We start from the raw sequence: 57,671 nt of genomic DNA on the forward strand, positions 1-57,671 counted from the left end.
AACGACCGTTTCGAACAGGTGGACCACCACAGCGCCAGCCTGATCAAGGGCGACGAGTTGCACACCACCCAAGGCGTGCGCAACACCGTGATCGGCGGCGATGAACTGATCACCATCACCGGCAACAGCAGCACGACGGCAGGCGGCACCTTGGTGATCCAGGCCGGTGCGCAGGCCCACGTCACCGCGGCCAACGTGGTGATCGATGCGGGGATGAGCCTGACGCTCAAGGCCGGCGGTCATTACATCGTGATCAATTCGGGCGGAATTTTCAGCAGTGTGGCCATTGTCCAGGGTGGGGTACCCATGGCGGGTCTCCCGCCACTCCTGGCGTTGTCGGCTGAACAAGCTGCATCAGTCGCCCTTCAAGTGCCCTTGTTACCTCAGACGCAGCGTTTGGCCCTGATGGCCCAAAAGCCGATCTGTGCGGTTTGCGAAGCCGCTCAACAACAGCGTGGTCAAGCCAATGTTTGAATTACCGCCTCTGCCTGACGATTTGCCTTGGACGATGCCTGGCTACTTGCTCCTTGATGGTGTCAGCGCGTCAAACCTGGCGCAGCGTCTGCTCCCCTGGGATAACCCGGCGTATTGCCTGTACCGAGGCTCGCGCTGGCAGGAATTGTCGGACATTTCGCCGTATTTGATCTCGCTCAAAGGTGCGCACGATCCACTGCTGGCGTATTACCAGGAAAACGCCGCACTTGAATGGGGCTATCTGCTGTTCAGTGAGGTTGACGCGCTGATGCTCTGTCAGCATTGGCGTCGCCTGCTGACCGTCGAACACCCGAGTGGTATTGAGCTAATGCCGCGTATAGCCGACCCAGCGGTCATCCATCAATTGCTCGGTCTTGCACAGAAAGCGCAGACCGCACGCTGGTTTGGCCCCATTGAACACGTGTGTTTGCCCGATAGTCTTCAAGCGACCTGGCACCTGCATGCACGTCCCGATCACGCCGCGCCAGACTCCGCCGACACCTATCGGCTGACAGACCAGGAACTCACGGCGCTGGGGGGTGTTGAATTCCGTTGTTCGGTATTTGGCTTGAGTGATCACTTGCACACGTATTTTCCCGAGTTTATGGCGTCATACCCGGTGCGAGAGCACCTGCGTTATGCCCAACAAGTGGCTCAAGAGGCTTACCGGCAGGGCTTCACGTCGGAGCAGGAAATCACCCTCTACGCCAATGTTCTCGGTTATTTGGCCGGGCAACCGTTGGCCGATCACCCCGACATCGTCGAGCTGCTGACGGTATCCACGGCGCAATCCCCCTTGAAGCGTTTGCAACGCGCTGCCGAACTGGCTCAAAGCCGTGCCGCCGACCCACAAGGAAATCGACTGTGACCGCCCGACAACCGCCAAAAATCTGTGCCAACACCGCCGCCATGGCCAAGAGTGCCAAGGACGTCCGTTCACCCATCGGGCTGTGCCCCTTGATGGGCCAGAAAGTGCAGCTGCTGCCGCTGCGCTACGGTCTGGTCGAAAGCCTCGACCCCTCGTCCGAACTGACCCTGCCGTTCTCACTGGACAGTCAGCCCCTGGGCATCCGCCTACTGCGTGACGGCTACCTGTACATCATCGATAACGGCACCGGCTATCTACACGAATACCGCATTGAACAAGGACAGATCAGCAAATTGCTGTGGCAGGGCCCGGAAGTGGCTGGCGATACGCGCACCACGTCGGTTGGCGAGCCGCATTTGGTCTTCACCCGACAACACGTGTTATTTGCCAGCTATTCGGAAATTCAGTGGACGGCTTACAAGTGTTCGCAAGTGCTCAAGGACAACATCGAGCGTGAGCGCTTGATGCAACGCATCGAGCCGGCCAGTGCCTGTCCGGCCAATGGCGGTCCCGACTTGTTGAGTAAACAGCAGGCTGGAAAGTGGCTGGGGGAAGTGGCGCAGCACACCCCGAACACCAAGGCATTGCCCGAAGGCGCCGACCCGCAAGAGCGTCAGCCCTACGGCTGGGAAGACACGCCGCTGTTTAAGGAAACTGCGATTGAAGCGCTCACCAGCAAAGTGCTCGGTCCTTATCAGGACGATTACCTGTTTTTGGTCTTGCGCGATGACATTGGCGTCATGCGCGATCTGGCCAGCGCACAACTGAAGGTGGCCGACTGGATTGAGCAATGGAGCGCCGACGATGCCGCCCAGCGCCAATACCTCACCGGCGCCTACATCCAGTCTTTGTATGAGATGAGTCCGGCGCGTCTGGAGGCCTTGGCCAACACGGATCCCGATGTCAAAGCCCTGCAGGAGGACCTCAACCCGCAACAGCAAACAGCAGTTCATGATTACTTACGGGCCAAACGCGAACATAACGGGCAGTCAATCTATGGCGACGAACAGTATTGGCGAAAGGCGACAAGCAGCCCTTACGCACGCGCCTTCGTCAACCTGCTCGATGGCCTGGGCGAAGTGCTTTGGCAAAAACATCGAAGCACCATCGCCGCCCTCCACGTGCGAACCTGGGAAGCGTTGTACGGCGAGGCCATCGGGGAGCGTGGCATTGATCACCTAATCAACCGGGCGGACATGCAAGCGTTCGTCCGCCAGCAGCAAACGCTACTCAGCCATTGGCAAAAGCGCCTTCAGACCATTCGCGAAGATCGCTTGAACATGATTACCGGTGGCTACTTTCACCGTGCCGCCTGGTATTACGATTTCGAGCAAAACGCGCAAATCCAGCATCGCCTGGAAGCCGAATTCGTCTGCGTGGCGGCCCTGTGCGGTAATCGCGCCGCGACTGAAAAACTCGCCGCCTTCCTCGAGCAACACCCGCTCACCGTCGTGCCGGGGCTGGAAACCCTGACCCTCGCCGATCAACTGGATGTGAGCAAGAAGCTCCTGGATCTGAGCAACTTCTCGATCCGGGTCGCCACGGCGCAGGACAGTCTGGCCAGCGTCAATGCGCTGGCCAATCAATTCAACAGCCTGATGACCGAACGGCTGCCCAACTATGTGGATCTGAATACGCGATTCAGGGGGCTGCAGAGTTTATTGGATGGGGCGTATAACCCGGCCAGGCAACTAAAGAATGCGGATAAACTCGATTTAGCACTTCGCGATTTTCATCTAGGAAATCATGTAGACCCCCACAGCTTCCTCCGTGACCTCGGCAAGCCGGCACGCCTGCAACTGTTGCGCGAATTTTCCCGCAGCGGCTTGACCCTGCGGGCGGCGTCGGCTTACGAAATCCAGGCGTTCAACCAGACCCGGGATGCCGCCCTCGACCTGCGTGGCCAGCTCAAGGAGACTTACAAACTGCGCCATCGTGAGTTGTCGCGGCAACTCTACGGCTTGACCGCACCGGGCAGCGAGCAGGTTTACAACCAGCGCATCAATCAACTCAAGGCCAGGCTCGCGCCGTTGGAAGACAGCCTCAGCCGGGCCTTGACCGTCGGCAGTGGCAGCGGCAGTCCGGGGCAAATCGGCACAGTGGTCGATGGCATGGCGCCGCCACTGCGTGATGAAATGCACCGTACTGTGCGGGACTTCCGCGCGACGGGGACGTTTGGCAAACCGCTGAGTAGCGCCCTGAAATCCGGAGGGGACGGGATTGCGCTGTTGCTGTTTGTGTATCAGGGGCAGAAGTTTGTTGAGGCGTTGAGTGCGCTTGGTAAAAAAACTGATCGTTCGTTATCAGACTTGGGAGTTTTCGTTGAGGCATTCGTTGTGATGTCGGCTGCCGGGTTTGCCGCGGTACAGGGCTTGTCAATAACGATCTTGCAGGCGCATATCGAACAAATGGACAGTGCCACCGGCAAGCTCAACACCATGAGCCGCCTGGGACGCTGGGCGGGCGCTACAGGTTTTGGAGCATTCTTTTTTGGTGGTGTGGCTGCCCTTACCGATTCCGTTAAACACTCTCGGCAATGGACTAAAGCACTGGCTGAAGGCAATCCCCAGGGCTTGGCGGCCACGACCCTGCAAATCGCTGGCGACGGCATTCTCGTGGGCACCAACACCTGGGGCGCCAGACACACGACGTCGATCATCAGCCAGATCCTCAAGAAACCCGTCGAACTGCGGGCCCTGGCCTGGGCCGAAGCCAGTCCTCGGCTTGTGAGCATTGGCGTCAAAGCCAATCTGGTCGGTTTGATCGGCACGGCCCTGCAACTGACGGGCGAAGGTTTCTACAACTACTTCAACCTGGACGCATTGCAAAAATGGCTGCAAGCCAGTGCCTGGGGGACGCAAAACCTGCAGCGCAGCCTGCCCGAGGACTGGAGCGCCCTGGCCAGGGTAGTGCAACAACCGACCTGTGAGCTGGTGCGCGAAGGCCAGCGCACGTACCTGCAACTGCGACTGCCCGGTGTCCGCACCCGGGAAATGGACAGTCGCCAATTGCAGTTGCAGGCCTATCAGCAAACCCGCGATCGGGATCTACCTCGGCCCTACAGTCCGCACTTACCGCCCGCCCGCTGGCAGGAAAGCAGCGCGGCATGGGCTGCTGTTGCCGTTGTCGTCAGCCGGGAAGAAGAGGCGCTGACCCTTCAGCTGCCGATCGGCGAAGCCCAGCAAACGTCGGATTTCGCCCTGGCCCTCAACATCGGTTATCAACTGGAAGCCGAGCGCGAGTTGATTCACCGCACCTGTTTTGTCCTGCGCGACCTGCGCATCGCGACGGAGCGAGGCGTACGGTTGCCGGCCCAGGGTCGGTTTACGCTCGACGCCGTGGAAACCTTGCCCAGTGGCACAGGCAAGGCCCCTTACTGGTTTTTCACCCGAGACGAAATGGCGGCGATCGATGATTAGCAGACTGTTCAAACGCAAAAAACCGCCAGACACCTCAGAGTCGGCTCTGGACATTCGCAGCCAACGGCCTCGTGCCGGGGAGTTGCGGGTCAGGGGCTTGAATGAAACCCTGTTTTTAGCGCCGTTGCCGGTGTACACCGGGCAGGCGCAAGTCTCTCGGCGTAATTTTTCGGCGATGAACGAGACCTACCTGGAGTTGGGGGGGAGTAACCGGGGGATAGTGGAACAGGGGAAAATCCTGGCTACTGGAATTTGGTTTGTTTTGTTTACAGCTTTTGTTATGCCCGTGCTTATTTGTCTATGGCTTGTTGCTTTTAGCCCTCCGGAGATTGACCGACAGTTTTTCGATATTGTCGGGGATGCTGTGCAGGTATTCGCCACAGGATCTCTCACAGCCATCCTCCCCATCGGCGCCTTCATCTACGGCATGCTCTCCAACGTCCGAACCCTGGCCAAAAGCTACCCGGTCCGCTTCAACCGCCAACGCCGCGAAGTCTGCTATATCGACGACACCACCCATCGGGTGCTGATCGTGCCTTGGGAGAGCGTGGTGGCCTGGGTCGCCCGCAGCCAGGGCGTGACCAGTTACGGCGCGATGCGTGATTACACCTTCGGCATGGGGCTGGAAGACGAAGAACGCGACACCGTGCAGTTTATATTGTCGGCCCAACCCAGCGATGCGCATGCGCTGGGCATGTGGACGTCGATCCGCAACTACATGGAGGACGGGGAACTGGTCGATACGCCCAACCCCATGTTTGCCATATTGAACATCACCCTGTCCGAGGACGAGCTCAAACCTTATGAAGGACTGCACACCTTTGAAGTCGAACGGCTCGATGCCAGGTTTATGGGCGATCTCGATGACGCCATGGATGACGCATACCGCAAACGTTATGGCTACCCCCAGCCCACAAAATGGCCCCTGCGCTGGTGGTACGTTCGTCGAGTGTTGACCTTCTGGAAAATGCCCTACCTGATCGCCGAATGGGCCCACCGCAAGGGCCGCCCGACCCTGCCTGAAAGCGTGCAAGCCTGGTCGCAACCGCTGCCCCCCGAACAATGGGCCCAGCCCAGCCCCGCCCTGCAAAAAGCCAACGTTCAGGTCAAGACCGCCATGGACAAAAAAGGCGCGAACTTCGTCGACGCCTGCAAGGCGGCGGGGCTGCATTGAACCCGCCGCCATACCTGGCCTGGTAGCCGACTGATTTGGCGCTAGCGGAACAGAGGGGGCGCGAAGCGATCTTGATCTAAAACCAGTAGCGCTCGCACCTGTCCTTAAATAAAAAACGCCCAGTGCGGTGCATCGGGCGTTAGGGTGAAACAGATGTAAACCTATTTCAGGACTAGACATTATATCTAGGGTGTTACCTGATAACCGCGCTGCTGCATGCAACTGGCGTAGGCGGAAGAAGCGGCAGCCGTATTCTGTTCAGCACTGCGGCGATCCTGGCGACGGTCCTGACGTTGCCGGGCTCCGCCGACCACCGCGCCGGCCACCGCGGCATCCTTGGCTTTGTTCTGCCTATATTCCTGTTTGACATCGTCATCGACCCGGTCATAAAACTCGTCATGCTGACGACCGCGCGCCCCGGCCACCGCTGCGCCCGCGACTGCACCCGTGGCGGCACCACGGACCCGTCCACCTGATTGAGGGCTGGTGCTGGTGGTACCGCCGGCCTGAGCCTGGCACGCGCCTATGTCTTGCTGGATGATGTCCGGGGACTGCCCTTTGAGCGGCGTCACGGTCTCGGCCGTGGCGCACAGGCAGACCATGGAGAGCATCGTTGCGATGCAGGGTGAGAAGGACGTTTTCATAAAGACTCCACTGCTGACGAAGTGCCCTGGCGTTGCGGCCCCCGGGAGGACGCGCTGTAGCCTGGTTTGCACCCCTGACCGGATGTTCTACGTTAGGCCGCTTCTGCATTGACGACCCGCGCTTTTCGAATAAAACCCGCCACACCGACCATTGCGGCAAGGGCTACCAACAGCCAGGAGCCCAACATCACACAGAGAATGATGATCCCCAACTTGAAGCGCCAGCCGGCTGAATGGGCCTCCACAGTAGCCTGGGTCGTATTCATGGGGATCGTACCTGTTAACCGGTCGCTGCAGAGGCGGCGGTGTTTAAAAAGCTTAGCAGCCGTTTGCCCGTTTGGGCGTCTATGCTCCAGTGAACTTCGTCGGCCGGGAACAGCGTAAATGCAGTCACGTAGAGCCTTGCTGTTTCGGCCAGGCCGGCTCCTGCTGCTTGGTGCACTGGGTCTTTGCGGCTGCGTACGACTCGGGCCGGATTTCCAGGCGCCTGGCGAGGCCTGGGTCAAACACTGGGGTAGCCCGGCCCTCGAGCAATCCAGTCAACGCAGCCTGAACCCGGATCTGCGGCAGTGGTGGCAAGTCTTCGCCGATCCGGTCCTGGACCAGTTGATTGCCGAAGCCGATGCGCACAACGCCGACCTGGAAATCGCCGGTCTGCGGGTGATGGAAGCCCGCGCCCAGCTGGGTATCGCGCAAAGCGGACGTTACCCGCAGATGCAGCAGGCCAGCGCCGACAGCCTGTACATCAACCGTCGGCAATTCGGTGGCAGCAACCCGCAGGACAGTCATTTCTGGCAACACAGCGCTGCCTTCGACATCGGCTGGGAGCTGGACTTCTGGGGGCGCTTCAGTCGCGCCATCGAGTCGTCCGACGCCAGCTACTTCGCTGCCCAGGCCAACTATGAAGACGTGCTGGTGTTGCTGCGCGCGCAAGTGGCCGAGACCTATTTCTCGCTGCGCACCACTGAAGCCCGTTTGCGTGTTGCCCGGGAAAACGCCGAGCAGCAAAAGCGCAACTTCGAGATCACCGAAAAGCTGTTCAACAGTGGCCAGCAGGCCGAACTCGACCTGCAACAGGCCAAGACCCAGTACCTGGGCACCTTGAGCACCATTCCCAATTTCGAGGATCAGTTGCAGCGCACCCGTAATGCCTTGGCGGTGCTGATCGGGCAACCGCCGGGCGCATTGCCGCAGCTGACCGAGCATCCAGGACTGATTCCGCTGGTCGATCGCGCGGTGCTGCAGGACGTGCCGGCCAACCTGTTGCTGCGCCGGCCCGATGTGCGCGCCGCCGAGCTGAATGTCGCCGCCCAGTCCGCGCTGATCGGCGTGGCCGTTACCGACTTCTATCCATCGCTGACATTGCTTGGCAGCATCGTCTGGTCGGCCGACACCCTCAGTGGCACCTCGCGCAGCCTGGATTTTATCGGCGGCCCCAGCCTGCGCTGGAACCTGTTCGATCACGGCCAGATCAGCAACAACGTGCGGGTGCAGGACGCGCGGTTGCAGCAGTTGATCGAGGCTTACCGCGACAAGGTCCGCCAGGCTGCACGGGAAGCGGATGATGCTGCCTTTGGCCTGATCAAATCCCTGGAGCGCGAACGCATCCTCGGTGAAGCCGAATTGTCCGCCAAGCGGTCGCTGGTGCTGGCCAGCGTGCAGTACCGCGAAGGCTACTCGGACTTTCAGCGGGTGCTGGATGCGCAGCGGGCCTTGCTCGAGCAACAGGACAACTACCTGGTGGCCCGCAGCAATGCGGTGAGCAATGCGATCGCCTTGTACAAAGCCCTCGGCGGTGGCTGGTACAGCCCCCGCCCGACAGTGGATCCGGCGACTCGCCAACAGATGGAACAACGCACCGACTGGGGTGATCTGCTGGAGGAGTCTGCCACCCCGGCACCCGCCTTTCCGATGTCTTACCAGGAACAAGCACCATGAGTGAAGCTCCGCGGCCCGCGTCCGAGACACCTGTCAGCCCGGCACCGGCACCTGTCGCCGACCCGACAAAAAAAGGCATCAAGTGGGTGCTGCTGGTGATCCTCCTGAGCCTGGCCTGGTACCTGTTGGCCGACCGATACACGCCCTATACGCAACAGGCCCGGGTGGGCGCCTTTGTGATTCCGGTGGCCTCGGAGGTGGCGGGGCGGGTGACCCGGGTCAACGTGCGCAACAACCAGGACGTCAAGGCCGGTGAACTGCTGTTCGAGGTCGACCCGCAGCCGTACCAGATTGCCGTCGACCGTGCGCGCGCCGACCTTGAATCGACCCGCCGGCAGATCGGCGCCAGCACCGCCGGCATTGCGGCCGCGCAAGCCAACTTGCGCGCCGCCCAGGCCAATGAGCTCAAGGCGCGGCAGGACAATCAGCGCCTGGAAGGCTTGTACCGCGAAGACCCCGGGACCATTTCCGTGCGCCTGCTGGAAGTGTCGCGCTCCACCCGCGAACAGGCGATCAGCCAGGTCGCCGCCGCCCGTGCCGAAGTGCAGCGCGCGCGTGAACAGGAGGGCGGCAGCGACGAAGACAACGCCACGTTGCGCAGCGCGGCCGCGGCGCTGTCAAAAGCCGAGCTGGACTTGGCCAACACGCAGATCCGCGCCCGCTCATCCGGGCTGGTCACCGATTTGCGCACCGATGTCGGGCAGTTTGCCGGGGCCGGCAGCCCGGTGATGACCCTGATCGCCATCCATGATGTATGGATCAGTGCCGACATGACCGAGAACAACCTCGGCCTGGTCAAGCCCGATACGCCAGTGACGATTGTGCTGGACGCGTTGCCGGGCGAGCTGTTCGAGGGGCGTGTGCGCAGTGTCGGCTACGGCGTCAGTGTCGGCCAGACACCCGCGCCCGGCACGCTGCCCAGCGTGCAGAACAGCCGTGACTGGCTGCGCCCGGCGCAACGTTTTCCGGTGATCATCGAGTTTTCCGAGGAGTCGTGGACCCGACTGCGCGACAGCGGTGCCGTCCGTGCCGGCGGGCAGGCGGAAGTCATGGCGTTCCCCACCCAGGGCAATCTGCTGAATCACCTGGGCCGGTTGTTTGTCGGCCTGATGAGTTGGCTATCGTATGTCTACTGAGCGCTCGCCCCGGGCGCAGCGCGCACTGCGCCTGGCCACGGGCACCGCGCTGAGCCTCGCCGCCAGCTTTGGCCTGGGGTTGCCGATTCCTTTTTTGGCCCCGGTGCTGGCCGTTTTGCTGCTGGCCACACTCAATCGACCGTTGCCGTTCAAGGCGGGCCTGGTACTGGCCCTGGCCGCGCTGTTGACCACCGCCATCGGCCTGCTGTTGATCCCGATCCTGCGTTATTACCCGGTCAGTGGCGTGCTGTTGATCGGCGTGTGTCTGTTCCTGGCTTTCCGCTATGGCTTGCGGGGTGGCAACAACCTGATCATGACCTTTCTGGTGATTGGCCTGACCATGATCTCGTCGGCCGGCGTCGCCGATTTCGAGCTGGGCGCCCTGGTCATCGGGGCATTGGTCAAGGGGTTGCTGCTCGCGGTGCTGGTGCTGGCGTTGAGTCACTGGCTGTTTCCCGACCCGGCCAACGCCCCGTCACCCCCGGCCTCGCCGATCTTGCCAGCCGACGAGGTGGGCCGGGTGGCGCTGCGCACCACCCTGATCGTGCTGCCGACCTTCCTGTTGGCGCTGATCGATCCCGCCAGTTACCTGCCGATCATTCTCAAGGCCGTCAGCCTGGGTCAGCAGAGTTCGACGGCGACCGCCCGCAACGCCGGCCGCGAATTGGTCGGCTCGACCTTGTTCGGTGGCCTCCTGGCCATCCTGTTCTGGTGCGCCCTCAGCCTGTTCGTGCACCTGTGGATGTTCTTTCTGTGGATGCTGCTGTTCGCCCTGGTGCTGGCGCGCAAGTTATATGCGCTGAGCCCGACCCGCTTCAGCCCGGGATTCTGGCTCAACAGCCTGATCACGATGATTATCCTGCTGGGCCAGTCGGTACAGGACAGTGCGGCGGGCAAGGACGTCTACACCGCCTTTGCCGTGCGCATGGGGTTGTTCATCGTTGTCACGCTGTATGCCTGCCTGATGGTCAATCTGCTCAGCCAGCGTCGCGGCGGATCGCCCGGTAGCACCACGTCAACTCGGTGTTGAGGGTGAAATCATCGACTAAACTCACTCGGTTGGTCATGGAGAACACAACGGCCGCCCACAAACCTGGAGGAGCGAGCTTGCTCGCGATAGTCGCCGGAACACCGCGTATTATCCAGCAAGCACGCGTTATCGTTGACGACCATCGCGAGCAAGCTCGCTCCTACAAAGGCGCGGCGATCTGCCAATCGGTCGTCATCTACCGGCATTTGTGAGGTCTTTTCAATGGCAAAGGACAAGAAGAAAGCCCCTAAGAGCAAGCCCGCTGAAAGCCCGAAACTGAAGAACAAAGTTTATCTTGAACAGCTGCGCGGCCTGCACGTCGAAATGGTCAAGTTGCAGGAATGGGTAAAGGCCAAGGGCGCCAAGATCTGCATCATCTTCGAGGGGCGCGACGGGGCCGGCAAGGGCGGGACGATCAAGGCGCTGACCGAAAGGGTCAGCCCACGAGTGTTTCGGGTGGTGGCGCTACCGGCACCGACCGATCGCGAGAAAAGCCAGATGTATGTCCAGCGTTACCTGCCGCACCTGCCCGCGGCGGGCGAAGTGGTGATCTTCGACCGTAGCTGGTACAACCGCGCGGGCGTCGAGCGGGTGATGGGGTTCTGCACCAAGGAGCAGGTCGACGGTTTCCTGAAAACGGCACCGAATGTGGAGCGGGCCATTGTCGATTCGGGCGTCATCCTGCTCAAGTACTGGCTGGAAGTCAGCCCGCAAGAGCAGACCCGCCGGCTTGAAGCGCGGATCAAGGACGGCCGCAAAATCTGGAAGCTGACCCCGATGGATCTCAAGTCATACAGCCGCTGGTATGACTACTCGCGGGCGCGCGACGACATGTTCATGACCACCGATACCGAACATGCGCCCTGGCTGGTGGCCAACTCGAACGACAAGCGGCGGGCCCGCCTCAACATCATCAGCGATTTGCTCAGCCGCATTCCCTACGAGGAAGTTGCGCGCGAGAAGGTGATCTTGCCCAAGCGGCAGAAGCCGGGTGGCTATCGCGAACCGGATTATCCGCTACGACGAATTCCCGAAAAATTCTGACGGCTCGTTCAAGTCTGTCTGCGTTGCACACCAAGGGGTCGCAGTGCCATGAGCCAATCGGATAGTTTGCCCCCCTTGCCGGAACCGGGGCGGATTGCGCGTCGCGAGTCGAGCGCAGATCAGGCCGGCTGGAGCCGCTGGCTGCCGGGACTGCAAACCCTGCGCGGATACAAGATGGCCTGGTTGCGGCACGACCTTGTGGCCGGACTGGTGCTGACCACCATGCTGGTGCCTGTCGGTATCGCCTATGCGGTGGCATCGGGCGTACCCGGCATCTACGGTCTCTACGCGACCATCATTCCGCTACTGGCTTATGCGCTGTTCGGGCCCAGCCGGATTCTGGTGCTGGGGCCGGACTCTTCGCTGGCGGCCGTGATCCTCGCCGTCGTCCTGCCACTGTCCGGCGGTGATCCGCAACGGGCCATTGCCCTGGCCGGCATGATGGCGATCGTGTCGGGGGCGGTGTGCATCCTGGCGGGCATCGCGCGCCTGGGTTTCGTCACCGAACTGCTATCCAAACCGATCCGCTACGGCTACATGAACGGTATCGCGCTGACGGTATTGATCAGTCAACTGCCCAAGTTTTTTGGTTTTTCGATTGAGTCCGACGGCCCACTGAGAAACATCTGGGCAATCGCTACGGCGGTGATGGATGGGAAAACCAACTGGACCACGTTCATGGTTGGCGCAGCCACCCTGTCAGTGATCCTGCTGCTCAAGGGCCACAAACGGATACCGGGCATTCTGATCGCCGTGGCAGGCGCGACTGTCGCCGTGGCTGTGCTGGATCTTGCGGCGCGGAACGGGGTGAAGGTGCTAGGCTCGCTGCCCCAGGGGCTGCCGGCCTTCGCCATCCCCTGGATCACCAGCGCCGATATCGTCCCCGTGCTGATCGGCGGTTGCGCCGTCGCCCTGGTGTCATTCGCCGACACCAGTGTGCTTTCACGCGTCTACGCGGCGCGCACCCGTACCTACGTGGACCCGAACCAGGAGATGGTGGGACTGGGCGTCGCCAACCTGGCCGCCGGTTTGTTCCAGGGGTTTGCGATCAGCAGCAGTTCGTCCCGCACCCCCGTGGCCGAGGCCGCAGGCGCGAAAACCCAGCTAACCGGCATCGTCGGCGCGCTTGCCGTGGCCTTGCTGCTGGTGGTGGCGCCGAACCTGTTGCAGGATTTACCCAATAGCGCATTGGCTGCAGTGGTGATTGCCTCCGCCATCGGCCTGATCGAGGTGAGCGACCTGCGACGAATCTATCGCATCCAGCGCTGGGAGTTCTGGCTGTCGATCGTCTGTACCGTTGGCGTGGCCGTGTTCGGCGCGATTGAAGGCATCGGCCTGGCCATCGTCATCGCCGTCATCGAGTTTCTGTGGGATGGCTGGCGGCCTTATTCGGCGGTGCTGGGCAGCACCGATACCGTCAAGGGCTACCACGACATCAAGCGCTACCCCGAGGCGCGCCTCATACCCGGTCTGGTGCTGTTTCGTTGGGATGCACCCCTGTTCTTCGCCAACGCCGAGCTGTTCCATGACCGGGTCCTGGATGCCGTGGCGACGTCGCCCACGCCGGTGCGCTGGCTGGTCGTTGCGGCGGAACCGGTCACCAGCGTCGACGTGACCTCTGCGGACATGCTGGCTGAGCTGGACGAGACCTTGCACGGGGCGGGCATAAAGTTGTGCATCGCCGAGATGAAGGACCCGGTCAAGGACAAGCTCAAGCGATTCGGGCTGTTCGCGCGGCTGGGTGAGGCGGCGTTTTTTCCAACGATAGATGATGCAGTCGACAGCTATCTGGTGATTCATCCGCAGGATTCGCCAGCTTCACTGGACCGTCATCAGCGTTGAATCCCAGTGAAAGCGAGCCTGCTCCCGGAGGCTGCACTTTCACGGGGAAACGGGATTACTCCAGATGTTCGGGCTTCACCGGATCCCCCGATTTCATCTCCAGTTTCTCCTTCATGTCTTCAAATATCTTGTCGTAGAATTTGTGAGTTGAACCGATTTGGCTATGCACCTTGGGGATACCGTACTTCTCAACAATTTTCGTGAAGTTGCTGGCAAAGTTGTAGGCCTGATCCTTGGGCAGGAAGAACGTTTCGCTCATGTCCTTGCCCTGAATCGAACCATGCAACTTGAACTGCATGCCTTTGCCTTCCTTGGGGTCCTGAAAGACTTCATAGTCGAAACACAGGTCGTAGCTGACGTCGTCTTTATTCAGCGCATGGCGCTCGATGTGCAGATGTCCGGGTTCGAACGTTGCCATTGCCGTCTCTCCTCACAAATAAGTAATGCCGGCTTTCTCGGTGCTGATCCGGGTACCGGCCGTGCCTTGAACGATAGCCTCGATGTCCGAGAGTGAACCGATCACCGCGACTTTTCCAGTATGGCGGGCGAATTCGCAGGCGGCCTGGACCTTCGGACCCATGGACCCTGCCGCGAAGCCGAGTTTTTCCATTTCGTCGGGGTGGGCCTGGGCGATGGCTTTCTGGGTCGGCTTGCCGAAATCGATGTAGGCGGCATTGACGTCGGTGGCGATCACCAGCAGATCGCTGTCCAGTTGTTCGGCCAGCAGCGCCGAGCACAGGTCCTTGTCGATCACCGCTTCGACGCCCTGCAGTTTGCCGCTGGCGCCGTACATCGTGGGGATGCCGCCACCGCCGGCGCAAATCACGATGCTGCCTTTTTCCAGCAGCCACTTGATCGGACGGATTTCGAAGATGCGTTTGGGGCGGGGGCTGGCGACTACGCGGCGAAATTTGTCGCCATCCGGCGCAATTGCCCAGCCTTTCTCTGCGGCGAGTTTTTCCGCTTCGGCCTGGGTGTAGACCGGACCGATGGGCTTGGTCGGGTTCTGGAACGCCGGGTCATTGGCATCGACTTCGACCTGGGTGAGCAGGGTGGCGAAGGGCACTTCGAAGTCCAGCAGGTTGCCCAGTTCCTGTTCAATGATGTAGCCGATCATGCCTTCGGTTTCGGCACCGAGCACGTCCAGCGGATAAGGCGAGACCGAGGTGTAGGCGGCCGCTTGCAACGACAACAGGCCAACCTGGGGACCGTTGCCGTGGGCGATCACCAGTTGATTGCCCGCGTGGATCTTGGCGATCTGTTCAGTGGCGATCCGGATGTTGGCGCGCTGATTGTCCGAGGTCATGGGTTCACCCCGGCGGAGCAGGGCGTTACCTCCCAGAGCAACGACGATACGCATGATGCAGTCCTTCTAAACAGAGAGGTAGCGGATGTCCCCTGTAGGAGCCGGCTTGCTGGCGAACGCATCGCCTCGGTGTATCTGACAGACCGAGGTGAGGCCATCGCCAGCAAGCCGGCTCCTACAGGGGGCACCGCAGGAACCAGGGTGAGTCTTCAGATATCCGCCAACGCCGCCACCAGGATCGCCTTGATCGTGTGCATGCGGTTCTCCGCTTGCTCGAAGGCAATGTTGGCCGGCGATTCGAAGACCTCTTCAGTCACTTCGACGCCATTGGCCAGGTGTGGATAACGGGCGGCGATGTCCTTGCCGACCTTGGTTTCGCTGTTGTGGAAGGCTGGCAGACAGTGCATGAATTTCACTCGCGGGTTGCCCGAGGCCTTCATCATCTGCGCGTTGACCTGGTACGGCAGCAGTTGCTCGATGCGCTCGTCCCAGGCTTCCACCGGTTCACCCATCGATACCCAGATGTCGGTATGAATGAAGTCGACACCCTTGACCGCGGCTTTCGGATCTTCAGTGATGGTGATGCGCGCGCCGCTGTCTTCGGCAAACGCCTTGCACTGATCGATGAAATCCTGATGTGGCCACAGTGCCTTGGGCGCGGCGATGCGCACGTCCATGCCCAGTTTGGCGCCGATCATCAGCAGCGAGTTGCCCATGTTGTAGCGGGCGTCGCCGAGGTAGGCGTAGCTGATCTCATGCAACGGCTTGTCGCTGTGTTCGCGCATGGTCAGGGTGTCGGCGATCATTTGCGTCGGGTGGAATTCGGCGGTCAGGCCGTTGAACACCGGTACGCCGGCGAACTCGGCCAGCTCTTCGACGATTTCCTGTTCGAAGCCGCGGTATTCGATGGCATCGAACATTCGCCCCAGCACGCGGGCGGTGTCTTTCATGCTTTCCTTGTGACCGATCTGCGACGACACCGGGTCGATGTAGGTGACGTGGGCGCCCTGGTCATGGGCCGCGACTTCGAACGCGCAACGGGTGCGGGTCGAGGTTTTTTCGAAAATCAACGCGATGTTCTTGCCTTGCAGGTGCGGACGCTCGGTGCCGGTGTACTTGGCGCGCTTGAGGTCGCGGGACAGGTCCAGCAGATAGTGCAGCTCGCGCGTGGTGTGATGCATCAGCGACAGCAGGCTGCGGTTGCGCATGTTGAAAGCCATGACGGGATCTCCTTAATAATCGATAGGGTCGCGAATGATCGGGCAGGTCATGCAGTGGCCCCCGCCACGGCCGCGACCGAGTTCGCCGGCGCTGATGGTGATGACTTCCACTCCGGCCTTGCGCAGCAGGGTGTTGGTGTAGGTGTTGCGGTCATAGCCGATCACCACGCCCGGCTCCACGGCCACCACGTTGTTGCCGTCGTCCCATTGCTCGCGTTCGGCGGCGAAGCTGTTGCCGCCCGTTTCCACCACGCGCAACGCCTTGAGGTTGAGGGCCTGGGCCACGGTGTCGAGGAAGCTGGTTTCTTCGCGGCGGATGTCGATGCCGCCCGGTTTGCTCTCGTCAGGGCGCAGGGTGAAGGCGACGATTTGCTTCACCACTTCCGGGAAGATGGTCACCACATCCCGGTCGCAGAAACTGAACACCGTGTCCAGGTGCATCGCCGCGCGGGATTTGGGGAGGCCGGCAACAATCACTTTGTCGACCGCCTTGTGCTTGAACAGACTGACCGCCAGTTGGCCGATGGCCTGGCGCGAAGAGCGTTCGCCCATGCCGATCAGGACCACACCGTTGCCGATCGGCATCACGTCACCGCCTTCCAGGGTGGCGCTGCCGTGTTCCTGGTCCGGATCGCCGTACCAGATCTGGAAGTCGGCGTTGGTGAATTGCGGGTGGAATTTGTAGATGGCGGTGGTCAGCAGCGTTTCCTGACGCCGTGCCGGCCAGTACATGGGGTTGAGCGTCACGCCGCCGTAGATCCAGCAGGTGGTGTCGCGGGTGAACTGGGTGTTGGGCAGCGGTGGCAGGATAAAGCTGGAGTGACCGAGGAAATCGCGAAACATCTCGATGGTCTTGCCGCCGAAACTGTCCGGCAGGTCGTCGGCGGACACCCCGCCGATCAGGAACTCGGCGATCTTGCGCGGCTCCAGGCTGCGCAGCCAGGAACCGGTTTCGTTGATCAGCCCCAATCCGACCGAGTTGGCGGTGATCTTGCGTTCCAGGATCCAGTCCAGTGCCTCGGGGATGGCGACGATGTCGGTCAGCAGGTTATGCATTTCCAGCACATCGACGTTGCGTTCGCGCATTTTGGTGACGAAGTCGAAATGGTCGCGCTTGGCCTGGGCCACCCACAGCACATCATCGAAAAGGAGCTCGTCACAGTTATTCGGGGTCAGCCGCTGGTGGGCCAGGCCTGGGGAACAAACCATGACTTTACGCAGTTTTCCGGCTTCGGAATGGACGCCGTACTTAACTTTTTCGGTGGTCATTGCAGTAATCCTCCAGATGAGGTGCTACAGGGTCAGGAAGCCGTCATACAGCCCATAGGCCGCCACCACCGCGCCCACGATAACGGCGGCGAAAATCAGCTTCTCGACGTTGGTGAAAACCGGTTTGTCGATTTCAAGCTTGGCCTTGGCAAACAGAATCACGCCGGGGGCGTAGAGCAGGGCGGAGAGCAGCAGGTATTTGACGCCGCCGGCGTAGATCAGCCAGATCGCGTAGATCACTGCCAGGCCACCGATGAACAGGTCTTTCCTGCGCTCGGCCAGGGCGTTCTCGTAGCTCTCGCCGCGTACTGCCAGCAGCAGGGCATAGGCCGCCGACCACAGGTAAGGCACCAGGATCATTGAGGTGGCGAGGTAGATCAGCGACAGGTAAGTACTGGCCGAAAACAAGGTGATGATCAGGAACAGTTGCACCATGGCATTGGTCAGCCACAGCGCATTGACCGGCACCTGGTTGGCGTTTTCCTTGCGCAGGAAGGCCGGCATGGTGTGATCCTTGGCGGCGGCGAACATGATCTCCGCACACAGCAGCACCCACGACAGCAATGCCCCCAGTAGCGAGATGATCAGGCCGACGCTGATCAGCACCGCGCCCCAGTCACCGACCACGTGTTCCAGCACCGCGGCCATCGACGGGTTCTGCAGCTTGGCCAGTTCCGGCTGGGTCATGATCCCCAGCGACAGTACGTTCACCAGCACCAGAAACAGCAGCACGGTGATGAAACCGATCACCGTGGCTTTACCCACGTCGCTGCGTTTTTCCGCCCGGGCTGAAAAGATGCTCGCGCCTTCGATGCCGATGAACACCCAGACGGTGACCAGCATCATGTTGCGCACCTGGTTCATCACGCTGCCCAGGTCCGGGTTTTTCAGGCCCCAGATGTCGGCGGTGAAGATTTCCAGTTTGAAGGCGAAAATCGCGATCAACACAAACAGCAGCAACGGCACGACCTTGGCGACCGTGGTCACCAGGTTGATGAATGCCGCTTCCTTGATCCCCCGCAGCACCAGGAAGTGCACGCCCCACAGCAGCACCGATGCACCGATGATCGCCGCCACCGTGTTGCCTTCGCCGAAGATCGGGAAAAAGTAACCGAGGGTGCTGAACAGCAGCACGAAGTAGCCGACGTTGCCCAGCCAGGCGCTGATCCAGTAACCCCAGGCGGAAGAAAAACCCATGTAGTCGCCGAAACCGGCCTTGGCGTAGGCGTAGACACCGCCATCCAGATCCGGCTTGCGATTGGCCAGGGTCTGGAACACGAAAGCCAGGGTCAGCATGCCGACTGCAGTGATGGCCCAGCCGATCAATACGGCGCCGACATCGGCACTGGCTGCCATGTTTTGCGGCAGGGAAAAAATCCCCCCGCCAATCATTGAGCCGACGACCAAGGCAACCAGAGCGCCGAGCTTCAATTTTCCGGGGGATTCAGACATTGCACGACTCCATTGCAGGGAAAGAAACGACGTTTATTTTCGTTAGCTATGCAATATTTCCTTGAATCAATGCATGTACAGGTTTCATTGCCGTTAAAACGCAGGGGCCCTTTTAGTTTTTATAGAAATGCTCGTGTTGTCGCGCAAGCACTCAAAAGTTACCGGGTTGACATTAGTTGGTTTGCGTATTTTGGCAAATTTTGCCCATTTAATTGTTGATGTATATCAACAAGTCAACGTGTCAGTGCTCGGTGATCGATTGGCTATTTTCCGCAGTGTTTTCATTGCGGCAAGTTATAACAAAGTCTATGTTGGCGCTTATTGGCAACCGCTAGTACCCTTTGTTCGTTGGTTAATTCCCACTGAGATGCTCACTGTTTGTTAGTTCTCGCCCACCTGTGAGGCGTCAAATGTCACAACCGACGCAAAAGCTGCGCTTGAATGCGCTCATTGCCCTGGTAGTGGGGTCGATGATTGGCGGCGGGATTTTTTCCCTGCCTCAGAACATGGCGGCGAAAGCCGATGCCGGCGCCATATTGATCGGCTGGGGGATCACCGCCGTCGGCATGCTGACCCTGGCTTTCGTGTTCCAGACCCTGGCCAATCGCAAGCCCGAACTGGACTCGGGGGTGTACGCTTACGCCAAGGCCGGGTTCGGCGACTACATGGGTTTTTCTTCTGCCTGGGGATACTGGATCAGTGCCTGGCTGGGTAACGTCGGTTATTTCGTGCTGCTGTTCAGTACCCTCGGTTACTTCTTTCCGGTCTTTGGCCAGGGCAATACGCCCATCGCCATTGGTTGCGCTTCGGTGCTGTTATGGGCGGTGCACTTCCTGGTGATGCGTGGCATCAAGGAGGCGGCGTTCATCAATCAACTGACCACCGTGGCCAAGATCGTGCCGTTGATCTTGTTTATTGTTATCGCTGCCGTGGCCTTCAAGGCGGATATCTTTACCCGGGACATCTGGGGTCGCAGCAACCCGAATTTTGGCGGAGTGATGGATCAGGTGCGCAACATGATGCTGGTGACGGTTTTCGTCTTCATCGGCATCGAAGGCGCCAGCGTCTATTCGGCCCGGGCGCAGAAACGTGCGGACGTGGGCCGCGCGACGGTCATCGGTTTTCTCGGGGTGCTGGCACTGCTGGTGTTGGTCAATGTGCTGTCGCTGGGCATCATGAGCCAGCCGGAACTGGCCAGGCTGCAGAACCCGTCACTGGCGACTGTCATGGAGCACATCGTCGGCCATTGGGGTGCGTTGTTGATCAGCGTCGGCCTGGCGATCTCGCTGTTGGGTGCATTGCTGTCGTGGGCGCTGCTTTGCGCGGAAATCCTGTTTGCCACGGCCAGGGACAAGACCATGCCGGCCTTCCTGAAAAAGGAAAATACCAACCACGTACCGGTCAATGCGCTGTGGTTGACCAACGGCATGATCCAGATTTTCCTGTTGATCACCTTGGTCTCAGCCGGCACTTACACCAGTCTTATTTACCTGGCGTCCTCGATGATTCTGGTGCCGTACTTGTGGTCGGCGGCCTATGCGGTGCTGTTGAGCGGGCGTGGCGAAACCTACGAACACGCATCGGCCGAGCGCACCAAGGACCTGATGATCGGCGGCGTTGCGCTGTGTTACGCGGTATGGCTGTTGTATGCCGGAGGGGTCAAGTATTTGCTGTTGTCTGCCTTATTATATGCGCCCGGAGTGATTTTGTTTGCCAAGGCCAAACATGAGCAGGGCGAACCACTGTTCACGCCGATCGAGAAGGGCATTTTTACCTGCGTCGTGGCCGGAGCGGGGCTTGCGGCTTATGGCTTGTACCGTGGAATGCTGTCGTTATGACAACGCGCCAGGGCTGGAGGCGCTGGCGTCGGCTTCATGCTCGTCGGCAAACGCCATGAGCACGTCCAGATCGAGCACATCCAGCTTGATCCGGGTGATAAAGGCGGAGAACGCCAGGTTGGCGGCGAGCCGATTCAGATCCGCGGCCCAGTCCGGGACATGGACCGGCCCCTTGAGCCAGCCGGACTCGAAGAGCGGGGCCAGGCGCACGGTGTCGCCCAGGCTGAGGCGCCCGGCAAACAGATGACCCACCAGTTCCGGCCGGTTGTCGCGGATCGCAATGCGCAGCAGGGTATGCACGCCGAGCAAGCCGGTCAGGTAGGCGGCATCCTTGGTGAATGCCGAACCGCCGTGCAGGTCGGCGCCGCGGAAAACCCGTTGGGTCGAACGGAAGGATTCCTCCTGGGACTGACCGGCAGCGAGAAAACCTTCGAATACCTGGATGAAATCGGCACCCTCCAGTGCCTGCTGGACCGCGAGCACACGCAGGGCGAGGCGGCGCAGGCGGTTGATGTCCATGCTGCCGGTGAACAGCTCGGCCAGGGTGGCGATGCCTTCCTGGGTCTGGGTCGTGCGTGGCGCCCCCAGCCCCAGGCTTTTCAGGTTGGGTTGCAGCGCGCCGTTTTGCGCCGTGGCGACATGCACAAAGGCCTCATGCTGCAATAGCTGCTGCTTGTCCAGTTCCGAGAACAGGGCGCCGGCACGCAGGCGGATACGGCTCGCCCCGGCGATGGCCTTGGCGGCCAGGGTCGGATCGAGCACGACCGTGATCCGGCCCGGGCCGAAGAATCGATCCAGTTCCGGCTGCATCCAGGCAGCGAACGCCTCGGCCGGGATGTCGGCCTGGATCGGTGGAATCCGCGCACCGCCCAGCAAGGCGTCGGTGGTACTGAGGAAGAACCGGGCCGCGTCCAGCATGCTCAGGTTCAGGCGTGAATAGTAGAAGTCCGGGCGCCGGTACAGCGCTGACGAATACTGGGTAAAAGCGGGTGTGCCAATGGCACCGAGCATGCGGCCGGCGGTGGCATAGCTGCGCGCCGTCATCGCAAGGTAAGCTCCGGCCGGATGCCCCTGGTCGCAGCGGTCGGTAAAGGCTTCCAGGGCCACGATCTCGGCGCTGTGGTCGCGCGGGCGGAGCTCGACCCTGGGCAGTTCCGCGCGCCCGGCGCGCCAGCGTTGCAGAAATGTTTCCTCGACCCCGTCCGGCCAGGCCAGGGCTTCCAGGACGCGGATCTTGCGGACCAGACCGGGCAGGGCGGCATCGAGTTCGGACAGGGGCGCGGTGCTCACGGGAGTTTTCCTGGTTCGGCCGAACAACTCATTTCCCCTGAGCCTGGCTTCTGGAACAGGACGACATCGCCGTCTTGCCAGAAGCTGTATTGCCCTTGGGAGTCCTTGCCAGTGTATCGGGATCCCGAATCACTCTGCACCTGGCTCAGGGTGACCGAGGCGTTCGCCCATTTCAGGTACACGACACCCGGCTGCGTGGTGAAGAAGGTGGCCGCAATCGGCGCGTTTAACCCTGGACAACGAAACGCCAGGGGGCCTTCGGTGAGTCTGTCCGGATCCCGGGTCCTGGCAATGGCCGAGCCTTGACGCAGCTGGTGCGCGCGCTCGGCATAACTGCGAATCGTGCACGCCTTGAGCTCTGGCCCGGAAGCACATTGATTGCGGGTCTTGACCCAGAACTGCTGGTCGATCATGACGTTGTCCGGAGGCGGTACCGAGCGTTGATCCGTGAGGGCCAGCCGATACAGGCGCATCAGTTCGACATCCATCTGCGCCAGCTGCGCATCGCCACAGATGAGTTTTTCGGCGGGCGCCCTGGCCTGGGCGCAGTCGAAGCTGGTCTTGAACATGGGCGAAGGGGGCGCAGCCTGTGCACGGCTGCTCGCCGCCGCGAACACGCCGGCAGCGAGCAGACAGGTGAAAATGGCCGTGACCGTTTTCATGTTGGCTTTACCCAGATCATGACGTGATGCCCGGATTGCCGTGGACCAATCGATCCCTCAGGTGTGTGGCAGTGTAATTCGAGTTTTTTATAAGTGCACTTTTTGTTGCTACTGCATTTGCTGCAACTGCCGCTGGTTAGAATCGAGGCGGGCGAACCGAGCCGGCGCCACGTGGCTCCGAGTCACGCAGCATGGCCCGCGCCGGATCGGGTAAATCCGAGCTGGCGCTGGAATGGTTGGACGCCTCCAGCCTTGAAACCCGTTTGCTGACCTCGTTGATATCGACAGGGCTCAACGTGATATAGGCGCTGTTGACGCGGAAGGTTGCGGGTACGCCCTCCTTGTAAAACTCGAGGCGTTTCGCGCTGCCGACTGCGAACCATCCATCCGCGCGCAATGCCTTTTCCAGTGCCTCGCGTTCTTGCGGTTGAAATTCCATGCGAATGGATCGGTAAGTCAGTTTCTCCCGCGGGACCTGCGAGATATTGGGGCTGCCCATGGGGTCCGCCACGCTGGAAAAGTTGTCTGTGACATCCAGTGTGATTTCGGCGCTACTGGCCGTTGCGCCAAACACTTCAATGGGCTTGTTGTGCGTGCACGACAGGTAGTTATAAAAATCCACGCACTCTGTGAACCCTTGGGCTTTACCCAGCGCCTGGGTACCTGGAACAGAGAGTCCGGCAACCTGGACGGTTGTCAGGCGTTCAGCAGAATGGGCAGTACCTGCCACGAGTAGAAGAAAGATCGCTCCCAGCTTGTTCATATCGAAGCTCCTACAGATCCATCGGGTTTGAAAATAATGTGGATCGCCTGTCGATCCCAGGTGCGCACTCGCGTTATCGGAACCGTGCTGGCATTTTGTGTACGAGGGGATGTTAGTCGTTAAAACAGCCTGCGTCGGTTGCGTTACACATTAGTTCAGAATCTCGTGCAGACAAGGCAAGCCCAGCCTGGAATCGCCTTACGCGAAGTCCGGTGTTTCGCTATCAAACCGGAACGCTTGCCTGGATTACCCAAAATCCCAATAAAGCCAGAACAGCAAAGCCTGCCCCCATCAAGAAGGTGCCCTGAAAACCTAACGTATCCCACAGCGCCCCGGCGATCACGCTGGCCAGCAGCAAGGTCAGCCCGGTCAACAGATTGAACATGCCGAAGGCCGCCCAGCCGGGCCAATTCCCGCCGACTCAAAGGCAGATCGGCTTGGACAGCGCCCCCAGCCCATAACCCAGCGCCACTTTGCACGGCTCAGCCAATCAGTCATTTACAGGGGAATGCCTCTCGGTGTGCCTGAATCGCCAGTGCCACTTCCGGCAGGTTCAACTGATTGGGATGGGCCTCCAGATACTTGACGACGACGCCCACGCTTTCCTTGTTGTTCACTGCCCGTGGAACGCAGATGCGTTGTTCTTTCGGCAAGAGGTCGGCGTATGCGCTCAACGTCTGGCGAACGCCCTGGACCAGCCCGATGCACAACCCGCTTTCAAAAGCACTGTAGTCGTCCGTTGGAATCTTCTGACCGATCATTTTGCACGCCATCAGCAAATTGTTCCCATCTGCCAGGGCCTGACCACACCCCAGCAGCGATACCCATGCGACCAGTCCGATTCGTATGATCAAAAGTGCATTCTCCCGTGACTCGGGAGAGGCTAGCCGGTGCGATCGCGATATTGAAGGACCTATAAACATAAGCGATTACCGCATAAGTTTTTCGCAAGGCTCCGTGCCAATGGCCAGTTTGTGTATCAGTTGCGGCCGCGGTGTTGGCTCGATCATGTCCGCCGCGCGCCATAGTCGACCTTAGAGTCTTGGCTAATCAACCGAGTTTAGTTTCAAGTGTCTAGTCCTGTAATAGGTTTACACCTGTTTCACCCTAATGCCCGATGCACCGCATCGGGCGTTTTGTATTTCAAAGACTGGTGCGGCCGCTCGCAGTTGTAGCCGTCTGTCATCGAACACCGGATGCCGTGTTTCGCCGTGCTGATACCGCTGACGCTCCGATACAACACTTACGGCTTCAGGGTCTTCAGCGGGAAGGTCCGTGCCGAGCGTGATTGACCGCAACCGAGCGACGCGGTTTGTCATGAAATGTGATGGCGTTGTCGTTTGATGAGATGCGACCGGACCGCCTGCAGCTTACATTCCAATCAACGTAATCGCCGTAGTGCACCCAGAACGCTGATTGGAGAAAAAAAGCATGGCCCAAGTCGTACGATTTTATGAAACCGGTGGTCCCGAGGTTCTTCGCTTTGAAGAGGTCGAGGTCGGCGAGCCCGGTCCTGGTGAGGTTCGGCTGCGTCACGTAGCGGTCGGCCTCAACTATGCCGACACCTACTTTCGCAATGGCACTTACCCGATCCCGATGCCGAACGGCATGGGGGTTGAAGCGTCCGGCGTGGTCCAGGCCATCGGCGCAGGGGTGACCAACGTACAGGTGGGCGACCGCGTCACCTACACCGGTTTCCTCAACACCCTGGGTGCCTACAGTACCGAACGCCTGATCCCGGCTGCACCGTTGATCAAACTGCCGGAAAGCATCTCGTTCGAGACTGCGGCGGCCATGACCATGCGCGGCCTGACCGCTTCGTACCTGATGCGCCGCATCTATGACTTCAAGCCCGGTGACACCATCCTGCTGCACGCTGCCGCCGGTGGCGTCGGCCTGATTGTTTCGCAGTGGGCCAAGCTGTTGGGCCTGACCGTGATCGGCACGGTGTCCAGCGAGGCCAAGGCCGAGGTGGCCCGCGCTCATGGTTGCGACCATGTGATCAATTACAGCCACGAAGACTTTGCCAAGCGCGTGCGTGAGTTGACCGACGGCGTCGGCGTCAATGTGGTGTTCGACAGTGTTGGCAAGAATACCTTCATGGGCTCGCTGGACTCGCTCAAGCGTCGCGGCCTGTTGGTCTGCGTCGGTACCGCCTCCGGCCCGATTCCTGAATTCAACCCGGCGCTGTTGGCGATGAAAGGTTCGCTGTTCGTGACTCGCCCGGCACTGGCGGATTACATCGCCGACCCGGCAGAGAAGGCCGAACTGGCCGGTGAGCTGTTCGACCTGGTCGGCAGCGGCAAGATCAAGATCGAGATCAACCAGCATTACAGCTTGCAGGATGCCGTGCAGGCGCACCGTGATCTGGAATCGCGCAAAACCACCGGTTCATCGATCTTCGTCATCTAAGGAGGTCTGCCGCCATGCAAGTCGAACAACTAACCTGCAGCATTGGCGCAGAGCTGATTGGCGTCAAACTGGCTGACGCCGTCCATGACGACGGCCTGTTCGCCGAGATCCGCGTCCAACTGCTCAAGCATCGGGTGCTGTTCCTGCGCGACCAGGACATCACTCGCGCCGAGCATGCGGCCTTTGCCCGACGCTTCGGCGAACTGGAGGATCACCCGGTCATCGGCAGCCACCCGGATCACCCGGGCCTGGTCCAGGTCTACAAGAATCCGGACAGTCCGATCGACCGTTACGAGAACTCCTGGCACACCGACGCCACCTGGCGCGAGGCGCCGCCGCTGGGCAGCGTGCTGCGTTGCCTGGAGTGCCCGCCAGTCGGTGGCGACACCATGTGGGCCAACATGGTGGAGGCTTACAAGCATCTGCCGGACGAGATAAAGGCGAAGATCGAAGGTCTGCGCGCCCGTCATAGCATCGAGGCGACCTTCGGTGCGGCGATGCCGATCGAAAAGCGCCTGGCGCTCAAGGCCCAGTACCCGGACGCGGAGCACCCCGTGGTGCGCACTCATCCGGAGACTGGCGAAAAGGTGCTGTTCGTCAACTCCTTCACCACGCACTTCACCAACTTCCACACGGCCCAGCGAGTGCGTGTCGGCCAGGATTTCACCCAGGGCGCGTCCGAGCTGCTGCGTCACCTGACCAGTCAGGCGCACATTCCGGAGTACCAGGTGCGCTGGCGCTGGAAGCCCAACAGCATCGCCATCTGGGACAACCGCAGCTCACAGCACTACGCCGTGATGGATTACCCGCCGTGCCATCGCAAGATGGAGCGCGCCACGATCATGGGCGACAAACCCTACTGAGCAACTTCACCTGCACCCATGCCAAAGCCTGCGCCGTACAGCCTGTCGGGCAGGCAAAAACAAAAATAGGAGATAATCATGCAGTTTTTCGACGATTCCCTGCACCCGGACACCATGGAAAAAGTGGTGATTACCGTCGCCCCTTACGCTCCCCAGTGGATGCCTGGCGACTTTCCGGAAGACATTCCGCTGACCATGGACGAACACGTGCAGGCGGCTGTCGACTGCTATGAAGCAGGCGCCACCGTATTGCACTTGCACGTGCGTGAACTGGACGGTAAAGGGTCCAAGCGCCTGTCCAAGTTCAACGAGCTGATCGCCGGTGTGCGTGAAGCCGTGCCGGACATGATCATCCAGGTCGGCGGTTCGATTTCCTTTGCGCCTGAAGGCGAGGGCGCCGATGCGCTGTGGCTGTCCGACGATACCCGGCACATGCTGGCGGATCTGACGCCCAAGCCCGATCAGGTCACCATCGCCATCAACACCATTCAGATGACGATCACGGAGCTGCTGTTTCCGGAAGGCATTGAAGGCACCTCGCTGTTTGATCCGGCTACCCACGCCGCCTATACCGAAATGACCGTACCGGCAGGTCCGGCCTTTGTCGCCGAGCACCTCAAGCGCCTGCAGGCCAGCAATATCCAGCCGCACTTCCAGCTGACCGGCATCCATGCCTACGAGACCCTCGAGCGCCTGGTGCGCAAGGGCGTCTACAAGGGCCCGATGAACCTGACCTGGATCGGTATCGGTGGCGGTTTCGACGGTCCGAACCCGATGAACCTGATGAACTTCATCAATCGCGTGCCGGACGGTTGCACCTTGACTGCCGAGTCGTTGCTCAAGAACGTGCTGCCACTCAACACCATCGCCATGGCCATGGGCTTGCATCCACGCCTGGGTAACGAAGACACCATTATCGATCAGCACGGCAAGCGTTTCTCGTCCGTGGAGCAGGTCAAGCAGACGGTGCGCATTGCCAACGAGCTGGGTCGTGAGATCGCCAGCGGCAAAGAGGCGCGCGACATCTACCGTATCGGCGTGCAATACGAGACCATTGAAGAAACCCTGTTGGCCAACGGCCTGGCGCCGAATCGCAAAGCGGGACAGAAGGGCGTACCCCAGCGCGGGTGATGCGGAGGGCGGGGCAGGTCGCTGAAGGGAACCTGCCCCGGCCAACCTGATACGCGTTGAGCAAGACCAAAACAATAACAAGACGGGTGCAAGACACCGAGGAGGCAGCATGGCCTATCACAGCACTGTGGACGATGCAGAAGATACTTCAGTTGGCATTCCGCGCAAGTACGCATGGGCCGTATTCGCACTGACCTTTGGCTTGTTGATCTCAGATTATATGTCACGGCAAGTACTCAATGCCGTGTTCCCGATTCTCAAGGGCGAGTGGGCTCTGAGCGACGGCCAGCTCGGCCTGCTCAGCGGCATCGTGGCCTTGATGGTCGGTACGCTGACCATCCCCCTGTCACTGTTGGCCGACCGCTTCGGCCGGGTCAAGAGCCTGGCACTGATGGCCTTGCTGTGGAGCCTGGCCACGTTGGGCTGCGCCCTGGCCGAGAACTACGAGGAGATGTTGATCGCGCGCTTCATGGTCGGTGTCGGCGAGGCGGCCTACGGCAGCGTCGGCATCGCCGTGGTGGTATCGGTATTTCCCAAGAACATGCGTGCGACCCTCGCCAGTGCCTTCATGGCCGGTGCCATGTTTGGCTCGGTGCTGGGCATCTCCCTGGGCGGGGCGATTGCCGTCAAGCTGGGCTGGCGTTGGTCGTTCGCCAGCATGGCGCTGTTTGGCCTGGTGCTGGCGGCGATTTACCCGATCGTGGTCAAGGAAGCCCGCATTGCCCCGCAGCGCCTGGCCGCGGCCGGGAGCAAAATCAAGGGGACGGTCAAGCGTCCGCTGCGCACCTTGTACGGCACCCGTTCGGTGATCGCCGCTTACGTGGCCAGCGGTCTGCAGACGTTCGTTGCCGGCAGCATGATTGTGTGGATGCCGAGCTACTTCAACCGCTATTACGGGATGGGCGAGGGCAAGGCCGGCGTCATCGCGGGCGTTATGGTGTTGTGCTGCGGCGGCGGGGCGATCATGTGCGGCATGCTCAGTGACCGCTTGAGCCGTCAATCGCCGTTGCGCAAGATCGAGATATCCATTGCGTTCTGCCTGGGCAGCTGCCTGCTGATGTCGCTGGCTTTGATTCAGTCGGTCGGCCCTCTCCAGTTGGCACTGATCGGCATGGCCATGCTGTTCGTGACGGGCATCAACGGCCCGATCATTGCCACGATCGCCAACCTGACCCACTACAAAGTGCATGGCACCGCTTTTGCCGCCCTGACCCTGGTCAATAATATGATCGGCCTGGCCCCGGGACCTTTCGTCACCGGCAGGGTGTCCGACCATATCGGCCTGCACGGGGCCTTCCAGCTCATACCGCTGATGAGCATCGCTGCAGCGGCGGTGTTCTTCTATATCCGCTGTCACTATCTCGACGACATTGCCCGTGTGCAGGGCAAGGATGTCGATGACGCGTCCACTAAAGCCGTGATGGAGGTGTCGTCGTGACGGGGATCCTGCGTATTGATGCATTTTTCGACTTCATCTGCCCCTGGTGCCTGATCGGCAAGCGTCAGCTCGAGCGCGCACTCGTGGCGTTGCGCAGCAGCCACCCGGACGTCGAGCTGGAGCTGGCCTGGCATGGCGTGCAACTACTGCCGCACCTGCCGGCGCAGGGCGTGCCCTTTGTCGAGTTCTACCGCCAGCGCCTGGGCAGTGCCGAGGCCGTGCAAGCGCGCCAGGCGCAAGTCCGGCAGGCCGCGGCGGCCGTCGGCCTGAGCATCGACTTCAGTGGCATCAAGACTATGCCCAATACCGCCGATGCCCATCGCCTGATGGAATGCGCCTCTGAACTGGGGAGCGTGGCGCAGCGTGACGCCTTGCTGGAACGGCTGTTTGCCGCCTACTTCGATCAAGGCAAGGACCTTGGCGACAGTGCCACCTTACTGGCGATCGCCGAGTCCTGCGGTTACCCGCGCGAGGCCCTGGTCGACTGCCTGGAGGGCGCTGGCAGTCCCTACGACGACAGCGGGATGGGCGCCAGGGGCGTGCCCTATTTCATTTTCAACCGTCGCCAGGCGATCTCCGGTGCACAGCCGGCCGAGGTGCTGTTGCAGGCGATGCAGCAAGCCCTTGCGCAAGACGCGGCCGGGAGTCCGGCATGAGCCTGCGCATTGCGGTACCGGCCGAGAAAGTCCCGGCACCTGGCATGCGCTCGCTGTTCGAGCCCGAGGGCAGCAGCCTGGCGCTGTTCAATGTCGGGGGCCAGCTCTATGCCATCGACGACAGCTGTCCGCATCAGGGGGCCTCACTCTGTGGCGGCCGCCTCGAGGGCAAGGTGATCCAGTGCTGTGCCCACGGCCTGCGCTTCGACCTGGCCAGCGGCTACATGCTCAATTCAACCGCGGTGAAGGTTGCCAACTACCCGGTCGAAGTGATCGACGGCCAAGTGTTCATTGTCATCGCTTCCAAGGAATCCGCCGTATGAGTGCCATTGCCCTGGCCTATGTTCATTGCCGTGCGCGCGAGCTGGCCCCCGGTTTTATCGTCAGCCTGATCGTCGCCGCCGCGGCGAGCTTCCTGTCCGAGCACTACGGTGCGCCGGTGATGCTGTTCGCGCTGCTGCTCGGCATGGCGCTGAACTTTCTGGCAGGCGATGGAAAATGCAAGGCCGGTATCGAGTTCACCGCCCGCACCGTGTTGCGCATCGGGGTAGCGCTGCTGGGCATGCGCATCACCCTGGAGCAGATCGCTGCGTTGGGCTGGAAACCGGTCGCGCTGGTCGTGACCCTGGTCGCGGTGACCATTATCGTCTCGATGGTGGCGGCCAGGGCCATGGGGTTCCAGCGGGTGTTCGGCATGCTCACCGGTGGCGCTACGGCGATCTGCGGTGCCTCGGCAGCCTTGGCGCTGGCGGCGGCTTTGCCCAATCATCCACAGAAGGAACGCGCCACCCTGTTCACCGTGATTGGCGTGTCGGCCCTGTCGACCATGGCCATGATCGTCTACCCGATGATCGCCAACTGGCTCGAACTCAATCCCCAGCAGGCCGGGGTGTTCCTCGGTGCCACCATCCACGACGTTGCCCAGGTCGTGGGCGCCGGCTACGGCATGTCTACCGAGACGGGCGATACCGCCACCGTGGTCAAGTTGATGCGCGTGGCCATGCTCCTGCCGGTGATTGTCTGCGCGGCGATGATGTCCCGCATGCAAGGCGGCGACCTGCCCGGCAAACGACCGCCGTTGCTGCCCTGGTTCGCGGTGGGCTTCCTGATACTGGCGTGCGTCAACAGTACCGGCTGGATCGTCCCGGCAGTGCAGGGCTTCACCAATGAACTGTCGCGCTGGTGCCTGGTGATCGCCATCAGCGCCCTGGGCATGAAGACCCAGCTCAAGGAGCTGGCTGCGGTGGGTGTCAAGCCGATCCTGCTGATGGTGGGGGAGACCGTCTTCCTCGTCGTCCTGGTGCTGCTGCTGATGCACTGGGGCTTGTAAACAGATGCTCTATTGGGGGTAGCACGCCTGCGCGCACAGCTCGAGCGTGAGTCAGGCGTCGCACCCCCGGATGCGCTCCTTTTGCGGTCGCCTGCTCCAGCAGGCGGCCGTTTTTTTTCGGGGACACGGTCCCCTGCAGGAGCTGGCTTGCCAGCGAAGGCGCCCCGACAGCCGACCCGTGTTTTGCGGATGTACCCGATCCCTGTAGGAGCTGGCTTGCCAGCGAAGGTCGTTAACGATAACGCGTACGGTCTGGTGAAACGCGGGGCATTTGAGTCCAGCGCCAGCAAGCCGGCTCCTGCAGGTCTCAGCTGTCTTTGCGCGGCACGATCTTGCGTTCGCTGCGCCAGGCGGCAGGTGGCATGTTGAACTGGGAAATGAACCAGCGCGTGAATGAATTGGGCATGGAGTAGCCGAGCATGTCGGCGATCCGTCCCAGCGAGTACCCGGGGTTCTCCAGGTAGCGCACCACCAGGTCGCGGCGCACGCTGCTGATCAATTCGCTGAAACTGGCGCCTTCTTCATCCAGGCGGCGCTGCAGGGTGCGCACGTTCATGCCGTGGCTCTGGGCGATCTGCGCAATGGTCGCGCGGCCCATGGGCAGCAACAGGTAAATGGATTTACGCACGTCGAATGCCAGGGAATGGCCGTTTTTTCCCATCAGCGACGAGTCGAGGTAGCGTTGCGCGTGTCGGGCCATGGCCTCATTGGCCAGGGGGTTGGCGGTGTCGAGGTTGCTGGCGGGACAAACGATGCCGTTGAACTCGCAGCCGAACTCCACTTTGCAGCCGAAGATCCGTCGATGCACGGAAAGGTCCGCCGGCGCGTCATGGGTGAAACAGACACTGGTCGGGTGCCAGTGCGCGCCGAGCAGGGCGGCGCAAAAACGGTGCATCACGGCAACGGCCAGCTCGATGGATTGGCGGTTGTTCGTGCCCATATCGGTGACCAGTTCCTCGCGAATGATCACCGTCTTGCCAGTTTCCTCGACGAACACCGCCAGTGAATCGTTGAGCAGGTGACGGTACTGCACGATCACTTTCAGCGCGTCGCGCAGCGTGTTCTGGTGACTGAGCAGCAGGCTCACTTCACCAAAGTCCGACAGGTGCCGCAGCTCCGCCATGCGCAGGCCGAAGGTTTCACAGCCACTCAGGTGCGCTGACTTCTCCAGCAGGATGATGCTGGCGGTGGCCGGGATGCGTTGATCGGGATCGCTGAGGAGCGAAGGGGTCAAGCCCACCTCGGCTAAAAGCGCGTTCGCGTTCAGCCCCAGATGGCGAGCCACCTCCTGGTAGTTGGTCAGTACGGCGGTTCGAGCTTGAATGGTCATGGCGTGCATTCATTCCATTTAGTGACAACCGAGGTCCCGCTGGTGCAGCTACCTGTCATTTATAGAGACTTTGTCATGAAATGAAAATAGCTTCGCGCGCAAATCTATTTCTGCGCGGCTGTCATCAAAAGGGAAGTGACTGACGCTAAATGTAACGCGCTCCGACCAGCCGAATCCTACTGTGCTGCTGGAGGGTTCGAACGATTGGCGGACCTTTCGATGGATTGTCCAAAGGTGAATTAGCGCGATGAATGACACCACGATTTTGATAGTTCCAGGCTTGCGCGACCATGTGCCAGCGCATTGGCAAACGTTGCTGGAAGCCAAGCTGGACAAGGTCCGCTCAGTACCTCCACTGGAAGCGAACAAGCTCAGCCTGGCCGCACGCGTGGAAGCGATCCAGCGCGAGCTGGAGCAGATTTCCGGTCCGGTGATCCTCGTGGCTCACAGTGCCGGCGTACTGATGGTGGTGCACTGGGCCGCCCTGCATGACCGCCCGATCAAGGGCGCCTTGCTGGCCGCACCGCCGAACCTCGAGGCCAGCTGGCCGGCCGCTTATCCAACCCCTGAAAGCCTGCGGGCCAGTGGCTGGGATCCGCTGCCAAAAGGGCCGCTGCCGTTCCCTTCGATCGTCGCGGCCAGTACCAACGACCACCTCGCGAGCCTCGAATCCGTGACCCGGATGGCCGGTGACTGGGGCAGTGAACTGGTCAACCTCGGTGCTGTAGGCCATCTCAATCCCGCCGCCGGATTCGGCGAGTGGCCGCAGGCCGAAGACTTTATCCGCACGCTGGATCGTGGGGTGCAAACAGCTCAATAAAACTGCCTGAAAGAAACTCGCATCACTGCAAGGACCGGATGTGAGTCGTTGTTAGCGCCAAAAAACAAAAACAACAATAAACGGAGACAACGTAATGCACACCACGCCAGGATACCGTCCTCTGCGTTTCAGCTTGCTGGCCAGCGCCGTCATGCTCGCCACCTTGCCGGCTGCCCATGCCTTTGAACTCGACACCGGCAGTGAAGATTGGGCCGTGCGCTTCGATAACACCCTCAAGACCAGCTACGGTCAACGGGTGGAAGGCCAGAACTCGAAGATCGCCAACACCTCCAACTACAACGACGGCGATAAAAACTTCAGTGTCGGCAGTGCAGTGACCCAGCGGGTCGATCTGCTGACCGAACTCGATGTGGTCTACCAGCGGAAAATGGGCTTTCGTGTCAGTGCCGCGAGTTGGTATGACCATGCCTATGACAATGTCGGTTCCAACTCCAACCCGTTTCCAGGGCAGCAGGGCAATGCGGGCAACCTGGTGGCGGCGCGTCAGTCCGGCGCGATCCAGCCTGGCGACTCGCTGAACGGCCACGCTGCAAGCAAGCATGGGCTGAGCAACTACAGCGATCGTTATTACAACGGCCCCTCCGGTGAGATCCTCGACGCCTTCGTGTTCTACAGCACCGAGGTCGGCGAGGAGTCGATGTTCAGCACCAAGCTCGGCCGGCACAACATGTACTGGGGCGAGACCCTGTTCAACGCGGCCAACGGCATCAACTACGGTCAGTCGGCCCTGGACCTGGCCAAGTTGTACAACGTGCCGGGCACCGAAACCAAAGAGCTGTTCCTGCCGCGCAACCAGCTGTCGATGTCGTTCACGGTCAATCCGGAGTTGACCCTGGGCGCGCAGTACTTCCTGGAGTTCCGCAACACCCGTCTGCCCGAGGGTGGGACGTACATGGGCGGCTACGACATGTTCGGTGAAGGCGGGGACGTGTTCTGGCTCCCGGTACCGACGGCGCTGAACGGGGCCGGGGCTTTTTACGGCACCTCGCGCGGGCATGACGTCAAGCCGCACAATGCCGGCGACTTCGGCCTGATGGCCAAGTGGAGCCCGGAATGGCTGGACGGCACCCTGGGCTTCTACTACCGCAACACGTCGGACCCGATGCCGGTGGTGCTCGTCAATGCGCCCAACCTGCAAACGCCAGGCCTGCCGGGACTCACCGGCGCTGAATACCTGGCCGCTTATGCCGACGACATCGACATCTATGGCATCAGCCTGTCGAAGGGGGTGGGCCCGGTCAGCGTCGGTCTCGATGTGAACTACCGCGAGAACATGCCGCTGCTGAGCAACTTCACCACCATCAACCCGACCTTGAGGGGGCAGGCCGATCAGGGGCTGGTCAACGGCGACAACCTGATCGGTGCCGTGCCGGGCAAAGGCGATACCGGAACGGCCCGGGGCAAGACGTTCCATGTGGTACTCAACGGCATCGTGAGCTTTGGCAATACGCCGTTGTGGGACTCCTCCTCGCTGGCTGTCGAAGGATCGATGACCCATCTGGTCAGCGTCGACAAGGGCAAGCAGTCCTTCAAGGGCAACTCCAGCTACCACGGGGTCGACAAAGTCGACACCAATGCCTACTCCATCGCGACCAACTTCACCCCGACCTGGTTCCAGGTGTTCCCGGGCGTCGATATGTCCATGCCGATGTCCTACAACGTTGGCCTCAAGGGCAACTCGGCCGTCCAGCTGGGTGGCAGCGAGGACACCGGCAGCTACTCCATCGGCGTCGCCGCGGACGTCTATCAAAAGTACAAGTTCGACCTCAAGTACGTCGATTCCTTTGGTCCTTTCAATACCTGTGAAACCGGATTTGACAACAACACCCCCGGCAGTGGAGGGCAATACCGCTGCATCCCTGGCCAGATCACTTCCCAGGCAGGCCTGGCGCCCCTGCTGAAGGACCGCGGGATGATCACGGCTTCGTTCAAAACCACCTTCTGATTGACACCCGGATTACAACAACAAAGTGGAGAGAATTCAGATGAAATTCCTAAATAGCATGCTGGCAGCATCCCTGGCGGCCGTCATTGCCGGCCAGGCCCATGCGGCCGTGTCGGCGCAGGAAGCCGCCAAGCTGGGCACCAGCCTGACCAACGTGGGCGCGGAGATGGCAGCCAATGCCGATGGCTCGATTCCTGCGTACACCGGCGGGTTGACCACCGCTCCAGCCGGCTTCAAGGCGGGCGACGGCATGCGTCCGGATCCCTTTGCCGACGAGAAGCCGCTGTTGGTCATCGATGGCAAGAACGTCGATAAGTACAAGGGCCAGTTGACGGCCACCACGGCCGAGCTTGCCAGGCGCTATCCCACTTTCCACATCAATGTGTTCCCGACCCACCGCACTGTCGCCCTGCCTCAGGCGGTGCTGGACAACAGCTTGAAAAATGCCACCGGTACCAAGGCCCTCGATGGCGGCCTGTCCATCGATAACCTGCTGCCCGGCGTGCCGTTCCCGATCCCGACCTCGGGCAGTGAGGCCATGTGGAACCACCTGCTGCGTGTCGGCGGCAATCGCAATGTCAAATATGACTCCTGGAACGTCGACTCGGCGGGTGTACCGACACTGTCGACCACGGCGCTGTCGTTCTCGAACTACCCGATCTACGACGACATGTCGAAGCCGTTCAAGAGCACCGACGTGTTCTTCCAGATGAAGCTGTATTACACCGGTCCCGCGCGCCGTGCGGGCGAGGCGATCATGCTCAAGGATACGGCCAACCCCTTGGCGCAGCCACGCCGCAGCTGGCAGTACTTGCCTGGCCAGCGCCGCGTGAAGCTGGCGCCGGACCTGGCCTATGACACGCCTAACCCGGGTACCGGCGGTGCCGGTACTTACGACGATGTGTTCGTGTTCAACGGTGCACTGGATCGCTTCGACTGGAAACTGGTGGGCAAGCAGGAAATGGTGGTGCCGTACAACACCTACAAGCTGACTTACGCAGTGGACGCCAAGCAGCTGACAACCCCCAACCACATCGCACCCGACTATGTGCGCTGGGAGAAGCACCGCGTCTGGGTGGTGGAAGGCACGCTCAAATCCGGTTCGCGCCACATCTACCAGAAGCGCCGCATGTACCTGGATGAAGACAGCTGGATCGCTTTGGCTTCCGACCAGTATGACTCGAGCGGCAAGCTCTACCGTGGCTCCTTCGCCTTCCTCAGCCAGAGTTACGACAAAAAGATCCCGGATGTCTCGCCTTTCATGATCTACGACCTGGTGGGTGGCTCCTACAACATCAACGGCATCACGGGCGCCTACGGCGGCATCAAATACATCGAGCCACTGTCGAAGGCGCAGTGGGCGCCGGATGCACTGGCAGGGTCCGGTATCCGCTAAGCGGCAGACGATGAAAGTCCGGGGCGATCGCTTGTGGTCCCCCGGCAGAGTGACTGGAAGATGGACGGCCGGAGCGTCGTTCATCTTGGGTTACCGATTCCGACGCCGGCCTGTACCTCGTGTGCTTTGCGGGTGTCGTTCTCTTAGAAGGTGCGGTATGGGTTCCTTGAAAAAGTTCGTGCTGATGCTGCTGTGCTCAACGCTGATGCTGTTGCAGGGTGTCGCTCACGCAACCAGCTATGTGGATGTACTGGATCTGCCGGCCAAGCCGAGTCCGTTGGCCGTGCGTAGCCCTTTGATTGGCATCGCCCGTGCGGGTGAGCGCCTGGTCACTGTCGGCCAGCGTGGCCATATTCTTTATTCCGATGACGCTGGCAAGCACTGGTCGCAGGCCAGTGTTCCACTCAGCAGTGACCTGACGGCGGTGTTTTTTCCGTCTGCCCGGCAGGGCTGGGCAGTCGGCAACGATGGCGTCGTGTTGCACAGCAGCGATGCCGGCGCGACCTGGAGCAAGCAGCTCGACGGTCGCCTGATCGGCGCCGCGGTGGTCAAGCATTATGCGGCGCTGGCCAGTGCCGACCCGGCCAACGAGCAATGGCCGCTGCTGGTCGCCGAAGGTGAGCGGCTGGTCGAGCAGGGGGCGGACAAGCCGTTCCTCGATGTGTGGTTCGCCAACGACAAGCTGGGCTATGTGGTCGGCGTGTTCAACCTGATCCTGCGCACCGAAGACGGTGGCCAGAGCTGGACGCCGTTCCAGGATCGCACCGACAACCCGCAAGGCTTTCACCTCAACGCCATCGCCTCCACCGGTGACGCGCTGTACATCGCCGGCGAACAGGGCTTGCTGCTGAAGTGGGATGACACGCAGCAGCGCTTCGCCGCCGTGCCGACGCCTTATCAGGGCAGCTACTTCGGCGTGGTCGGCAAGCCCGGTGAAGTGCTCGTCTATGGCCTGGGCGGCAATGTGTTTCGCAGCACCGATGGTGGTCTCAGCTGGACCCCGCTGGCGAGTGGCCTGCAGGTCAGCATCACGGCAGCGATCATCAATGACCAAGGGCAGTACGAGCTGTTCACCCAGGCTGGACATGCGCTGGTCAGTCAGGCGGGCGGTACGCGGCTGCAGTTGCTGGCACAGCAGGATCCGACCCCTGTGGCCGGTGTGAGCCAGGCCGCCGATGGTTCGCTGGTAGTGGTGGGTAGCCGTGGTGTACAGGCACTGTCGGTCAAATAAGAAAAATTACAGCGAGTACCCAGACATGGGCAATATCAAGCAAGACACCATGCCGGTCATCCGCGATCTGCGGGACTTCGATCGGTGCTCCGGCAATCGGTTGGAGCGGCTGGTATTCAACTACCGCCCGCTGTTCATGGTGCTCATGACACTGGTCACCCTGGTGCTGGGCTATATGGCGGTGACGCGTCTGGAGCTGCGTCCCAGTTTCGAGAAAATGATTCCGCAGAGCCAGCCGTACATCAAGAACTTCCTGGAAAACCGCCAGTCGCTGCGCGGCCTGGGCAACTCGGTGCGGGTGGTGGTGGAAAACACCCAGGGCGATATTTTCGACCCGCACTACCTTGAGGTCCTCAAGCAGGTCAATGACCAGCTGTTCCTCACCGAAGGCGTCGACCGCGCCTGGATGAAGTCGCTGTGGAGTCCAGGCGTGCGCTGGACCGAAGTCACCGAGGAAGGTTTCCAGGGTGGCCCGGTGATGCCCGATGCCTACCAGGGCAAGCCTGAAGAAATAGACCAACTGCGCCAGAACATTTCCCGTGCCGGTATCGTCGGCAGCCTGGTGGCCAGCGACTTCAAGTCCACCATGTTGATCGTGCCGCTGCTGGACAAGGCCACGGCCACGGGGCAGCGCATCGACTACCACGCCTTTTCGCAGATGCTCGAAACGCAGTTGCGCGACAAGATCGAATTCGCCGGCGACAGCGCGACCCACAAGGCCGGGGAGGAGGGCAAGGGCCACTACAAGATCCGGGTGATCGGTTTCGCCAAGCTGATGGGCGATCTGATCGACGGGCTGATTCAGGTGATGATGTTCTTCGGCCTGGCCGTGGTCACCTCGCTGGTGATCATCTATTGCTATACCCGTTGTGTGCGCAGCACTTTGCTGGTGGTCGGCTGTTCGCTGATCGCGGTGGTCTGGCAACTGGGCATCGTTGCCTGGCTGGGCTATGCCATCGATCCGTACTCGGTGCTGGTGCCGTTCCTGATCTTTGCCATCGGCGTGTCCCACGCGGCGCAGAAGATGAACGGCATCATGCAGGACATCGCCCGCGGCACTCATAGGCTGATCGCCGCACGCTACACCTTCCGCCGCCTGTTCATTGCCGGCGTCACCGCGCTGCTCGCCGATGCCGTCGGTTTTGCGGTGCTGATGCTGATCGACATCCCGGTGATCCGCGACCTGGCGATCACCGCCAGCATCGGTGTGGCCGTGCTGATCTTCACCTCGCTGCTACTGATGCCGGTGGCGCTGTCCTATGTCGGCGTCGGCGCGAAGGCGGCCGAGCGCGCGCTGAAAATCGACACCCGTGCCGAAGGGCACAAAGGCTTTGGCAAACTGTGGGACATGCTCGATCGCTTCACCACCCGCAGGTGGGCGACCGGGGCGGTATTGGTCGCGGTACTGATGGGCATTGGCGGCTTCATGGTCAGCCTGCAACTGAAGATCGGCGATCTGGACAGTGGCGCACCGGAGTTGCGGGCCGACTCGCGCTATAACCGTGACAACGCCTACATCACCAGCCACTACGCGCTGTCCAGCGACCTGTTCGCGGTGATGATCAAGACCGCGCCGGAAGGTTGCCTGAGCTATAAGACGCTGATCCTCGCCGACCGCCTGGCCTGGGAGCTGCAGCAATCCCCCGGGGTGCAGGCGACGTCTTCGCTGGTCAACGCCGTGCGGCAGATCACCGCCGGTACTTACGAGGGCAACCCCAAGCTCAACAGCATCCAGCGCAACCAGGACGTGCTGAACTACGCCGCGCAGCAAGCCTCGGTCAACTCCCCGGAGTTGTTCAACAACGACTGCTCGCTGATGCCGGTGATCGCCTTCCTCAAGGACCACAAGGCCGAGACCCTGGACGCGGTGGTGGCCATCGCCGAACAATTCGCCCGGGATAACAACAGCGAAGATCGCCAGTTCCTGCTGGCTGCCGGGTCCGCCGGCATCGAGGCGGCGACCAACATCGTGGTGCGCGAGGCCAACCGCACCATGCTGTTGTACGTCTACGCGGCGGTGACGTTGTTCTGCCTGATCACCTTCCGCAGCTGGCGCGCCACGCTGGTGGCCCTGTTGCCGCTGGTGCTGACCTCGATCCTCTGCGAGGCATTGATGGTGGTCATGGGCATTGGCGTGAAGGTGGCGACTCTGCCGGTGATCGCCCTCGGCGTCGGGATCGGTGTCGACTACGCCTTGTACCTGCTCAGCGTGCAACTGCAGTACCAGCGCCAGGGCCTGCCGTTGTCCCAGGCTTATCGCAACGCCGTGTCGTTCACCGGCCGGGTGGTGGGGCTGGTGGGCATCACCCTGGCCGCCGGCGTGGTGTGCTGGGTCTGGTCGCCGATCAAGTTCCAGGCCGACATGGGCATCCTGCTGACCTTCATGTTCCTGTGGAACATGCTCGGCGCGCTGATCCTGATTCCAGCCCTGTCGTATTTCCTGTTGCGCGGGCCCTCGCTGATCCGTGGTGCTGCCCCGGATGCGCCGGTGGTGCACGCCAGTGAGACCGACAACGCCAAACAACCGGGCATGCGACCTGCCCTCACACTGTCCGAGTAAGTCAAACATGTCTGAATACAAAGCTCCCCTGCGCGACATGCGCTTCGTGCTCAATGAAGTCTTCGAAGCCTCCAGGCTTTGGGCCCGACTGCCGGGCCTGGCCGAGGTGGTCGATGAAGAAACGGCGGCCGCGATCCTGGAAGAGGCCGGCAAGATCAGCGCCGGCATCATCGCGCCGCTGCGCGGCAGTGGCGACGAACAAGGTTGCACCTGGGACAACGGAGCGGTGACCGTTCCGGCTGGTTTTATCGCGGCGTACCAGGCCTTCGCCGACGGCGGTTGGGTCGGTGTTGGCGGTGACCCGCAGTTCGGTGGCATGGGCATGCCCAAGGCCATTTCGGCCCAGGTCGAGGAAATGGTGACTTCGGCCAACCTGTCGTTCGGCACGTACCCGATGCTGACCGCCGGTGCCTGCCTGTCGCTCAGCGCCCATGCCAGCGAAGCGCTGAAACAGAAGTATCTGCCGAACATGTATGCCGGGGTCTGGAGCGGTTCCATGTGCCTGACCGAGGCGCATGCCGGCACCGACCTGGGCCTGATTCGCACCAAGGCCGTGCCCCGGGCCGACGGCAGTTACGCAATCAGCGGCAGCAAGATCTTCATTTCCGGCGGCGAGCACGACCTGACCGAGAACATCATCCACCTGGTCCTGGCCCGGCTGCCGGATGCACCCGCCGGCCCCAAAGGCATCTCGCTGTTTCTGGTGCCCAAGGTGCTGGTCAACGACGACGGCTCTCTGGGCGAGCGCAACACGCTGTCCTGCGGTTCCATCGAACACAAGATGGGCATCAAGGCGTCTGCCACCTGCGTGATGAACTTCGACGAGGCCACCGGCTGGATCGTCGATGCGCCGGGCAAGGGCCTGGCGGCGATGTTCACCATGATGAACTACGAGCGCCTGGGGGTGGGTATCCAGGGCCTGGCGCAGGGCGAACGCTCCTATCAGAGCGCCGTCGAGTATGCCCGTGACCGCCTGCAGAGCCGCGCGCCAACCGGCGCACAGCAACCGGACAAGGCCGCCGACCCGATCATCGTGCACCCGGACGTGCGGCGCATGCTGCTGACCATGAAAGCCCTGAACGAGGGCGGGCGGGCGTTCTCCAGCTACGTGGCGCTGCAACTGGACACCGCCAAGTACAGCGATAACGCGCCAACCCGCGCCCGCGCCGAGCAACTGGTGTCGCTGCTGACCCCGGTGGCCAAGGCGTTCCTGACCGACATGGGGTTGGAAACCACGGTGCATGGCCAACAGATCTTCGGCGGCCATGGTTACATCCGCGAATGGGGCCAGGAGCAATTGGTGCGCGATGTGCGCATCACCCAGATCTACGAAGGCACCAATGGCATCCAGTCCCTGGACCTGGCCGGGCGCAAGACCGTCGGCAGCGGCGGGGTGCTCTACCGCTTGTTCGCCGACGAGATTCGCCAGTTCACCGCCAACGCCGGTGCTGACCTCGGCGAGTTCAGCCAACCGCTGAACGCCGCCGTGGACACCCTCGACGAACTGACTGCGTGGCTGCTGGATCGAGCCCAGGGCAATCCCAACGAAATCGGCGCCGCCTCGGTCGAGTACCTGCAGGTATTCGGTTACACGGCCTATGCCTACATGTGGGCATTGATGGCCCAGGCGGCCATGGGCAAGGCAACCGAAGACGCGTTCTACACCAGCAAGCTGGGCACCGCCCGTTTCTACTTCGCCCGCCTGCTGCCGCGTATTCACTCATTGAGCGCTTCGGTCAAGGCCGGTAGCGAAAGCCTCTACTCGCTGGATGCAGCACAGTTCTGAATCAGGAAGGTACAACCATGCTGAAGACAAAAATAATCCCGCCAGCACAAGGCGCCTACAGCTACCCGCTGCTGATCAAGAGCTTGTTGTTGTCCGGGGTGCGCTACGAGTCTGCCAATGAAATCGTCTACGCCGACAAGCTGCGTTACAGCTACCAGACCCTCATCGAGCGCATCCATCGGCTGGCCAATGCGCTGACCGCGGCCGGCGTCAAGGCCGGGGATACCGTGGCCATGCTCGACTGGGACAGCCACCGCTACCTGGAGTGCTTCTTCGCCGTGCCAATGATCGGCGCGGTGCTGCATACCGTGAACATCCGTCTTTCGCCGGATCAGGTGCTCTACACCATGAACCACGCCGAGGACGACCTGGTGCTGGTGCATGATGATTTCCTGCCCATGATCGAGCAGATCCATGGCGAGCTGAACACCGTCAAGGGCTATATCCGGCTCTCTGACGACGCCGGGACCGGCACTGAATTGCCGGTGCTGGGGGAGTATGAAAGCCTGCTCTCCCAGGCGGCTTGCCATTACGATTTCCCGGACTTTGATGAAAACTCGGTGGCGACCCTGTTCTACACCACCGGCACCACCGGCGCGCCGAAAGGGGTGTATTTCACCCATCGCCAGTTGGTGCTGCATACCCTGAATGCCGTGGGCACGCTGGGCGCCTACCAAAGCTTTGCGCTGTTACGTTCCGACGACGTCTACATGCCCATCACCCCGATGTTCCACGTGCATGCCTGGGGCGTGCCCTATGTCGCGACCCTGATGGGCATCAAGCAGGTGTACCCCGGCCGTTACGAACCCAATAGCCTGGTGCGGTTGTTCCGCGAAGAGAAGGTCACCTTCTCCCATTGCGTGCCGACGATTCTGCAAATGATCCTTAACTGTGATGAAGCGAAGCAGACCTCTTTCGATGGCTGGAAAATGCTCCTGGGCGGCAGCGCCCTGACCCTGGGTATCGCCAGTCAGGCGTCCGCCCGGGGTATGCGCGTGCACAGCGGCTACGGCATGTCCGAGACCTGCCCGATGCTGTGCAGCACATACCTGCGCGGGTCGGAACTTGAGTTGTCCACACAAGCGCAATTGCCCCAACGCATCAAGACCGGCATGCCGATCGCGATGGTCGATCTGAAAATTGTCGATGCCGGCGGCAAAAGCGTTGCCCACGATGGCGAATCCCTTGGCGAGATCGTGGTGCGCGCACCCTGGCTGACCCAAGGTTATTTCAAGGAGCCGGAAAAGGGCGCCGAGCTGTGGCGCAACGGCTGGCTGCACACCGGCGACCTGGCCTCCATCGACGCCCGGGGCGGGGTGGAGATCAAGGACCGCATCAAGGATGTGATCAAGACGGGCGGGGAGTGGATCAGTTCCCTGGAGCTGGAGAACCTGATCAGCGAGCACGCGTTGGTCACCTCGGTCGCGGTGGTGGGCATTGCCGACGAGCAATGGGGCGAACGACCCATGGCGCTGGTGGTGTGCGAGCCCGGACAGTACGTCGATAAACAGATGCTCGAAGCGCACCTGCAACGGTTTGTCGAGCTTGGCCGGATTAACAAATGGGCGATCCCCAAGCAGTTCAAATTCGTCGCCGAGATTCCTAAAACCAGCGTCGGCAAGATCAACAAGAAGCTGATTCGGGAAAGCGAGTTGAGCTGACGGCGCCAGGCATGGCTGGCGGTTTCCACTCCTGTATCCGACCGAGAACACATCTATGGAAAGCCTGATTCATTATCGTTGCGAAGATTCCCTGGCCCTGATCGGCCTCCGAGGCGGCCCGGTCAATGCCCTTTCCCAGGCCCTGCGCGAGCAGCTGCTGGAAGCCTGCGAACGCGCCGCCGCGGACGCCAGGGTGCAAGCGATTATCCTCCATGGCGAGGGCGCGGTGTTCAGTGCCGGTGCCGACATCGGCGAGTTCGGCCAAGCCGCTTCGTCCGCCGAGCCGGGCCTGTCGAACCTGCTGGTGCGCTTGACCGAAATCGACAAGCCAATGATCGCCGCCATCGGCGGCCTGGCGTTGGGCGGTGGGCTGGAACTCGCCCTGGCCTGCGGCTACCGCGTGGCGGCAGCCGGCGTGCGCCTGGGCCTGCCGGAAATCAAGCTCGGCTTGCTGCCCGGCGCCGGTGGCACCCAGCGCCTGCCGCGCCTGATCGGTGCCGTCGCGGCGCTGGAAATGGTTGCTTCGGGCCAGCCGGTCAACGCGCCTCGCGCACTGGCGCTGGGTTTGGTCGACCGTGTGGCGCCAGACGCGGACAGCCTGCTCGACACCGCTCGCGGTCTTGCCGAAGACTTGATTGCCCATCAGGAGCCGGCGCGGCCGACTGACCCTCAAGAGCACCCGGGAGCGGCCTTGCCGGCGAATTACTTCGCCGAATACCGTGCCGCCAACCAACGTCGCTGGAGCGGCCAGAGCGCGCCACAGCGGGTGGTCGCGGCGATCGAGATCGCCTGCAACCTGCCGTTGGCCGAAGGCCTGGCCAGGGAGAGCGAGCTGTTCAAAGAGGCCGAGGCCTCGAGCGAATCCCAGGCTTTGTGCCATGTGTTCTTCGCCGAACGTGAAGTCGGCAAGCTGCCGGGGCTGGGCGCGGCCACGCCGATCCGTGCGGTGAACCAGGTGGCGGTGATAGGCGCCGGCACCATGGGCGGCGGGATCGCCATGAACTTTGCCAATGCCGGCATGGCGGTGACGCTGCTGGAGCTCAAGGCCGATGCCCTGGCGCGCGGCCTGGCGCAGATCCGCAAAAACTATGAAACCAGTGTCCAGCGCGGCAAGCTCACGGCCGAGCAGGTGGAAGAACGCATGGCGCTGCTCCACGGCACCCTGGACTACGCCGACCTCGCCAAGGCCGACCTGGTGATCGAAGCGGTGTTCGAGAGCCTGTCGATCAAGCAGCAGGTGTTTCGCACTCTGGACGAGGTGTGCAAGGCCGGTGCGATTCTCGCGAGCAATACCTCCACCCTGGATGTCGACGCCATTGCCGCGGTCACCCGCCGGCCACAGGACGTGGTCGGCCTGCACTTCTTCAGCCCGGCCAACGTGATGCGCCTGCTCGAAGTGGTGCGTGGCACGGCCACGGCCCCCGATGTGCTGGCCACCACGCTGAAGATCGCCAAGCGCATCGGCAAGATCCCGGTGGTCTCCGGGGTGTGTTTCGGCTTCATCGGCAACCGCATGCTCGAACCCTATTCCCGCGAGGCGCACCGCCTGCTGCTGGAAGGCGCTACGCCTGCGCAGATCGACAAGGTCCTCACCGGCCTGGGCCTGGCCATGGGCGTGATCGCGATGCACGACCTGGCCGGCATTGATGTCAGCTTCCTGGTGCGCGAGTCGCGCCGGGATGTGATTGCCCACGACCCCGGCTACTGCAAGCTCGCCGACGCACTCTACGCCCTCGGCCGTTATGGCCAGAAGACCGGCCGCGGCTATTACCTCTACGAAGGCCGCGAGCGCAAGGATGACCCGCAAGTGGTCGCCCTGGCCGAGCAGATCGCCGGCGACCTGGGGATCCAGCGCCGCGCCATCAGCGATCAGGAAATCCACGACCGCTGCCTGTTGATGCTGGTCAACGAAGGCATCCAGTTGCTCGACGAAGGCATTGCCCAGCGCAGCAGCGACATCGACCTGGTCTGGATCAACGGCTACGGCTTCCCGGCCTGGCGCGGCGGCCCGTTGCATTACGCCGAAGGGCTGGGGCTGGCGCACGTGCTGGAGCGCATCGGCCATTACCGCCAGGCACTCGGCGCCTACGGCGCGATGTGGTTCCAACCCGCCGCACTGCTGGAGCGCCTGGTGGCCAGCGGCAAGACCCGCATCGAACGTCTCTGACCCTCCGGCGGCCACTCCCGGGTGACCGCCCCAATCGATTAAACAAGGATCTCGACCATGAAAGAAGCCGTCATTCTGTCCACGGCCCGTACCCCTATCGCCAAGGCTTTCCGTGGCGCGTTCAACACCATCAAGTCGCCGACCATGGCCAGCCATGCGATCCGCGCGGCGGTCGAACGCGCTGGTATCGAAGCGGGGGAAATCGAAGACCTGGTGATGGGCGCCGCCCTGACCAGCGGCACTGCCGGCCTGAACCTGGCGCGCATGGCGGCCCTGGCCTCGGGCCTGCCGTTGTCGGTCAGCGGGCAGACCCTGGATCGCCAGTGCGCCTCGGGCCTGATGGCCATCGCCACCGCCGCCAAGCAGATCATGGTCGACGGCATGCCCGCCGCGATCGGTGCCGGCCAGGAGAACATCAGTGCGGTGCAGAATCGCAATATGGAATGGGCCTACGCCGAGCGCGACCCACAGGTCGAGCGCAACGCCATCCACGCCTACATGCCGATGCTGAAAACCGCCGAACTGGTCGCCAAGCGCTACGGCATCAGTCGTGAAGCGCAGGATGCCTATGCCCTGCAATCGCAGCTACGAACCGCTGCGGCGCAGCGGGCCGGCCTGTTCGATGGCGAAATCGTCCCGGTCACCAGCCTGCGGCAGGTGATCGACAAAACCACTGGCGAGACGCGCCTGGAAGAAGTCACCCTCACCAGCGATGAAGGCAACCGTCCGCAGACCCGCCTGGAAGACCTGGTCAACCTCAAGCCGGTGATCGAGGGCGGCTGCATCACCGCCGGCAATGCCAGCCAACTGTCCGACGGTGCCAGCGCCTGCGTGCTGATGGATGCGCGCCTCGCCGAGCAGCGCAACCTCAAGCCGTTGGGCCTGTATCGCGGGATCGCCGTGGCCGGCCTGGCCCCGGAGGAAATGGGCATCGGCCCGGTGCTGGCGGTGCCCAAGCTGCTCAAGCAACACGGCCTGACGGTGGACGATATCGGCCTGTGGGAGCTTAACGAAGCGTTCGCCTGCCAAGTGCTGCATTGCCGCGACACCCTGGGCATCGACGACGCCCGGCTGAACGTCAATGGCGGTGCCATCGCCATCGGCCATCCTTACGGCATGAGTGGTGCGCGGATGGTCGGGCATGCCCTGCTGGAAGGCCGGCGACGCGGCGTGAAGTACGTGGTGGTGACCATGTGCGTCGGCGGCGGCATGGGCGCGGCCGGTCTGTTCGAGGTGTTCCAGTGAGCCAGTCCAGACCCGGCGCCAATTCACGCGGGGACTACCCGCATTTTCGGCCGATCCAGACCCGCTGGATGGATAACGACGTCTACGGCCACGTCAATAACGTCAACTACTACAGCTATTTCGACACGGCAGTGAACGGTTATCTGCTGAGCCAGGGCGTGCTCGATTTCCAGCGCGGCGAGACGATTGGCCTGGTGGTCGAAACCCAGTGCAACTATTTCGCGCCGATCGCTTTTCCAGACGACATCGAAGCCGGGGTGCGGGTGACCCGGCTGGGTGGCTCCAGTGTGCGGTATGAGGTGGGCCTGTTCCGTGCGGGGGAGGCCCAGGCGTCGGCGCAGGGGCACTTCGTGCATGTCTACGTGGGCCGCGAATCCCGGCGTCCGGTGGCGCTCGGCGAGGCCCTGCGGGCTGCGCTCGTCCCGCTGCTGGTCAACGTCGATTGATAAGGGACAGCGCGGCTTCTTCGACGCCGCGCTGTCGCGCCACTTGTAGGCGCGAGCTTGCTCGCAATGGTCGTTAACGATAACGCGTACTTTCTGAATAAACGCGTCGTCCTTGCGACCATCGCGAGCAAGCCCGCTCCTACAGTGTGGGGGCTTTGATTCAGTAGTGCAGGCAGATCTTGCCGAAGTGCCTGGCGGATTGCTGATGGGCAAAGGCCTCGGCGATCTGTTCCAGCGGGTAGCGGCTGTCGATGACGGGGCGCCAGCTGAAGTTTTCCAGGGCGCGCACCATGTCTTGCTGCTGTTCGCGGCTGCCGACGATCAGGCCCTGCAGGGTTTGCTGCTTGCGCATCAGTTCCAGGGTTGGAACGCTGCCGGACATACCCGTGAGCACACCGATCAGCGCTATGTGGCCGCCCGGCGCACAGGCACGAATTGACTGGGGCAATGTGCCCGGGCCACCCACTTCAACCACGATGTCGGCGCCATGCCCGCCCGTGGCGGCCAGTACTGCGTCGCCCCATTCGGGTTGGTCCTTGTAGTTGATGACCTGATCGGCGCCCAGTGCCAGCAGGCGTGCTTGCTTGGCCTCTGATGAGGTCGTGGCAATCACCCTCGCGCCCATGGATTTGGCCATTTGCAGCGCAAGAATGGAAACACCGCCAGTGCCCAGTACCAGCACGGTGTCACCCGCCTGGAGACGACCGTCCACGACCAGTGCACGCCAGGCAGTCAGGCCTGCCGTGGTCAGCGTGGCGGCTTCTTCATGGCTATAGCCCTTGGGCGCCAGTGTGAAAGCTTCGGGGGGCATGTTGACCCGTTCGCGGGCAAAGCCGTCCACGCCATCGCCCGGGACAGTCTGGAAGGTGGTGGGCACGACGCGGCCCGATTGCCAGTGGGGGAAGAAGCAGGACACTACGCAATCACCCACGGCAAACTCAGTCACGTCTTTGCCGACGGCGGTGACGACCCCGGCGCCATCGGACATGGGGATGCGACCATCCTCCGCCCGGGCGTGACCGGTGACCACGCCGAGGTCGTGGTAGTTGAGCGAACTGGCATGGATACGCACCTGGATCTCGCCTGCACCGGGCGCACCGGGGGCGGGCATGTCGACAAGGCGCAGGTTATCCAGGCCAGCGGGGTGTTGGAGTTGAATGGCTTTCATGAGTGTCCTCGAGTCAGTCCGCGCAAAGGGAGGCACAGCTGTTTCGTCAACGATGGCCGCGCCCGAACTGGAGCATATTGCCTCAAGAGGACGCTGCGGTGGTGGGCACCGCAGCGTTGGAAGTGTTTAAAGCGCTACGTCACGCATGCTGGTCATGTCGATCACGAAGCGGTACTTCACGTCGTTGCGCTGCAGGCGCTCAAAGGCGGTGTTGATGTCTTTGATGTCGATCATTTCGCAGCTGGGCAGGACCTGGTGTTCGGCGCAGAATTCCAGCAGTTCCTGAATCGGCTGGATCCCGCCGATCAGCGAACCGGCCAGGGTGCGGTTATTGCGGATCAGCAAGCCGCCGTGGATCGGCTCCAGCGGCTCGATGGCGCCGACCAGCACCATCACGCCCTCGCGACCCAGCAGCATCAGATAAGGGTTGACGTTGTGGCTGCTGGGAATGGTGTCGATGATGAATTCGAAGGCATTGGCCGCTGTCGCCATCGCCGCCGCATCGTTGGACAACAGCACGTGATTGGCACCGAGGGTGCGGGCGTCGTCGGCCTTGCCCGGTGAGGTGGTGATCACGGTGACTTCGGCACCCAGGGCAACGGCCAGTTTCACGGCCATATGACCGAGCCCGCCAAGGCCGACCACCGCGACTTTCGAACCCTTGCCCACGCCGTAACGGCGCATCGGGCTCCACACGGTGATGCCGGCGCACAGCAAAGGCGCGGCGTAGCGCGGATCGAGGCTTTCGGGCATGCGCAGAACGAACTGCTCACGAACGACAATGTGCTCGGAATAACCACCATAGGTGATCTCGCCGGTATGACGGTCCTTGCCGTTGTAGGTCGGCGTCGGGCCATGGACGCACAGTTGTTCCTGATGCTCCGCGCAGGGCGCGCACTGCAGGCAGCTGTCGACCTGGCAACCGACCGCGACCCGGTCGCCGACCTTGAAGCGGCTGACGCTGCTGCCGACGGCAGTGACATGCCCGACGATCTCGTGGCCTGGCACGATGGGATAGACCGTGTTGTTCCAGTCGTTGTTGACCTGGTGGGCATCGGAATGGCAGACGCCGCAATAGGCGATATCGATGGCGACGTCATCGGCGCGCAAGGCGCGGCGATCGAAGCGAAAGGGGGTGAGGGCGGAATGCGCCTCGTGGGCGGCAAATCCCAGGCAAGTAGTCATGGGTAAGTCCTGTAGAAATCAACGCGTACCCCCGGCAAGAGCCGGGGGTACAGAGGGGTTAGATCGATGGGCGCAACCACGGCGCCGGGGTCATTTCCGGCGAGGCGATCTGGTTGACGATCCACTTGCCCATGCGACGCAGCGGCTCGATGGAATCCTGCGGACCGGCCCATTTCAACCCGGCTGCGTAGCCCAGCGAAACGATGCGCTGGGCGCCATACAGCGGCAGGATGTCCTTGAGATCTTCCTTGATGCTTTCCGGGTAGACGCCGACGGTCTGGGTGTAGGCATCCACCGCGCCCATCATCTCGTGCAGGTCATCGACCGGCACCAGGTTGGCGGTACGGTCGTCAAGCTTGGTGGCAAAGGACACCGACTCCGGAAGCTGCGAGCAGATGACTGCACCTTCGCCGTCCATGCCGCCAATCACCTTGTACCACTCGTCATCCAGGCGCAGCGCGTCGACTTCGGCCTTGAGGCCCTGGTCGTAGCGTTTGGGCATGGTGCTGAGGGTGTTGGGCAGGGTCTGCATGGCGTCGTAGACATAACCGCCGAACTTGTTCAGATTCGCCAGGCCGGCCTCGTCGGTGCCGCTCTGCACGTAGACCACCCGCGCGCACACGCAGGCTTTCTGGTTCAGCGCGCCGATGTCGCTGGCCAGGCGTACGGCGGCTTCGCGCATGGTTTCTTCACTGTCGAAGGTGCCCTTGCCGAGGATGCTCGCGCTGCGTTTCGGGTCGAGGGAGATCAGCTCCAGGCCCGGCTGGATGTAGCGGGTGACGTGCTTCATCGAGTTGAAGCCGCCCCAGGCAACGATCTTCTCCAGGTTCTGTGGCTGGTACAGGCGTTCCTCGAAGGCCTGGTCGCCGCCTTTCCAGTAAGCGACGCTGAGGTGTTTGGTCAGCGGGTGGTCCGGCGCCATCTCGACCATGGTGCGGGCAATGGCCAGCGCGGTGAACGGGTCGTTGGACGGCGCCTTGATGATCGCGTCGCTGCGCAGCACCATGTTGCGCAGGATGGTCAGCAGCGACAGCCCGGTCGCGTTGCCCGCGACGATATGCAGTGTGCGGGCGCCGAAGCAGCGCACGTCCAGTTCGGTGCCATCGATCAGGGTTTGCTTGACCCAGCCTTCCAGGTACTTGACGCCCACCGAGTTCTCCACCTGTTCGGTGACGGATTCACGGGTAAGCATGTGGCGCAGCCCCATGTAGCTGCCCTTGACCATGGTCGGGGTGACCGGCGCAGTCAGGTAGGACAGCTCGCAGGCTTCCTGCAAGTAGGGGTTCTGGTCGAACTCCAGGCGTTCGCCGAGGGCTTCGCAGTAGTCGAGGATGTCCTTGAAGGTGAGCGTGTACAGGTCGGCCAGCTTCGCCGGGTTACCCAGCGGCAGTTGGTCGATGTACTTGTGCGCATCCGGAGTCTGGAAGACCAGGTCGCCGCCGCGGCCACCGACGTCGATCAGGTTGTCGGTGATGACTTTGCCGCGGATGATCATTGGCGCAATGGGTTTGGTCATGGGGTTAGCCCTCTAATGTGGTCAGGAAATCCATCGCTTGGCGATGCGAGTCTTCTGTTGCGGCGCAGCTGATCTTGTCGTCGCCGCCGTTTATTTCGCTGTAGCGCTGGATCGGTCCGACCACGTAGTAACTCGGCCGACCGCAGGCGCAGGGCTTGTCCCATTCGACGGTGATTTCATCGCCGGTGATAAAGCCGCCCCAGCGGGTTTCGGCACCGAGGTCGAAGAACGCGGCGCGGCCGGTCACACGGCCATGGCGTGGCAGCGGCTTGCTGGTCTCCGGATCGAGCAGGTAGGGGATGACGGTCGGGGCGAAGTGGAAGTGGCCCTCTTCGCAGCGCGTATGGACGCCGCCGACGATTTCGGACATGGCGTAGGATTCGTTGAGCACCTTGGCACCGGTGAAACGCAGCACGTCGTCGCGCCAGCCTTCGGGTTGCACGGAACCCTTGCCGCCACCGGCGGTGTGGATGTACGAGTCAGGGTGGAAGACCCCTTCCAGGCCGCGCTCCAGACCGGCCTTGGCCATGTTGTGCAACAGGTTCCAGGTCGCGCCGATGTACACGCGCTTGCCCTTGAGCTGGGTGGACATATGATCGAAAAAGGTCGCCAAGTGTTGCGGCATTTCGGCCTGCAACTCATCGAAAGCCTTCTTCTTGGCCATCAGTTCCGGGCTGATCTCCAGGCGATCGAGGGTGCCCTTGGACTGTGCCGCGCGCAGCTTGGCCCCCAGGTGGAGCACGTCGGTGCTGAGGGTGGTCGGGTAAGCCGCATGGAAATGCGATTCGTCCGGCAACAGCGCCGGGATCATGGCGATGTGGACACGCACATGGCTCAGGTAGCCCTTGCGGTAGTACGGATAAATCGTGTGCAGGTTAGGCGCCGGGGTGTCCGGACCTTCCATGGCCCACACATTCAACTTGCGCAGCTGGGCGAATTTGTCCCACTCATTGACGCCGTGAGGCAGGAACGACAGGGTGCCGGAAGTGCCCGAGGTGTGGCTGATGCGCAGTTGCGGCACGGCCTTGTCCATGGTCTCGAACCAGTCGTCCAGGCCCTGGCACGCGCTGACGTCGACCGCGGCGATGGCTTCGGCCATCTCTGGCGTTACCAGTTTGCCCAGCCACTTGTTGATCTGGGCGAAGTTGCGCTTTTCCAGCAAGGAGGGCGGGTAGGACTTGTACACGCTGTGTTCGAACAGCAGCGGCACCACGTCGTCGAATTGCTCGATGCTGTCCACGCCTTGGGCGTCGGCAAGCTTTTTGAGCATGGGGATCCGGTCGCGCAATTCTGCAAAGCGCTGCTTGAGGGCGGTCAGCTGCAGCGCGTCGATTTCGGCGCGGGGCAGATTGTTCCAGGCGGTTTGGGAATAATTGACCATTTCTGCCGGATTGTTCAGCAGCTGCTGGGTTTTTTGTTCTATCGACAGTTGTGCAGTGGGCATTTTCTGGCTCGCTACTCGACTAGTGAAACCGGCGGGGCCGGGGAGAGGTGTGAATCCAGTATGGGATGGCGGCCTTGGTTTTTGTTCCGGATTGAGGTAATCGGGTTGATTGTCTAACTGATTGAAAAATAAGAAAAAAATAAGAGATTTGAATGTGTTGGAACAGGCCGTTCCGGATTTGAGGGTGGTGCGTTCAAAGGGCTGGAGTATGACCCGGCATTCACACTAATAATGGTCGGGACGCGCTGCCAGTCAGGCCACTAACGTGAGGGATTTGCGGCTAGCGCAGGTGCTTTGCGATCACCATAAAAATCAGTGCAACACACCTATTTGTGAGGCTTCCATGTTGAAAATGGTATTTCAGACCACGCCATCAACGATCATTGAACTGGGCGCCGCAACCCGGCTCGCCACGCAAGTGCGAGGCATGGGTTGCGCTTCGGTTCTGGTGGTGACCGATGCGGGGGTTATTGCGGCTCGACTACTGGATGCAGTGGTCGCCGGCCTCGAGAGTGACGGGATAGCCGTTACGGTGTTTTCGCAGGTCCAGGCTGACCCGCCGGAGTCGGTGATTCTGGCCGCGGTGGACGCCGCCAAAGCCTGTGGCGCCGATTGCGTGCTGGGCCTGGGTGGCGGCAGCTCGCTGGATGCCGCCAAGCTGGCAGCGTTGTTGGCGCGCAGTGGCGAGTCCCTGGTCGAGATCTACGGCATTAACAAGACCAAGGGCCCGCGCCTGCCGTTGATTCTGGTGCCGACCACGGCCGGGACCGGTTCGGAAGTGACGTCGGTTTCGGTGGTGACCACCGGTGATGGCCAGAAGAACGTGGTTTACTCGCCCATGCTGTTGCCCGACGTGGCCGTGCTGGATGCGGAACTGACCCTTGGCCTGCCAGCCCATGTCACGGCGGCGACCGGTATCGATGCCATGGTTCATGCCGTCGAGGCCTATACCACCAAGAACCTGAAGAACCCGATTTCCGATTGCCTGGCGCGCGAGGCGCTAAGCCTGTTGGCCGGCAGCCTGTTCCAGGCCTGTAAGGACGGCAAGAACCTCGAAGCGCGGGAAAACATGCTGCTGGGTGCCAGCCTGGCGGGTATGGCGTTCGCCAACGCCCCGGTGGCGGCGGTGCATGCCCTGGCTTATCCCCTGGGCGCACGGTTCCACATCCCGCACGGGCTGTCCAATGCCCTGGTGCTGGGGCCGGTGATGCGCTTCAACCTCGAGGCCGTGGCGCCGCTGTATGCGCAACTGGCCGATATCGTCCTGCCCGGCACCTTGGGTAGCGATCGCGAAAAAGCCTCTGCCCTGGCCGACTATCTGGGTGGCCTGGCCGGTGAGCTGGGTCTGGCGACTCGCTTGCGTGACTTGGGTATCGTGGAGTCCGACATCGAGGCGCTGGCTGTCGATGCGATGAAGCAGCAGCGCTTGCTGGGCAACAACCCTCGGGAAGTCTGCCTGGACGACGTGCGCTCGATCTACATGGAAATCCTGTGAGTACCAGGGTCGAGCGGCCGCGTCGGGATGAGTTCCGACGCTTCACCCACATGCCGACGCGCTGGGGGGATCAGGACGCCTACGGGCATGTGAACAATGTGGTCTATTACTCGTATTGCGAGTCGGCGATCACTGCGTTCCTGGTCGAACAGGGGACCCTCGACAGTGCCAGCAGCCCGGTGATCGGGTTGATTGTCAATTCGGGTTGCACCTACTTTTCGCCCAGCGGTTTCCCCGACCAGATCAGTATCGGTATGAAAATTTCCCATCTGGGCAACAGCAGCGCCCGGTACGAACTGGCCTTGTTTCGCAACGATGAGCAGGAGGCGGTTGCAGCGGCCCATATCGTTTATGTGTATGTCGATCGGGCCAGCAACGTAGCAGTGCCCATCCCGCAAGCGATACGAACGGTACTCGCCAGGCTCGCTGACTGACTGAGCGGGCGCCTCCTTCACTTGCTGCTGCCGTTGGTCATGGCAGCGGCAGGCTGAAGATGATCAAATCACCCCCCCTGATGAACACCTGCGCCTGGCCGCTGGCTGGCATTACCCTGCACCCCTTGGATTTCACTCCGGATTTGAGGCTGGTGCATTGAGTGCACTGGAATATAATCGATCTCCCTCCCTGTAATGGGGAAAGCGCTGTCAGTCTGCGCGCTATCGTGAGGAGAGTCCGGCTCAAGGATGTGCTGGCGATTTACCAGGAGATTGTATGACCAATAAAAAAAACGGGGATGAGGGCGTATTTCAGGTCGAAATTCCAGCCCAACCTCGCAAGGCTCCACGGCAGGCGCGCTCGATCGCGCTGGTTTCGGCCGTGAAGCAAACCGCGCTGCAGATTCTCGAAAGCGAAGGGCGGGACGCCTTGAACGCCATGCGCCTGGCCGAAGATTCAGGCGTGGCGATCAGTTCGATCTACGAATATTTCCCGACGATGGAATCGCTGATCGCTGCGATTTTTGACGATTACCGCAATGAAGCCCGCACGGGGCTGTACGCCGGCATCATGGCGCTGCCGCCTGAGGCCACCCTGTATGACGGAATTTTGCTGGCCTTGCGGGCCGTTCTCGCCGCCCACCACAAGAAAACCCTGTTCGATCCGGTGTTCAGTGTGCGCTCCACTCATTACGACGAGTTGGTGCGCCTGGATCTGGTCAAGTCCAAGTCGCTCTTGACCACTACCGCGAGCTCGGCCTTGATGAAGCGTTTCGCCAGCGAAATCCGGGTGAAAGACCTGGAAAAGGCCGAGTTTCTGGTCTACCAGACATGGTCGGCGCTACCTCGGGCCATGCTGCTGGAAAGGCCCTGTTATCTCACTGACGAGGACACGCCCCAGTTGATGGCGCGGATGCTGCACGCGCTGTTGACTGCCCCAGGTGACCCGCCACGACCCTCGTAGCAGTCGTTCTGCATAACAATCCCAACCATCCGTGGGTCGATCAGATTCGATGATCGTCGGTATCGACCTGCGCGACAGGCGCCCGGATGCTGCGAGAGCAGGGTTCGGGCACGCCAGCAGGTATTTGTCGCAATGGCCCTGGAATAGGCCAGGCTCTGCTTCTCTGTCATCAAAAGAGAAGTAACTGACATTAAATGTAAATCACATCGGCCGGACACTCGTTAATGTCGACACTGAAGGAAGTGTCTGGCGATTGCGTCAGTCAAGTCATCGAGAAGGTAGGTGGAGGTGTTCAAGCGGACCGCCCCTTAGGTAGCCTCGCAAAAAAAAAAATACAAAAAGGCAGCGATGATGTCATGCATAACAATAAAAGTAATAGCCACACCCCCTCGCGTCACAGTCTGCTGGCCTTGGCCATCCTGGCAGCGTCCATGCCGGCAGCCCATGCCTTCGAACTGGATACCGGCAACCCGGACTGGGAGGTGCGTTTCGATAACACCGTCAAGTACAACTACGGTGTGCGCACCGAAAATGCGCACAAGCGCACGCTGAGGACACCGAACAGCAACGACGGTGACTATAACTTCCGAAGAGCCGGCACCAATATTACCAATCGTGTTGACCTGCTGACCGAGCTGGATGTGGTTCACCAAGGCAGCAAGGGCTTTCGCATCAGTGCTGCGAGCTGGTATGACAAGGCGTATGACAACGTCGGCTCCAGTTCCAATCCCTTCGGTAACGGTAATGGCGAGACGTCGGGCCTGGTCGAGAACGATCCGCGCCTGGCCGCGGTCACCCAGGACAATGTCGGCAATGGCAGTCGCCACCTGAGTCACTACGCCCAGCGCTACTACAATGGCCCGTCCGGCGAAATTCTCGATGCCTTTGTGTTCTACAGCACGGATGTGGGCGACGAGTCCCTGCTCAGCCTCAAGGCCGGCCAGCACAACGTGTTCTGGGGCGAGAGCATGCTGAACCCGGTGCATTCGATCAGCTATGGCCAGTCCGGGCTGGACCTGGCCAAGCTGGCGGCCTCGCCCGGTACCGAGGCCAAGGAGTTGTTCGTACCGCGTAACCAGCTCTCGATGACCTTCACCCTCGATTCCGAGTTGACCCTGGGCGCACAGTACTTCCTGGATTGGCGTGCTGCCCGTCTGCCGGAGGCCGGTACCTACTATGGTGGCTCCGACCTGCTGGGAACCGGCGCGCAGTCGTTGCTGCTGGGCAACACCAATGCCGCGGTCCCTGGAAGCCCTTTGGGGTGCGGCCTGTCGCCTTGCAGCGCGATCAACAGCGTGCGTCGTGGTCATGATCTGACACCGGGCAACAGCGGAGACTGGGGCGTAATGGCCAAGTGGTCACCGGCCTGGCTGGACGGTACCCTCGGTTTCTACTACCGCAATACCTCCGATATTCTGCCGCAGGCGTGGCTGGACGTCAGGGGGATCAGTTCGGCCAACCCCGATGGGACCCCGCCAGTGGGTATCGTGCCGGCTGGCGTCAATACGCTTAACTCGGAGGGGACCAATACCTATCAATTGGCCTATGCCGACAATATCCACATCATTGGTCTGAGCCTGTCCAAGGATTTTTCCGGCGTCAGTGTCGGCTCCGACCTGAGCTTGCGTCACAACATGCCGCTTGCCAGCATTCCGGCC

The 57,671-nt window shown here is 61.5% G+C and carries 47 protein-coding genes and 1 pseudogene (2 of these 48 running past the window's edge); 31 read left to right on the forward strand and 17 right to left on the reverse strand.

Features of this window, described 5'->3' with window-relative positions; genetic code table 11:
• The 4 genes in view from ELQ88_RS17135 to ELQ88_RS17150 are tightly spaced (at most 34 nt apart) and all read left to right on the forward strand, a layout consistent with a single transcriptional unit that may run on beyond the window.
• Nucleotides 1-474: the 3' end of a type VI secretion system tip protein VgrG gene (locus ELQ88_RS17135; RefSeq protein ID WP_138966526.1), read on the forward strand. It extends 1,599 nt beyond the left edge of the window; the window shows 474 of its 2,073 coding nt (coding positions 1,600-2,073); its start codon lies beyond the left edge, outside the window; it ends in the stop codon at nucleotides 472-474.
• Nucleotides 475-508: 34 nt separating this feature from the next.
• Nucleotides 509-1,342, forward strand: a complete 834-nt coding sequence (locus ELQ88_RS17140) for a DUF4123 domain-containing protein (protein WP_161599970.1) — start codon at nucleotides 509-511, stop codon at nucleotides 1,340-1,342.
• Nucleotides 1,339-4,761, forward strand: a complete 3,423-nt coding sequence (locus ELQ88_RS17145; RefSeq protein WP_138966528.1) for a toxin VasX — start codon at nucleotides 1,339-1,341, stop codon at nucleotides 4,759-4,761. The genes ELQ88_RS17140 and ELQ88_RS17145 overlap by 4 nt, the downstream gene beginning before the upstream one ends.
• On the forward strand, nucleotides 4,754-5,935 hold the full coding sequence (locus ELQ88_RS17150; protein ID WP_228761624.1) for a DUF6708 domain-containing protein: 1,182 nt from the start codon (nucleotides 4,754-4,756) through the stop codon (nucleotides 5,933-5,935). The genes ELQ88_RS17145 and ELQ88_RS17150 overlap by 8 nt, the downstream gene beginning before the upstream one ends.
• Nucleotides 5,936-6,120: 185 nt before the next feature.
• Here the strand turns inward: ELQ88_RS17150 and ELQ88_RS17155 are convergent, their stop codons facing one another.
• Nucleotides 6,121-6,579, reverse strand: coding sequence for a YMGG-like glycine zipper-containing protein (locus ELQ88_RS17155; protein WP_128870327.1), 459 nt, complete (start codon nucleotides 6,577-6,579; stop codon nucleotides 6,121-6,123).
• A 92-nt stretch (nucleotides 6,580-6,671) separates the two neighbouring features.
• Entirely contained in the window at nucleotides 6,672-6,845 is a 174-nt protein-coding gene (locus tag ELQ88_RS34140; RefSeq protein WP_161599971.1) for a hypothetical protein, read from the reverse strand.
• Nucleotides 6,846-6,963: 118 nt separating this feature from the next.
• Here ELQ88_RS34140 and ELQ88_RS17160 point away from each other — a divergent pair, with 118 nt between their 5' ends.
• The 5 genes from ELQ88_RS17160 (at nucleotide 6,964) to ELQ88_RS17180 (ending at nucleotide 13,569) form a co-directional block, all read left to right on the forward strand.
• On the forward strand, nucleotides 6,964-8,517 hold the full coding sequence (locus ELQ88_RS17160) for a TolC family protein (RefSeq protein ID WP_138966530.1): 1,554 nt from the start codon (nucleotides 6,964-6,966) through the stop codon (nucleotides 8,515-8,517).
• On the forward strand, nucleotides 8,514-9,653 hold the full coding sequence (locus ELQ88_RS17165) for an HlyD family secretion protein (protein WP_138966532.1): 1,140 nt from the start codon (nucleotides 8,514-8,516) through the stop codon (nucleotides 9,651-9,653). Before ELQ88_RS17160 ends, ELQ88_RS17165 begins: the two co-directional genes overlap by 4 nt.
• The gene (locus ELQ88_RS17170) at nucleotides 9,643-10,683 is read left to right on the forward strand and encodes a DUF2955 domain-containing protein (RefSeq protein WP_138966534.1); all 1,041 of its coding nucleotides are present in this window, start codon (nucleotides 9,643-9,645) and stop codon (nucleotides 10,681-10,683) included. Before ELQ88_RS17165 ends, ELQ88_RS17170 begins: the two co-directional genes overlap by 11 nt.
• 222 nt (nucleotides 10,684-10,905) lie before the next feature.
• Entirely contained in the window at nucleotides 10,906-11,727 is an 822-nt protein-coding gene (gene ppk2 / locus ELQ88_RS17175; protein WP_138969537.1) for a polyphosphate kinase 2, read from the forward strand.
• Between the two features lie 48 nt (nucleotides 11,728-11,775).
• On the forward strand, nucleotides 11,776-13,569 hold the full coding sequence (locus ELQ88_RS17180) for a SulP family inorganic anion transporter (protein WP_138966536.1): 1,794 nt from the start codon (nucleotides 11,776-11,778) through the stop codon (nucleotides 13,567-13,569).
• 55 nt (nucleotides 13,570-13,624) lie between these two features.
• On the opposite strand, the gene ELQ88_RS17185 is transcribed toward ELQ88_RS17180, so the two are convergent.
• From ELQ88_RS17185 to arcD (ELQ88_RS17205), 5 genes are all read right to left on the reverse strand, one after another.
• A complete protein-coding gene (locus ELQ88_RS17185; protein WP_138966538.1) occupies nucleotides 13,625-13,987 on the reverse strand; it encodes a DUF5064 family protein in 363 nt (120 codons plus the stop codon).
• Between the two features lie 12 nt (nucleotides 13,988-13,999).
• On the reverse strand, nucleotides 14,000-14,929 hold the full coding sequence (arcC, locus tag ELQ88_RS17190; protein WP_128870321.1) for a carbamate kinase: 930 nt from the start codon (nucleotides 14,927-14,929) through the stop codon (nucleotides 14,000-14,002).
• A 155-nt stretch (nucleotides 14,930-15,084) separates the two neighbouring features.
• Complete coding sequence (locus tag ELQ88_RS17195) at nucleotides 15,085-16,095, reverse strand: ornithine carbamoyltransferase (protein WP_128870320.1); 1,011 nt, start codon at nucleotides 16,093-16,095, stop codon at nucleotides 15,085-15,087.
• Nucleotides 16,096-16,107: 12 nt separating this feature from the next.
• Nucleotides 16,108-17,364 carry an arginine deiminase gene (arcA, locus tag ELQ88_RS17200; protein WP_128870319.1) on the reverse strand — a complete coding sequence of 419 codons (1,257 nt, stop codon included), beginning with the start codon at nucleotides 17,362-17,364 and terminating at the stop codon, nucleotides 16,108-16,110.
• Nucleotides 17,365-17,388: 24 nt separating this feature from the next.
• Entirely contained in the window at nucleotides 17,389-18,816 is a 1,428-nt protein-coding gene (gene arcD / locus ELQ88_RS17205; RefSeq protein WP_138966540.1) for an arginine-ornithine antiporter, read from the reverse strand.
• Nucleotides 18,817-19,226: 410 nt separating this feature from the next.
• On the opposite strand from arcD (ELQ88_RS17205), the gene arcD (ELQ88_RS17210) reads away from it, so the two are divergent.
• The gene (gene arcD, locus ELQ88_RS17210; RefSeq protein WP_138966542.1) at nucleotides 19,227-20,654 is read left to right on the forward strand and encodes an arginine-ornithine antiporter; all 1,428 of its coding nucleotides are present in this window, start codon (nucleotides 19,227-19,229) and stop codon (nucleotides 20,652-20,654) included.
• On the opposite strand, the gene ELQ88_RS17215 is transcribed toward arcD (ELQ88_RS17210), so the two are convergent.
• From ELQ88_RS17215 to ELQ88_RS17235, 5 genes and pseudogenes are all read right to left on the reverse strand, one after another.
• The gene (locus ELQ88_RS17215) at nucleotides 20,649-21,944 is read right to left on the reverse strand and encodes a flavohemoglobin expression-modulating QEGLA motif protein (protein WP_138966544.1); all 1,296 of its coding nucleotides are present in this window, start codon (nucleotides 21,942-21,944) and stop codon (nucleotides 20,649-20,651) included. The two genes, arcD (ELQ88_RS17210) and ELQ88_RS17215, sit on opposite strands and share 6 nt — an antisense overlap.
• Entirely contained in the window at nucleotides 21,941-22,606 is a 666-nt protein-coding gene (locus tag ELQ88_RS17220; protein ID WP_138966546.1) for an MliC family protein, read from the reverse strand. The genes ELQ88_RS17215 and ELQ88_RS17220 overlap by 4 nt, the downstream gene beginning before the upstream one ends.
• Nucleotides 22,607-22,742: 136 nt before the next feature.
• Entirely contained in the window at nucleotides 22,743-23,369 is a 627-nt protein-coding gene (locus tag ELQ88_RS17225) for a hypothetical protein (protein ID WP_128870314.1), read from the reverse strand.
• A gap of 223 nt (nucleotides 23,370-23,592) precedes the next feature.
• Nucleotides 23,593-23,763: pseudogene (locus ELQ88_RS17230) on the reverse strand (MFS transporter); the annotation flags it as partial.
• 100 nt (nucleotides 23,764-23,863) lie between these two features.
• Nucleotides 23,864-24,223: a Rap1a/Tai family immunity protein gene (locus tag ELQ88_RS17235; RefSeq protein ID WP_128870006.1), complete on the reverse strand. Its 360-nt coding sequence runs from the start codon at nucleotides 24,221-24,223 to the stop codon at nucleotides 23,864-23,866.
• 577 nt (nucleotides 24,224-24,800) lie between these two features.
• Between ELQ88_RS17235 and ELQ88_RS17245 the strand changes: the two genes are divergently transcribed.
• The 7 genes from ELQ88_RS17245 to ELQ88_RS17275 all read left to right on the forward strand — a co-directional run bounded on the left by ELQ88_RS17245 (nucleotide 24,801) and on the right by ELQ88_RS17275 (nucleotide 31,199).
• The gene (locus tag ELQ88_RS17245) at nucleotides 24,801-25,781 is read left to right on the forward strand and encodes a quinone oxidoreductase (RefSeq protein ID WP_128870008.1); all 981 of its coding nucleotides are present in this window, start codon (nucleotides 24,801-24,803) and stop codon (nucleotides 25,779-25,781) included.
• A gap of 14 nt (nucleotides 25,782-25,795) precedes the next feature.
• Complete coding sequence (locus ELQ88_RS17250) at nucleotides 25,796-26,644, forward strand: TauD/TfdA family dioxygenase (protein WP_128870009.1); 849 nt, start codon at nucleotides 25,796-25,798, stop codon at nucleotides 26,642-26,644.
• A gap of 78 nt (nucleotides 26,645-26,722) precedes the next feature.
• The gene (locus ELQ88_RS17255; RefSeq protein WP_128870010.1) at nucleotides 26,723-27,775 is read left to right on the forward strand and encodes a 3-keto-5-aminohexanoate cleavage protein; all 1,053 of its coding nucleotides are present in this window, start codon (nucleotides 26,723-26,725) and stop codon (nucleotides 27,773-27,775) included.
• A 109-nt stretch (nucleotides 27,776-27,884) separates the two neighbouring features.
• Nucleotides 27,885-29,213: an MFS transporter gene (locus ELQ88_RS17260; protein WP_138966549.1), complete on the forward strand. Its 1,329-nt coding sequence runs from the start codon at nucleotides 27,885-27,887 to the stop codon at nucleotides 29,211-29,213.
• Complete coding sequence (locus tag ELQ88_RS17265) at nucleotides 29,210-29,869, forward strand: DsbA family oxidoreductase (RefSeq protein ID WP_138966551.1); 660 nt, start codon at nucleotides 29,210-29,212, stop codon at nucleotides 29,867-29,869. The genes ELQ88_RS17260 and ELQ88_RS17265 overlap by 4 nt, the downstream gene beginning before the upstream one ends.
• Entirely contained in the window at nucleotides 29,866-30,192 is a 327-nt protein-coding gene (locus tag ELQ88_RS17270) for a Rieske 2Fe-2S domain-containing protein (RefSeq protein ID WP_128870012.1), read from the forward strand. Before ELQ88_RS17265 ends, ELQ88_RS17270 begins: the two co-directional genes overlap by 4 nt.
• Entirely contained in the window at nucleotides 30,189-31,199 is a 1,011-nt protein-coding gene (locus ELQ88_RS17275; protein WP_138966553.1) for a putative sulfate exporter family transporter, read from the forward strand. Before ELQ88_RS17270 ends, ELQ88_RS17275 begins: the two co-directional genes overlap by 4 nt.
• Before the next feature lie 307 nt (nucleotides 31,200-31,506).
• Here the strand turns inward: ELQ88_RS17275 and ELQ88_RS17285 are convergent, their stop codons facing one another.
• Nucleotides 31,507-32,529, reverse strand: coding sequence for an AraC family transcriptional regulator (locus ELQ88_RS17285; protein WP_128870014.1), 1,023 nt, complete (start codon nucleotides 32,527-32,529; stop codon nucleotides 31,507-31,509).
• A gap of 247 nt (nucleotides 32,530-32,776) precedes the next feature.
• Between ELQ88_RS17285 and ELQ88_RS17290 the strand changes: the two genes are divergently transcribed.
• The 10 genes from ELQ88_RS17290 (at nucleotide 32,777) to ELQ88_RS17335 (ending at nucleotide 47,807) form a co-directional block, all read left to right on the forward strand.
• A complete protein-coding gene (locus ELQ88_RS17290) occupies nucleotides 32,777-33,349 on the forward strand; it encodes an alpha/beta hydrolase (RefSeq protein WP_138966557.1) in 573 nt (190 codons plus the stop codon).
• A 94-nt stretch (nucleotides 33,350-33,443) separates the two neighbouring features.
• Nucleotides 33,444-35,315 (forward strand): DUF1302 domain-containing protein, encoded by a 1,872-nt coding sequence (locus tag ELQ88_RS17295; RefSeq protein WP_138966559.1) that lies wholly within the window; start codon nucleotides 33,444-33,446, stop codon nucleotides 35,313-35,315.
• A gap of 40 nt (nucleotides 35,316-35,355) precedes the next feature.
• The gene (locus ELQ88_RS17300; protein WP_138966561.1) at nucleotides 35,356-36,711 is read left to right on the forward strand and encodes a DUF1329 domain-containing protein; all 1,356 of its coding nucleotides are present in this window, start codon (nucleotides 35,356-35,358) and stop codon (nucleotides 36,709-36,711) included.
• A 157-nt stretch (nucleotides 36,712-36,868) separates the two neighbouring features.
• A complete protein-coding gene (locus ELQ88_RS17305; protein ID WP_138966563.1) occupies nucleotides 36,869-37,942 on the forward strand; it encodes a YCF48-related protein in 1,074 nt (357 codons plus the stop codon).
• Nucleotides 37,943-37,967: 25 nt separating this feature from the next.
• Nucleotides 37,968-40,502, forward strand: a complete 2,535-nt coding sequence (locus ELQ88_RS17310; RefSeq protein WP_138966565.1) for an MMPL family transporter — start codon at nucleotides 37,968-37,970, stop codon at nucleotides 40,500-40,502.
• A 7-nt stretch (nucleotides 40,503-40,509) separates the two neighbouring features.
• Nucleotides 40,510-42,288 carry an acyl-CoA dehydrogenase C-terminal domain-containing protein gene (locus ELQ88_RS17315; RefSeq protein WP_138966567.1) on the forward strand — a complete coding sequence of 593 codons (1,779 nt, stop codon included), beginning with the start codon at nucleotides 40,510-40,512 and terminating at the stop codon, nucleotides 42,286-42,288.
• Between the two features lie 17 nt (nucleotides 42,289-42,305).
• Nucleotides 42,306-43,949 (forward strand): fatty acid--CoA ligase, encoded by a 1,644-nt coding sequence (locus ELQ88_RS17320; RefSeq protein WP_128869363.1) that lies wholly within the window; start codon nucleotides 42,306-42,308, stop codon nucleotides 43,947-43,949.
• Between the two features lie 55 nt (nucleotides 43,950-44,004).
• A complete protein-coding gene (locus ELQ88_RS17325) occupies nucleotides 44,005-46,116 on the forward strand; it encodes a 3-hydroxyacyl-CoA dehydrogenase NAD-binding domain-containing protein (RefSeq protein WP_138966569.1) in 2,112 nt (703 codons plus the stop codon).
• A gap of 57 nt (nucleotides 46,117-46,173) precedes the next feature.
• Nucleotides 46,174-47,361, forward strand: coding sequence for an acetyl-CoA C-acyltransferase (locus tag ELQ88_RS17330; RefSeq protein WP_138966571.1), 1,188 nt, complete (start codon nucleotides 46,174-46,176; stop codon nucleotides 47,359-47,361).
• Nucleotides 47,358-47,807 carry a thioesterase family protein gene (locus ELQ88_RS17335; RefSeq protein ID WP_228761625.1) on the forward strand — a complete coding sequence of 150 codons (450 nt, stop codon included), beginning with the start codon at nucleotides 47,358-47,360 and terminating at the stop codon, nucleotides 47,805-47,807. Before ELQ88_RS17330 ends, ELQ88_RS17335 begins: the two co-directional genes overlap by 4 nt.
• 160 nt (nucleotides 47,808-47,967) lie before the next feature.
• Here the strand turns inward: ELQ88_RS17335 and ELQ88_RS17340 are convergent, their stop codons facing one another.
• From ELQ88_RS17340 to ELQ88_RS17355, 4 genes are all read right to left on the reverse strand, one after another.
• Nucleotides 47,968-48,975, reverse strand: coding sequence for an NAD(P)-dependent alcohol dehydrogenase (locus ELQ88_RS17340; protein ID WP_138966573.1), 1,008 nt, complete (start codon nucleotides 48,973-48,975; stop codon nucleotides 47,968-47,970).
• Nucleotides 48,976-49,101: 126 nt separating this feature from the next.
• Entirely contained in the window at nucleotides 49,102-50,160 is a 1,059-nt protein-coding gene (locus ELQ88_RS17345; protein ID WP_128869804.1) for an NAD(P)-dependent alcohol dehydrogenase, read from the reverse strand.
• 58 nt (nucleotides 50,161-50,218) lie between these two features.
• The gene (locus tag ELQ88_RS17350) at nucleotides 50,219-51,676 is read right to left on the reverse strand and encodes an acyl-CoA reductase (RefSeq protein ID WP_138966575.1); all 1,458 of its coding nucleotides are present in this window, start codon (nucleotides 51,674-51,676) and stop codon (nucleotides 50,219-50,221) included.
• A gap of 4 nt (nucleotides 51,677-51,680) precedes the next feature.
• Nucleotides 51,681-53,120: a phenylacetate--CoA ligase gene (locus tag ELQ88_RS17355; RefSeq protein ID WP_138966576.1), complete on the reverse strand. Its 1,440-nt coding sequence runs from the start codon at nucleotides 53,118-53,120 to the stop codon at nucleotides 51,681-51,683.
• A 343-nt stretch (nucleotides 53,121-53,463) separates the two neighbouring features.
• Between ELQ88_RS17355 and ELQ88_RS17360 the strand changes: the two genes are divergently transcribed.
• The 4 genes from ELQ88_RS17360 to ELQ88_RS17375 all read left to right on the forward strand — a co-directional run.
• Nucleotides 53,464-54,615: an iron-containing alcohol dehydrogenase gene (locus ELQ88_RS17360; protein WP_138966578.1), complete on the forward strand. Its 1,152-nt coding sequence runs from the start codon at nucleotides 53,464-53,466 to the stop codon at nucleotides 54,613-54,615.
• Entirely contained in the window at nucleotides 54,612-55,049 is a 438-nt protein-coding gene (locus ELQ88_RS17365) for a thioesterase family protein (protein WP_138966580.1), read from the forward strand. The genes ELQ88_RS17360 and ELQ88_RS17365 overlap by 4 nt, the downstream gene beginning before the upstream one ends.
• Nucleotides 55,050-55,326: 277 nt before the next feature.
• The gene (locus tag ELQ88_RS17370; RefSeq protein WP_128869808.1) at nucleotides 55,327-56,013 is read left to right on the forward strand and encodes a TetR/AcrR family transcriptional regulator; all 687 of its coding nucleotides are present in this window, start codon (nucleotides 55,327-55,329) and stop codon (nucleotides 56,011-56,013) included.
• 356 nt (nucleotides 56,014-56,369) lie between these two features.
• Nucleotides 56,370-57,671, forward strand: partial view of a DUF1302 domain-containing protein gene (locus tag ELQ88_RS17375; RefSeq protein ID WP_138966582.1) — the 5' portion only. 711 nt of this gene lie beyond the right edge of the window; 1,302 of the gene's 2,013 nt are visible here — the first part of the coding sequence; its start codon is at nucleotides 56,370-56,372; its stop codon lies off the right edge, out of view.

The sequence above is a fragment of the Pseudomonas sp. MPC6 genome, assembly GCF_006094435.1.
Taxonomy (GTDB): Bacteria; Pseudomonadota; Gammaproteobacteria; order Pseudomonadales; family Pseudomonadaceae; genus Aquipseudomonas.

What these genes read in the sequence shown, in the direction of transcription:
- ELQ88_RS17140 (WP_161599970.1), top strand. Translation starts at nt 509, where the DNA reads ATGCCTGGCTACTTGCTCCTTGATGGTGTCAGCGCGTCAAACCTGGCG.
- ELQ88_RS17150 (WP_228761624.1), top strand. Translation starts at nt 4,754, where the DNA reads ATGATTAGCAGACTGTTCAAACGCAAAAAACCGCCAGACACCTCAGAG.
- ELQ88_RS17155 (WP_128870327.1), bottom strand. Translation starts at nt 6,579, where the DNA reads ATGAAAACGTCCTTCTCACCCTGCATCGCAACGATGCTCTCCATGGTC.
- ELQ88_RS34140 (WP_161599971.1), bottom strand. Translation starts at nt 6,845, where the DNA reads ATGAATACGACCCAGGCTACTGTGGAGGCCCATTCAGCCGGCTGGCGC.
- ELQ88_RS17160 (WP_138966530.1), top strand. Translation starts at nt 6,964, where the DNA reads ATGCAGTCACGTAGAGCCTTGCTGTTTCGGCCAGGCCGGCTCCTGCTG.
- ELQ88_RS17165 (WP_138966532.1), top strand. Translation starts at nt 8,514, where the DNA reads ATGAGTGAAGCTCCGCGGCCCGCGTCCGAGACACCTGTCAGCCCGGCA.
- ELQ88_RS17170 (WP_138966534.1), top strand. Translation starts at nt 9,643, where the DNA reads ATGTCTACTGAGCGCTCGCCCCGGGCGCAGCGCGCACTGCGCCTGGCC.
- ppk2 (WP_138969537.1), top strand. Translation starts at nt 10,906, where the DNA reads ATGGCAAAGGACAAGAAGAAAGCCCCTAAGAGCAAGCCCGCTGAAAGC.
- ELQ88_RS17180 (WP_138966536.1), top strand. Translation starts at nt 11,776, where the DNA reads ATGAGCCAATCGGATAGTTTGCCCCCCTTGCCGGAACCGGGGCGGATT.
- ELQ88_RS17185 (WP_138966538.1), bottom strand. Translation starts at nt 13,987, where the DNA reads ATGGCAACGTTCGAACCCGGACATCTGCACATCGAGCGCCATGCGCTG.
- arcC (WP_128870321.1), bottom strand. Translation starts at nt 14,929, where the DNA reads ATGCGTATCGTCGTTGCTCTGGGAGGTAACGCCCTGCTCCGCCGGGGT.
- ELQ88_RS17195 (WP_128870320.1), bottom strand. Translation starts at nt 16,095, where the DNA reads ATGGCTTTCAACATGCGCAACCGCAGCCTGCTGTCGCTGATGCATCAC.
- arcA (WP_128870319.1), bottom strand. Translation starts at nt 17,364, where the DNA reads ATGACCACCGAAAAAGTTAAGTACGGCGTCCATTCCGAAGCCGGAAAA.
- arcD (WP_138966540.1), bottom strand. Translation starts at nt 18,816, where the DNA reads ATGTCTGAATCCCCCGGAAAATTGAAGCTCGGCGCTCTGGTTGCCTTG.
- arcD (WP_138966542.1), top strand. Translation starts at nt 19,227, where the DNA reads ATGTCACAACCGACGCAAAAGCTGCGCTTGAATGCGCTCATTGCCCTG.
- ELQ88_RS17220 (WP_138966546.1), bottom strand. Translation starts at nt 22,606, where the DNA reads ATGAAAACGGTCACGGCCATTTTCACCTGTCTGCTCGCTGCCGGCGTG.
- ELQ88_RS17225 (WP_128870314.1), bottom strand. Translation starts at nt 23,369, where the DNA reads ATGAACAAGCTGGGAGCGATCTTTCTTCTACTCGTGGCAGGTACTGCC.
- ELQ88_RS17245 (WP_128870008.1), top strand. Translation starts at nt 24,801, where the DNA reads ATGGCCCAAGTCGTACGATTTTATGAAACCGGTGGTCCCGAGGTTCTT.
- ELQ88_RS17250 (WP_128870009.1), top strand. Translation starts at nt 25,796, where the DNA reads ATGCAAGTCGAACAACTAACCTGCAGCATTGGCGCAGAGCTGATTGGC.
- ELQ88_RS17255 (WP_128870010.1), top strand. Translation starts at nt 26,723, where the DNA reads ATGCAGTTTTTCGACGATTCCCTGCACCCGGACACCATGGAAAAAGTG.
- ELQ88_RS17260 (WP_138966549.1), top strand. Translation starts at nt 27,885, where the DNA reads ATGGCCTATCACAGCACTGTGGACGATGCAGAAGATACTTCAGTTGGC.
- ELQ88_RS17270 (WP_128870012.1), top strand. Translation starts at nt 29,866, where the DNA reads ATGAGCCTGCGCATTGCGGTACCGGCCGAGAAAGTCCCGGCACCTGGC.
- ELQ88_RS17275 (WP_138966553.1), top strand. Translation starts at nt 30,189, where the DNA reads ATGAGTGCCATTGCCCTGGCCTATGTTCATTGCCGTGCGCGCGAGCTG.
- ELQ88_RS17285 (WP_128870014.1), bottom strand. Translation starts at nt 32,529, where the DNA reads ATGACCATTCAAGCTCGAACCGCCGTACTGACCAACTACCAGGAGGTG.
- ELQ88_RS17290 (WP_138966557.1), top strand. Translation starts at nt 32,777, where the DNA reads ATGAATGACACCACGATTTTGATAGTTCCAGGCTTGCGCGACCATGTG.
- ELQ88_RS17295 (WP_138966559.1), top strand. Translation starts at nt 33,444, where the DNA reads ATGCACACCACGCCAGGATACCGTCCTCTGCGTTTCAGCTTGCTGGCC.
- ELQ88_RS17300 (WP_138966561.1), top strand. Translation starts at nt 35,356, where the DNA reads ATGAAATTCCTAAATAGCATGCTGGCAGCATCCCTGGCGGCCGTCATT.
- ELQ88_RS17305 (WP_138966563.1), top strand. Translation starts at nt 36,869, where the DNA reads ATGGGTTCCTTGAAAAAGTTCGTGCTGATGCTGCTGTGCTCAACGCTG.
- ELQ88_RS17310 (WP_138966565.1), top strand. Translation starts at nt 37,968, where the DNA reads ATGGGCAATATCAAGCAAGACACCATGCCGGTCATCCGCGATCTGCGG.
- ELQ88_RS17315 (WP_138966567.1), top strand. Translation starts at nt 40,510, where the DNA reads ATGTCTGAATACAAAGCTCCCCTGCGCGACATGCGCTTCGTGCTCAAT.
- ELQ88_RS17320 (WP_128869363.1), top strand. Translation starts at nt 42,306, where the DNA reads ATGCTGAAGACAAAAATAATCCCGCCAGCACAAGGCGCCTACAGCTAC.
- ELQ88_RS17325 (WP_138966569.1), top strand. Translation starts at nt 44,005, where the DNA reads ATGGAAAGCCTGATTCATTATCGTTGCGAAGATTCCCTGGCCCTGATC.
- ELQ88_RS17330 (WP_138966571.1), top strand. Translation starts at nt 46,174, where the DNA reads ATGAAAGAAGCCGTCATTCTGTCCACGGCCCGTACCCCTATCGCCAAG.
- ELQ88_RS17340 (WP_138966573.1), bottom strand. Translation starts at nt 48,975, where the DNA reads ATGAAAGCCATTCAACTCCAACACCCCGCTGGCCTGGATAACCTGCGC.
- ELQ88_RS17345 (WP_128869804.1), bottom strand. Translation starts at nt 50,160, where the DNA reads ATGACTACTTGCCTGGGATTTGCCGCCCACGAGGCGCATTCCGCCCTC.
- ELQ88_RS17350 (WP_138966575.1), bottom strand. Translation starts at nt 51,676, where the DNA reads ATGACCAAACCCATTGCGCCAATGATCATCCGCGGCAAAGTCATCACC.
- ELQ88_RS17355 (WP_138966576.1), bottom strand. Translation starts at nt 53,120, where the DNA reads ATGCCCACTGCACAACTGTCGATAGAACAAAAAACCCAGCAGCTGCTG.
- ELQ88_RS17360 (WP_138966578.1), top strand. Translation starts at nt 53,464, where the DNA reads ATGTTGAAAATGGTATTTCAGACCACGCCATCAACGATCATTGAACTG.
- ELQ88_RS17370 (WP_128869808.1), top strand. Translation starts at nt 55,327, where the DNA reads ATGACCAATAAAAAAAACGGGGATGAGGGCGTATTTCAGGTCGAAATT.